The organism is Achromobacter sp. FW305-C-28 (genome assembly GCF_058783235.1).
This window is the reverse complement of the sequence record NZ_JBYSYL010000011.1, coordinates 107,877-164,413: the sequence shown is the minus strand read 5'-3', so window position 1 is coordinate 164,413 and position 56,537 is coordinate 107,877. Positions and strand designations below refer to the sequence as shown.

Here is a 56,537-nt window from a genome sequence, read left to right as displayed (position 1 = left end):
CCTTCTCCCATGTTCTGGAAGATGTGCGGCATCCTGGTGTAGCGCGACAGGCCGATCCAGTCGACTCCTTCGCCGCCCATCTGGGTCAGGCCGCCGGTGTCGCGGTCCATCCAGGCAGCCATGTAGTGGCAGCCCACGCCGGACAGCGCCTGGCTGCCTTCGGGCACCTTGGTCGAGGTGCTGTGCGGACAGCCCGAACAGAAGTAGGGACGGCGGCGCATGCCGTCGGCGTCGTTGGACAGGGTGTCCTGGCAGTCGAAGCCGGCCAGGTCGGCGCCGGTCTGCAGGCCGGCGGTGCGCGACAGCCAGGCAGCCAGCGGGCGGGCCAGCAGCGACGGCCGCAATTGGCCGGCCGATGGCACCACGAGTTCGCCGTCAAAGCCCTTCTTGCCGATGACGGTGGCGCGCTCGGGCAGGTTGAACAGCAGGTCCTTGAGCTGGGTTTCGACGACGGCGCCTTTTTCCTCGATGACGAGGATGTGCGACAGGCCGCGCGCGAATTCCAGCATGCGTTCGGCATCGAGCGGCCAGGTCAGGCCGGGCTTGTAGATGCGCACGGGCGCGTTGGCGGTGACGGTGTCCACGCCCAGGCGCGACAGCGCTTCCATGGCGTCCAGGTGGGCCTTGCCGACGGTGACGATGCCGACGGTGGCGCGCGGCGCCGGACAGGTCAGGCGGTCGATGCTGTGGCGGCGCGCGAAGGCGGTGACGGCCTTCATGCGCAGGTTCATGCGGGCTTCGACGGCCAGCGACAGGAAGTCGCGGGCGGAATATTCCAGCGCGTCGGGCGGCAGGTCGGGGTCGGCCGGCATGTCGTAGGCGACGACGGGCGCGGGCGTGAAGGAATGGCCGCTTTCGATGGTTTCAGAGACCGCCTTGAAGGCGACCCAGGTGCCGGCATGGCGTGACAGGGCCCAGCCCCACAGGGCGAAGGTTTCGTATTCGTCGATGGAGGACGGATGCACGATGGGCATCTGCCAGCCGATGAGGGACGCTTCGCTGGCATGCGGAATGGACGAGGACACCGCGGTGTGGTCGTCGCCCACGACCACCAGCACGCCGCCGTGGCGCGACGCACCGGCCGCATTGCCATGGTGCAGGGCGTCGCCCGCGCGATCGACGCCGGGGCCCTTGCCGTACCACATGGCGAAGACGCCATCGACGTTGCGGTCGGCGCGCACGCCGGCCTGCTGGGTGCCCATGACGGCGGTGGCGGCCATGTCTTCGTTGATGCCGGGCAGGAACGAGATCTGGTTGGCGTCCAGCGCTTTCTGCGCTTTCCACATGGCCATGTCGACGCCGCCCAGGGGCGAGCCGCGGTAGCCGGACACGAAGCCGGCGGTGTTCAGGCCGCGCTCGCGGTCGATGCGGCGCTGGGTGAGCATGATGCGCACCAGGGCCTGGGTGCCGGTGAGAAAGATGCGGCCGGTCTCGCGAGTGAGGTTGTCGGCGAGCTGGTAGTCGAGGTCCAGCTGGGGCTCGGCGGCGGGGGTACCGTCCATCGTGAATACTCCTGTAGTCGGCACCATGATAGGTTCGCGCAGCATCAGGTTTATTGCGTTTTTGGATCGTGCTATCCCTATAATTCGCAATGAATATTTCGTGTTCGCGGAATTTCGACCCAAACAGGAGACAAAACGATGGACAAGACCGATATCGGCATCCTCAAGGCCCTGCAGGAGGACGGCCGGGCTTCGGCGCAGCAGTTGTCTGAAAAGGTGGGGCTGTCGGCGGCGCCGGTGTGGCGCCGGGTGAAGGCGCTGGAGGCGAGCGGGGTGATCCAGGGCTATAGCGCGCAGGTGGATCGCAGCAAGGTGGGGCTGGGGTGCATGTTCGCGCAGATCAGCCTGGAGCGGCATTCGGCGAATACGGTGGAAAACTTCGAGCGGTCAGTGCGGGATGCGCCGGAGATTCTTGAGTGCTATGCGGTGACGGGGGATTCTGATTTTCTGTTGAAGATTCTGGTTGAGAGTCCTGAGGCCTATGATCGGTTTTTGCATCGGTTTTTGTTCAATATGCCGGGGATTCGGCAGACTCGGACGATTGTGGCTTTGCGTGAGATCAAGCATGAATTGAAGTTGCCGCTTTAGGTTTTCTATTGGCGGTTGATGGTTCTTAAGCCGCGCGTGACGGGGCAGGCGGGTGAGGGCGGGGCTACGATTGCGGTCCGGAGCCTTCGCTCCGGACTGCCCCGTGCTCATCCTCGTCACCGCCTTTGGCGGTTCCTTCGGATTCCGCCGGGCGCAATCTACACGCCCCGCCCTCACCCGCCTGCCCCGTCACGCGCTCTTGATGTGCCTTACTGCCGGTTGTTGGGACGGGTGGGGTGCTTGGCGTGTTGGCCACGATCGTTTTGGGGGAGGAGGAGGGGGCGGGGTCGCCAAAGCGGCCGCGCGGGCGGCCTTCTTTGGCGTTGGGGTGTCTTGCGGGCGGCGATGCCGCTGCGCGCTTGCGCGGGTGGGCTGGTTGGGGGTGGAGGTTTTTTGGTTGTCTTTGCTTTTCTGCTTTCCCGACTGCGCGGTATTTCTCTTTTTCTCGGGTTTCGCTTTTATGCTCTCTTATATAGATAGAGGCAGCGCCGCTTTGTGCGGCGCTGCCTCTATCTATATCTATATCTATTAGGGCGTCTTTATTGGGGTTGTATGCCTGAGATCTTGATCCACTCCTTCCAGCGGACCGTGTCTTCCTTGACGAAGGTGTCGAAGCGGGCGGCGTCCATGGCTTCGGGGGTCAGGCCCAGGGCGCGGAGTTTGTCGGCGGTGGGGGTGTCTTTTACCGCGGCTTGGGTGGCGGCGTTCATTTTGGCGACGATGTCGGGCGGGGTGCCGGCGGGGGCGGAGATGCCTAGCCAGCCGGCGACGATGAAGTCGGGGTAGTAGGTGGACATGGTGGGGACGTCGGGCCAGGCGGGGTGGCGTTTGTCGGCGGTGACGGCCAGGGGGGCGAGGCCTTTGCCGTCGATCTGGCCCATGGCGGTGAGGTAGTCGACGAAGGCGAAGCCGATCTGTTTGCCGCGCAGGTCGGTGATGATCTGGGTGATGTTCTTGTAGCCGGCGGCGCCGATGTCTATGCCGGCGCGCTTCTTGAAGAGTTCGGCGGGGACCTGGGAGGACGAGCTGTAGTAGCCGAAGAAGACTTCGCCGGGATGTTTCTTGGCGTAGTCGACGAGTTCGGGGACGGTGCGGTAGGGGCTGTCGGGGGCGACGATGCCGACGGTGCCGAAGGTGCCGAGCATGCCGATCTGGACGAAGTCTTTCTGGGCGTCGTAGGGCAGGCTCTTGTACAGGAACTGGTTGGCGGCGTGGGTGGAGTTGGTGGACAGGAGGAACGTGTAGCCGTCGGCGGCAGCGTTCTTGGCGGCGTTGGTGCCGACGATGCCGCCGGCGCCTGGGCGGTCTTCGACGATGACGGTCTGGCCGGTTTGCTTGCCCAGGAACTGGGCGAAGGTGCGGGCGGTGAGGTCGGCGGCGCCGCCGGCGGCGGACGGGACGATGAGGGTGATGGGCTTTTCGGGCCAGCCGGCGGCGTGGGCAGTGCTGGCCAGCAGCAGGGTGGCGCTGGCCAGCAGGACGCGCAGGGCGGGGCGGCGCGGTGTGGCCGTGGCGGGATGGGAAGGGGTGCGGATCATGCTTGTCTCCTGGCGGCGCCGATGGGCGCCGTTATTGTTTTGTGCTGGGGCAGTGCGGCTGTGCTGCGGGGGGGTGGGCTTTGGGTCTTGGTGCGGTAGGTGTCAGTGTCGCCGGCGCCTTGTTCGGAACTAGCCGAATTGCTGGCGGTGCCAGTCCAGGACGGCCGCGGCGCTGGCTTGCCAGTGGTCGCCGTACATCATGCAGTGCGGCTGCCCGGCAAGGACGGCGTGGTCGAAGCCATACAGACGGGCGATGGCGTGGTCTTGTCCGGGCGGGTGGCGGTCGTGCGAGTCCAGGCCGGCTTCCAGGCACAGGCCAGGGGCGGTGATGGCGGCGGGGGCGACGGGCACGCGCAGCAGGTAGCGGTCGTTGAGCACCTGCGGGCTTTCGGGGCTCAGGCGGCGTATCACGGCGCTGACGTCGCGGTCGGGTGCGGTGGCGAGAAAGCGGGCGCGGACTTCGGTGTCGGCGGGCGGCTGGCGGACGACGCCTTCGGGGACGGGGGGCAGCGCCCGCGCACCCGGCAGGTTGCCCGGCGGGGAGGGCGCCATGAGGATGATGCCGGCGACGGATCGCTGGGTGGCGGCGAGCAGGGTGGGCAGGGCGCCCACGCTGTGGCCGACGACGATGGTGGGGCCGTCCAGCGCGTCGAGCGCGGCGACGACGTCCTGGGCCAGGTCGGCGATGTGGGCGTGGATGAAATCGGCGTCTTGCGGCAGCGGGCCGTGGCCGCGGACATCCACGGCGGCGCAGGGCAGGCCGGCGCGAGCGAAGTAATCCAGGTAGTGCGCGTAGCACCAGGCGCCGTGATAGCCGCCCGGCACGAACAACAGGCCGGGGCGAGTGCGGGATTGCGATGCGGCAGCGTCGACGCGGCGCGTGGTCGGGACGGATGCGGCGGCCCGGTGTGGCTTGGCAGGCATGCCGGATGTGTCGGCCTGGCCGATCAGCAGCCGGCCTTTTCCGACGGAACGGGTGGCAAGCCGGTCGGCGAGGCTGAAGTCCAGCGGGTCGACATCGTAGGAAGCTGCGGGGGCAAGGGTCGCGGTAGTCATTGCGGCCATGTTACGGGGCGGCCTATGATGAGAAAACTTTATTTTTCCTATAAATCGATAAGTTCTACAAAATCAGACTGATCCATGCCCGCGCTGCCCGAACTGTCGATCACGCACTACCGCCACTTCCTGCTGGTGGCCGAATTGCGCAGCTTCCGCGCGGCGGCGGCGCGAGCGTTCCGCTCGCAGCCGGCGCTGTCGCTGTCGATCCGCGAGATGGAGCAGCGCCTGGGCCAGCCGCTGTTCGAGCGCGGCAACGGCAATGCGTTGACGCGGTTCGGGCAGGACTGCCTGCCGCTGGCGCGTGAACTCGTCGAGCACCATGACCGGGTGGCCGGCACCTTGTCGGGGCTGGCCAGCAACCAGGCCGGCACGCTGACGATGGCGTCGGTAGCGACGGTGGCGACGCATTGGCTGCCCGAACTGGTGGCGACGTACCGCGAACGCTATCCGGCGGTGGCGTTGCGCCTGTTCGACGACAACTCCGAAGGCGTGGAACGCATGGTGCTGGCGGGCGAGGTGGAACTGGGCGTGTGCAGCCCGGTGCTGCGCGACCGGCGCCTGTCGTTCGAGCCGCTGTTGCGCGATGCGTTCGGGCTGGTCTGCCATCGCGGCCATCCGCTGGCGAGCCGCAAGTCGGTGACGTGGCGTGAAATCGCCGCCCTGCCGCTGGTGGGCACGGTGGCCCATCGGCAATTGGCCGATTACCCGCAGGCGGCCTTCATGATGGAACGGCAGGTGTTCGTGTCCAACATGATGTCGCTGCTGGCGATGCTGGAACGCGGCGTGGGCGTGACGGTGCTGGCGCAGCTGGGCGTGCCGCCGGATTCCCCAGAACTGGCCTTCGTGCCGCTGGCGCGGCCGCGCATCGAACGCGAGCTGGGTATCACGCGATTGGCGGGCCGCAGCCTGTCGCCAGCGGCTGCGCGCATGGAAGAAATGCTGCGCGAAAAGGCCGCGCGCGGCGGCCGCACTGTCGTGTGAAACCAACGCATTTTTGCGTGTTAGCGCGGTAAAGCGGGCGCTTTGCATGACGGACTGTTGCGCAATTGCACTTGGCGCGGATCGTCGTTGATTCTTCATGGACGCCTCTTTAGAGTGCGTGATGTTTGCTGCGCGAGGGGCGCGCCGATCTGAGCGGCGCGACGCGTCGACAGACGTGTTGAGGAAGTCATGAGCAGTGTGTATTTGCGTACGGCGGGCGTGGTCTGCGCCGTTCTGATCCTGGGCGGCTGCGTCGTCCGCAAACCCGCCTCCATTACCGAGGCCCAGCCGGAAGGGCCGCCCAAGCCGATGGCCTGCGTGCCGGCCAAGAGCGGCGATCCCATGGTCGGCACCTGGTATTCGAATTCGAAGCCGCGTGGCGTCAGCGGCGATTTCCAGGCCTTGACCGTGCTGTACGCCGACGGCCGCATGGCCTACGAAACGCAGCTCAAGATCGGCCGCAAGACGCGTCCGGCCCTGCGTGAAACCGGCTGCTGGAGCGTGGTGGACGGCATCTACACCATGCAGACCACGCAATCGAACGGCGAAATCGTCGACGCCGCCGACCCGATCTACGTCAACCGCTACCGCGTCGAAAAGGTCGAGCAGGCCAAGCTGACGCTGCGCGAACTGAAAAGCGGCGGCCAGGTCGTGACCGCGCGCCGCATGCCGCAGGGTTACCGTCTGCCGTATTGATGACGGCTTCTGGCCGGGGGCTCGGCGAGCCACCGGTCGGGGCGAGGCCACACACCGTGCGGCCGGGCCCTCCCACCGGACGGACAGGCGCCGGCTCGCGGCGTCGCCAAGCGCGTCCGGCTGGAGTAAGGTGCGAACTTCGCCTTTCATCCCGCCGCCGGTCTTTCATGCCTGCCCTTTCCTCTGAAGCGCGAGCCATCGCGCTCCTGGCCCTGGCCGCTTTCGTCAGCGCCAGCGCCTTTCGCATCTGTGATCCCATGTTGCCGCAACTGGCGGCCGAATTCGGCGCCACCACCGGGCAGGCCGCGCGCGCGGTGACCGCGTTCGCCGTGGCCTACGGCGTGCTGCAGATGTTTTTCGGGCCTGTCGGCGACCGCTATGGCAAATACCGCGTTGTCAGCGTGGCGACCTTTGCCTGTGCGGTGGGCAGCGCCGGGGCCGTCGCGGCCGAGACGCTGGACATGCTGGTGGTCTGCCGCGCCCTGTCAGGGGCGGCGGGGGCGGGCATCGTACCGCTGTCGATGGCCTGGATCGGCGACACCGTGCCCTACGAACGGCGCCAGGCAACGCTGGCGCGTTTTCTGACGGGCACCATCCTGGGCATGGCGACAGGCCAGTTGGCCGGCGGCCTGTTCGCTGACACGCTGGGCTGGCGCTGGGCCTTTGCCGCCCTGGTATGCGGCTACCTGGTGGTGGGTGTGCTGCTGCACCTGGAAGTGCGGCGCCAGCGCCGCGCCGGGATGGGCGTGGTGGATCCGAACGCGCCCCGCCAGGGCTTCGTGGCGCAGGCGCGCCAGGTGCTGGGCACGCCGTGGGCGCGGGTGGTGCTGGCCACGGTGTTCATCGAAGGCCTGCTGGTCTTTGGCGCGTTGGCCTTTGCGCCGTCGTATCTGCACGAACGCTTCGACATCTCGCTGACCGCCGCTGGCGCGCTGGTGGCGGTGTATGCGGTGGGCGGGCTGCTCTACACGGTGGTGGCAGGCCGCATTCTCAAGCGCCTGGGCGAACGCGGCCTGGCGGTGGCGGGCGGCCTGGTGCTGGGCGTGGCCTTCCTGTCGTACCTGCTGGGGCCGGTGTGGCTCTGGAGCCTGCTGGCCAGCGTGCTGGCCGGCTTTGGCTACTACCTGCTGCATGCCACCTTGCAGACCAACGCCACCCAGATGGTGCCGTCCGCGCGCGGCACGGCGGTAGCGTGGTTCGCGTCATGCCTGTTCATGGGTCAGGCGGCCGGCGTGGCGCTGGCCGGCGCGGTGGTGGACGAGGTTGGCGCGGCGGTGCTGTTCGGCGGCTCGGCCGTGCTGCTGCCGCTGTTGGGCGCGTTTTTCTCGCGTGCGTTGAAATCCCGGCCCCAGGCGGTGTAGCGGCGCCGAGGCCTCGCGCCATGGAAAAAGCCCCGTCCGGCAACGCCGTTCGGGGCTTTTTTTGGGGCCTGTGCCTGGCACGGAGCCGGGCGCGGCGATCAGATCGCGGCCAGGCGCTTTTGCACGGTTTCCTTGCCCAGCAGCGCCAGCACGGCGTCCACGGCCGGCGTCTGGGTCTGGCCCGTCACGGCCACGCGCAGCGGAATCGCCAGTTGCGGCATCTTCAGGCCACGATCGGCCAGCACGGCCTTGATCAGCGCCGAGATGGCTTCGCGGGTCCAGTCGGTGCCGGCGGCGCGCTGGGCGAAGTCGGCCAGCGCCTCGCGGGCGGCAGCGGTCAGGTGCTGCTCGACCAGTTCCGGGGCGGCCGGCTTGAATTCACCGCAGAACAGCATGGCGCCGTCGGCCAGTTGCTCGAGCGTTTCGGCGCGGTCTTTCAAGAGACCCATGACGCCCGGCAGGTCGATCTTTTCCGGATGGCCGCCGCGGTTGGCCACGCGCGGGGCCACCCGTTCGGCCAGTTCGGCGTTGTCCATCTGCTTGATGTAGTGGGCGTTGACCCAGTTCAGCTTCTTGGGGTCCCACTGCGAAGCGGACTTGGACAGGTGGCGGGTGTCGAACCACTGCACCAGCTGTTCGCGGCTGAAGAGTTCGTCGTCGCCGTGGCTCCAGCCCAGGCGGGCCAGGTAGTTGATCATGGCCTCGGGCAGGTAGCCCTCGTTGTCGTATTCCATGACGTTGACTGCGCCGTGGCGCTTGGACAGCTTTTCGCCGTCCGGGCCGAGAATCATGGGCACGTGGCCGTATTCGGGCAGGGTGGCGCCCAGCGCGCGCAGGATGTTGATCTGGCGCGGCGTGTTGTTGACGTGATCGTCGCCACGCAGCACGTGGGTGATGCCCATGTCCCAGTCGTCGACCACCACGCAGAAGTTGTAGGTGGGGGTGCCGTCCGGGCGGGCGATGATCAGGTCGTCGAGCTCGGTGTTGTCAAAGCTGATGGTGCCCTTGACCATGTCGTTCCAGGACGTGGCGCCTTCCTGCGGGTTCTTGAAGCGCACCACGGGCTGGCGGCCGGCCGGGATGGCGGGCAGCGTCTTGCCGGGCTCGGGGCGCCAGGTGCCGTCGTAGCGCGGCTTGTCGCCGCGGGCGCGGGCGGCCTCGCGCATGGCTTCCACTTCCTCGGGCGAGCTGTAGCAGTGGTAGGCGGTGCCGTCGGCCAGCATCTGCGCCACGACCTCGCGGTAGCGGTCCATGCGCTGCATCTGGTAGAAGGGGCCTTCGTCGGGCTGCATGCCCAGCCAGTCCATGCTGTCCAGGATGGCCTGCACCGCTTCCGGCGTGGAGCGTTCGACGTCCGTGTCTTCGATGCGCAGGACGAAGGTGCCCTGGTGGTGGCGCGCGAAGGCCCAGGAGAACAGCGCGGTACGGGCGCCGCCCAGGTGCAGGAAGCCCGTCGGCGAAGGCGCGAAGCGGGTACGGATGGGGGAAGAGGCGTTGGAAGTCATAGGTGGCAATGATAGCGGCTGCGGCGCCACAAAGCGGCGTCGGGCAGGGTCCACATCAAGCGGACGGCGGGGTTGTCTTGTTACGATGAACGGTATTTTAGATTAGCGCCCGCCCACGACATGCTGCGACACGCTCTTGCCCCGATGTTCGAACCCAGTTCGCTGGTGATCGTTGCCGACCGGCCCCTGCCGGCGGCGGGCTCGTTGTCGCCGGCGCTCAAGGCCCGCACCACTGTCGTGGCCTGCGAGACCGGCGCCGCGCCCGACCTGCCCGAGGCCCTGCAAGGCCTGGCCGCGGGTGAACGTCCCGATCTGGCCCTGGTTTGCGTGTCGCCGGCCGTGCTGCCCGAAACCCTGCGCCGCCTGTCGCCGCTGGCGCCGCGCTCGGTCATCCTGCTGCCGCACGAACTGCCTGACCCGTACCCGCGCGGCACGCTGGCGCTGTGCCGCGCCTGGGCCGAAGAAAACCGCTGCGAACTGCTGGGCCCGCGCTCGTTCGGCGCCCAGCGGCCCCATGCCGGCCTGAATCTCAGCCAGCATCCGGTGCTGGCGCGCGCCGGCCGGGTGGCGCTGCTGGCGCAGTCGCGGTCCATCATGGCAGCCGTGATGGACTGGGCCGAAGACGTGCACATTGGTTTTTCCACCGCCGTGTCGCTGGGCGACGAGGCGGTGGTGGGCCTGTCCAGGGTGCTGGACTACCTGGCCAGCGACCCGCGCACCGACAGCATCGTGCTCTACCTGGAAGACGTCGGGCCGGCGCGCGAATTCATGAGCACGCTGCGGGCCGCCGCCAGCGTCAAGCCGGTCATCGTGCTCAAGGCGGGCCGGGCGGACACCGACAGCGCCGACGCCATCTTCGACGCCGCCCTGCGCCGCGCCGGCGCCGTGCGGGTGCGCTACTTCGTGCAGTTATTCTCGGCCGTGAAGGTGCTGGGCTATACCCGCCGCCCCAAGGGCCGGCGGGTGGCGCTGATCTCCAACGGCAGCGGCCCCCCGCAATTGGCCATGGACCTGATCGGCCCGGACGCCGCCGTGCTGCGTGCCGACCTGGCGCCGGCCACGCAGCGTGCGCTGGCGGCGATGCTGGAGCCCGACGCGGCCAGCGCCAACCCGGTCATCACCTACACCCCGCTGACGCCGGAGCGCATCCGCGCCATCCTGGACACCGTGCTGGACGATGCCGGCGTGGACGGCGTGCTGGTGCTGCTGGCGCCCGACGCGCTGGCCGACATGCCCGCCGTGGCGCGGGAACTGGCGCTGATCGCGCCCAAGGCCAAGAAGCCCGTGGTCACGTGCTTCATGGGCGACGCCGGCATGCGGCCGCTGCGGCGCATGCTGGACGATGCCGGCACGTCCGCGTTCCGCACGCCCGAATCGGCCGCGGATGCCTTCGGCGTGCTGGCCTCGCACCACTACAACCAGCAACTGCTGCTGCAGACCCAGCCGCCCGAACCGGCCACGCACGTGCCCGACCTGGCCGCCGCGCGCGACATCCTGGCGCGGGTGCGGGCCGATTGCCGGCGCGAACTCAATACGGCCGAAGTCCGCGCGCTGCTGGCCCTGTTCTACGTGCCGCTGCGCGACATGCCGATGGACGTGGCGCTGGGCGAACCGGAATCCCGCCCCATGGCGATCCGGGTGCGGCGCGATCCGCAGTTCGGCCCGGTCGTGCGTTTTGGCGCGGGCGGCCCGGACGCCGTGCTGTCGCAGTCCGACCGTGGCATGGACCTGCCGCCGCTGAACGGCTTCCTGGCACGCCAGCTGATCGAACGCAGCCGCCTGTGGCGCAAGGTGCTGGCGCCGCGCGTCGGCCACCTGGCCGCCGAAGCCTTGCAGCAGGCGCTGGTGCTGGTGTCTGAACTGGTGTCCGAACTGCCCGACATCGAAACGCTGGACATCGATCCGCTCTACGCCGGTGAAACCCATCTGCGGGCCGGCGGCCTGCGCATGACGCTGACCGAAAAGCCGGGCTGCGAATCGCCGCAGACCGCCGGCTATCCGCACATGGCGATCCACCCGTACCCGGCGCGGCTGGTGCAGGTGCGCCGCTTTGCCGACGGCATTCCGTGGGTGCTGCGGCCGATCCGCCCCGAAGACGCGCAGGCCTTGCAGGAATTCATCCGCGGCCTGTCCGAACGCTCGCGCTACATGCGCTTCGTGTCGATGATGCGCGAGCTGACCCCGCGCATGGTGTCGCGCTACACCCAGGTGGACTACCACCGCGAGCTGGCCCTGGTGGCCGCCACGCAGGTGCCCAACCCGGCCAACCGCGGTCATCCGCGTGAGGTCCTGGTCGGTTTCGCGCATTATTTGCGCAACCCGGACGGGCGCGGCGCGGAATACGCGCTGGTGATCGGCGACGACTGGCAGCGCCGCGGCCTGGGCCGCCAGCTGATGACGGCGCTGATCGACGCGGCGCGCGAGCAGGGGCTGGAATACATCGACGGGCTGGTGCTGTCGACCAACCGGCCCATGCTGTCGCTGATGACCAGCCTGGGCTTCACCAACGACGCCGACCCCGAAGACCCGACCATGCGGCGGGTCTGGTTGAACCTGGACTGACGCACGGGGCGGCCCCCGTACGCAGGCCGGGTTGGCGCGGGCCGTCAGGCGGTCTTGCGCGCCGCCTGCGCAGGCTTGAGCCGCGCCACCGTTTCATCCACCGACAGCACGTCGCCAAAGAACAGCAGCCAGCCGTGCAGCGCGTGCTCGTGCTCGGCCGGCGTCACCGCGGCCAGCGCATCGTCGACCATGATGGTGCGAAAGTCACGCATCATCGCATCGCGGGCGGTGGACTCGCAGCACACGTTGGTGACCGTGCCGGCGATCAGCAGCGTATCCACGCCGCGTCCGCGCAGCAGCGGCTCCAGTTCGGACGAACCCGGCGCCATGGCGCTGTAGAAGCGCTTGGTCACCCGCAGGTCGTCGGCATCGGGCCGCAGGTCCGGGTGCAGCGCGTAGCCGGGGGAATCGCGCCGCAGGGTTTCCAGGCGCCGCGCGCTGCGCTCCGGCGTCAGCATCACGCCGTGGTGGTGCGACCAGAAGGCGTCGGCGTTGTCGGACGCGGTCTGCACCCACACCACCGTGCCGCCAGCCGCGCGCACCGCGTCGCACAGGCGGTTCACCGGTGCGATGATGCCGCGCGCGGCGGCGCATTCGCCCAGGTAGCCGGGCAGGGTGAAATACTGCTGCATGTCGATCACCACCACGGCGCAGCGCGCGCCCGGCAGCGTGTCATAGGGGTGCAGGCAGCCCTGGCGGGCAATGACGCGGTCCTGGACCCATTGCGGAATCTGCATGGCGGCTCCTTATCCGTAGCGCCGCGCCACCGCGGCTTCGATGCGGTACACCACCAGGTACATCACGCTGGAAATCAGCGCCAGCATGGTGATGGCGGTCATCACGATATTCAGCTTGAAGACCTGGCTGCCGTTCATGATGAGAAAGCCCAGGCCCGAATCGGCCGACTGGAATTCGCCCACGATGACGCCCACCAGCGCCAGGCCGATGTTCATCTTCACCGCGGCGATCAACGTCGGTACGCTGCCGGGCAGCACCACCTTGACCAGCACCTGCCAGCGGCTGGCCCCGAAAGTGCGCGCCAGCTTGACCTTGTTCAGGTCGATGCCGCGAAAGCCCGCGTACACCACCATGATGGTCACGAACACGGCAATCGCCACGGCCATGCCGTACACCGCATAGTCCGACCCCAGCCACAGGTAGAAGATAGGCACGAAGGCGATCTTGGGCATGGCGTTGGCCACCACCAGGAACGGGTCCAGCACCTTGTACAGGAAGTCCGACCACCACAGCGCCGCGGCCACCACGATGCCGATCACCATGCTGAGCGTAAAGCCCACCAGCGTGGCCGACAACGTGGTCAGGATGTGGTGCGCCAGGTTGCCATTGGTCCACAGGTCGATGAACGTGGGCCACAGCGCGCTGGGGTAGCTGGTCAAGAGCGGGTTCAGGATGTGCATCCGCGGCAGGATCTCCCAGGCGCACAGGAATACGACCAGCAGCAGCGCCTGGGCCAGGCGGATGTTGCGGCGGCGGGCGCGGTCGCGGCGCAGGTAGTCCAGGTATTTCTGGCTGGGCGCGGGCACGGCGCGCAGCGGCACGGTGTTGGCGATGGGTGCATTCATGGCTCAACCCTCCACGTGGACGTCCAGCTCGTCCCAGAGCTGTTTGAAGTAGGCGTTGAATTCCGGCCGCGAACGTGCCTGGAACGGCGTGGGGCGTGCGCCGTCGCCGTAATGGATGCGGTACTGGCTTTTCAGGCGGCCGGGCCGACGCGACAGCACGATCACGCGGTCGGTCATCGCGATGGCCTCGCCGATGTCGTGCGTCACCAGCACCACCGTCTTGCCTTCGCGCCGCAGGATGTCGACCACCTCGTCGGAAATGGCCAGCCGGGTCTGCGAATCCAGCGCGGAAAAGGGTTCGTCCAGCAAGATCACATCGGGTTCGGTGACCAGCGTGCGCGCCAGCGCGGCGCGCTGGCGCATGCCGCCGGACAGCTGGCGCGGCGTGTGCGTCAGAAAGGCGCCCAGCCCGCACTTTTCCAGCAGATGCACGGCGCGCGCTTCGCTGCGGGCATCGCGCCGGCCCTGGATCTCGGCGCCCAGCATCACGTTGTCCAGAATGGTGCGCCATTCAAACAGGTAGTCCTGCTGCAGCATGTAGCCGATGCGCGGGTTCGGCTCGGTGACCGCCTGGCCGTCGATCATCACGGCGCCCGAGGTCGGCGTGATCAGGCCGGCAATCAACGACAGCAGCGTGCTCTTGCCGCAGCCGCTTTGCCCGATCAGGCTGACGAATTCGCCTGGCGCCAGCGCGAACGACACCTGCGACAGGGCCTCGGTCTCGCCTTCCGGCGTGAAATAGCTGAGACAGACATCACGCAGCTCGATCTTCGCCGCGGCCGCTTCCGGCTTAAGGTTGTGGACGACGGCGCTCATCACGGGGCCTTCCTGGCAAAGTCGGCCACCACCACGTCTTCGTATTTGACGCGGGCGCCTTCCTTCATGACCGCGCTGGCGATCAGCATGTCCTGCAGCTGGTTCATCGCGTCGGCCGTGACCAGCGGCGAGGTCTTCCAGATCTGGTATTGCTTGTAGCGGTCGATCGCATCCGTCACGGCCGCCGCGTCCATGCCGGGAAAGTATGTCATGATCTGCGGCGCCAGCGTGGCGGCCGGCGTGTCCTTCACGTACTTCTCGGCGCGCGCCACCACGTCGGTCCAGGCCTGGATCACCTTGGGGTTGTCGCGAATGTATTTGTCGGTGGCGGTGAACACCGTGTAGTCCACCTGGCCCACTTCGTGGCCCACCGAGGCCACGATATAGCCCTTGCCGTTGCGCACCAGCTCGCCCGCCTCGGGTTCCAGGAAAATGCCGTATTCGCCCTGGCCGGCCATCCAGGCGCCGGCGCGCGCCGGAATGCCGATGTTGTTCAGCAGCTTCACGTCCTTCTGCGGGTCCAGCCCGTGCTTGCGCAGCGCGGTCTCCAGGAACACGATGGGATTGGACCCGGGCCGAAAGCCGATCACCTCCTTACCCTTGAGCATGCTCCAGTCGAACTTCTCGACCGGCTTGCGCGCCAGCAGGAAAAAGCCGTCGGTGGCCGTCAAACCGGCAAAGATCTTCGGCTTGACCGGCGATTCGCTGTTCTGCACATAGATCGACGCCTCGGGGCCGATCAGCACGATATCCGCGCTGCCCGACAGCAGGGCGGTCATGCCCTTGTCGGTGCCTTGCGAAGTCTTCATCGAGACGTCCAGCCCGGCGTCCTTGAAGTAGCCCTGCGACAGGGCCACGTACTTGGGCACGTAGAGAATGGAGCGCACCACCTCTTCGTAGCGGACCTTCACGGGGGGATTGAGCGCTTCGCCATGGGCGGCGAAAGGGATGAGCGCGGGCGCCAGTGCGGCAAGCAGCGCCGCGACTGCCCGGCGGGGCAATGGCAAGGGCTTCACGGGACTTTCTCCTGCGTCTGTATGCCTCGCCGAAACCCGGCGCGACACGGCCAATGGGATGGATCGACTGCAACAACAGGGAAGCCCGAACAGTTATCGCCCGGGCCGATACGGCGTGGTTTGAATACTATATTCAATACCAGGGGGCGACAAGGATTTTGGGATTGGCGTTTTTCCCTAGGAGAGGGCGCCTGTCAGCTTCCGGCGAGCCGGTGCTGGAATACCACTTGGTATACAGAAAAGGGATGGCTGCCCGAGGAGGGCAGCCGGGCGATCCTGGCGGATCGCCCGCGGCGGGCGGGCGTTATGCCGCCAGCACGTCGTTCAGGAAGCGCGAGATATCCGCCACTTCTTCCGCGCAGACCGAGTGCGGCATCGGGTACGTGTGCCAGCGCACGTCGTAGCCCAGTCGTTCCAGTTCGGCCAGCGAGGCCAGGGCGCGCGGCAGCGACACCACCGGGTCGTATTGGCCGTGGGCCAGGAAGATGGGCGTGCGCTGGTTGGCCGGGGCGCGTTCGGCCTCGGCGGTGCCGAGCAGCGGCAGGTAGCCCGATAGCCCGATCATGCCGGCCAGCTTTTCCTGCAGGCGCAGGCCCGTGTGCAGGGTCATGGCGCAACCCTGCGAAAAACCCGCCAGCACGATGTTCGAGGTGGGAATGCCACGCGCGTTCTCACGGGCAATGAGCTTCTTGATGGCGGCTTCGGACGCGCGGATGCCGTTGGCGTCCTCGACCCGCACCAGGTCCATGACCAAGATGTCGTACCACGACCGCATCGCCATGCCGTTGTTGATGGTGACGCGCTGCACCGGGGCGTTGGGGAACACGAAACGCACCGCGGCGCCGGCCGGCAGGTCCAGTTCGGGCACGATGGGCGCGAAATCGTTGCCGTCCGCGCCCAGGCCGTGCAGCCAGATGACGGCGTGCGTAGGGGTGGGGGCGGTTTCGATCTCGATGCAATCGAGCAGGTCGGTCGGTGCGTTCATGGACGGCGGGGGGAAATCAGAGGGTTAGGGTCTTGAGCGCCTGGAACAGCGCGCGATAGTGCTTCTTTTGCGGATCCTGGCCTTGCAGCAGGGCGGCGTTGGCCGTTTTTTCCTTGCGGGCGGCGCGGATCAGGGCGCGCAACTGCTGCACGTCGGCCTGCGGATTGTCGTGCAGCAGCTTGGTCAGGGCGTCGTCGTCGTCCAGCAGGCGATCGCGCAGGGTTTCCAGGCGATGCATGGCGGCGGTCTCTTCGCGCGAGCCGTTTTCCCAGACATCGAGCTGGGCACGGATTTCGTCCGCGGGGGCGTCGCGCATTAGCTTGCCCACGAAGTGCACCTGGCGGCGCAGGCCTTCGCGGCCGGTGGTGCGCTGCGCCATGCGAATGGCTTCGTACAGGCGTTCAGCCAGGGGCAACTGCTTGAGGCGTTCGGGAGACAGGGCGATCAACTGCTTGCCCAGGTCCAGCAGCGCATGCATTTCGCGCTTGATCTGGGACTTGCTGGGGCGGTCGTAGCCGTTCTCGTCGTAGCCTTCGTCGACGGATTCTTCTTCGGTATGGGAATTCATGGAAAACTGCGCAATGACAGACTTGGCTATGATAACCGTCTCTGCAAATTGGACAGCAATGGTCAAATCCTCCTCCTCCTTGCCGCTGGCGGCCAATCACGCGCGTTTTTCTGAATTGGTCGAGCAAACGCTGGCGTACGCCCGCCAAATTGGCGCCTCGGACGCCGCGGCCGAAGTCTCTGAAAGCCTGGGCCTGTCGGTATCGGTGCGCAAGAACGACATCGAAACCGTCGAACAGACCCGCGACCGCTCGCTGGACCTCACCGTTTACGCCGGCCAGAGCCGCGGGTCCGCCTCGACCTCCGACTTTTCCGAGGCGGCCCTGCGCCAGACCGTCGAAGCGGCCTGGCACATCGCGCGCCACACCGCCGCCGATCCGGCCGCCGGCCTGCCCGACGCCGACCAGCTGGCCACCGAATTCCCCGACCTGGACCTGCACCAGGCCTGGGCGGTCTCCACCGAAGAAGCCGCCGAGCTGGCCCTGCGCGCCGAGCGCGCGGCCCGCGAAGTCGATTCGCGCATCACCAATACCGATGGCGCCACGGTGGGCACCTACGAAGGCCAGTTCGTCATGGGCAACACCCGCGGCTTCCTGGGCGGCTACCCATATTCGCGGCACAGCCTGTCGGTGGCGCCCATCGCCGGCCGCGGCAACGGCATGCAGCGCGACTACTGGTACACGTCCGAGCGCGATCCGGCCAAGATGGCCTCGCCCGAGGCCGTGGGCCGCTACGCCGCCGAACGCACCTTGTCGCGCCTGTCGGCCCGCCGCATCCGCACCGGCAAGTTCCCGGTGCTGTTCGAGGCTCCGCTGGCCCTGGGCCTGGTCGGCGCCCTGACGCAGGCCGCCAACGGCGGCGCGCTGTACCGCAAGGCCAGCTTCCTGCTCGACGCCCTGGGCAAGCCCATCTTCCCGGACCACATCAACCTGACCGAAGACCCGCACATCCGTGGCGGCATGGGCAGTTCGCCGTTCGACGACGAAGGCGTGCGCACCCGCAAGCGCAGCGTGGTCACCGCCGGCGTCCTCGAAGGCTACTTCCTGTCTTCGTACACCGCCCGCAAGCTGGGCATGCAGACCACCGGCAATGCCGGCGGCTCGCACAACCTGACCTTCTCGTCCACGCTCACCCGCCGCGGCGACGACTTCGAAGCCATGCTCAAGAAAATGGGCACCGGCTTCCTGGTCACCGAGCTCATCGGCCAGGGCGTGAACTACGTCACGGGCGATTATTCCCGCGGCGCGTTCGGTTACTGGGTCGAGAACGGCCAGATCCAGCACGCCGTGCAGGAAATCACCATTGCCGGCAACCTGGCGGACATGTTCCGCCAGATCGTCGCGGTGGGCGCAGACACCATCTCGCGCGGCACCAAGACCACCGGCTCGATCCTGATCGAGCAAATGGCCATCGCGGGCACCTGATCTGCCGCCACGCGATGCGACGCCCGCCCGGGCGGGGGCCTTCAAGGCCCTGGCCGGCGGGCGTCGCCGTTTGCGTCTTTGCAATCCTTGATCGCTGGGGATTTCCTCTAGCCGTCCGGGGCCATGCCAGCGTGTAATATCCGGCGGGTATTGCTCAAACTAGTATCGCGGCAGAGGAGCAAAGAGATGCAACGACGTTCATTCTTGAAGCAGGCCGGCCTGGGCGCCGTGGCAGCGGGCGCGGCGGTCAGCGCGCCGGCCCTGGCGCAGGACTCCCCCTCTCTCAGCTGGCGCCTGGCGTCCGGTTTTGCCGGCGCGCTGGACCTGCGGGTCGGCGCCGGCCAGGCGTTCTGCAAATTCGTGTCCGACGCCACCGGCGGCAAGTTCACCATCCGCCAGCAGGCCGATGGCGAGATCGCGCCCGCGGCCGACCTGATGGACGCCGTCGGCACCGCCAAGGTCGAATGCGCCCACGTGTCATCCAGCCTGTACTTCGCCAAAAACCCCGCCTTCTGCTTCGATTCGGCCGTGCCGTTCGGGCTGGACGCCAGCCGCATGAACGCCTGGATGCTCGAAGGCGACGGCCTGCGCCTGACGCGTGAGCTGTTCAAGGCGCAGAAGATCGTCAACTTCCCGCTGGGCAACACCGGCCCGCAGATGGGCGGCTGGTCCAAGCGCGAAATCAAGCGCGCCACCGACCTGAAAGACCTGAAGATGCGGGTCGATGGCCTGGCTGGGCAGGTGCTGGCCCACCTGGGCGTGGCGCCGCAGCAGGCCGACCTGGCCAAGCTGGCCGAAGCCGTCGAGAAAGACGGGCTGGAAGCCGTGGCCGGCACCGGCGCCGCCGAGGACGCCAAGCTGGGCCTGAACAAGGTCGGCAAGTTCTATTACGGCCCCAGCTGGTGGGCCGCCAGCGAACAGTTGTCGCTCTACATCAACGAAGACGCCTGGACCAAGCTGCCCAAGCACTACCAGGCGGTGGTCGAGGCCGCCGCCCTGGCCGTGCACGTCAAGACCACGGCGGCCTTCGATGCCCGCAACCCCGCCGCGCTGGCCCAGCTGGCCGCCGCCGGCGTCCAGGTGCGCGCCTTCCCGCGGTCGGTCATGGACGCCGCCTTCGAGGCCGCCCAGCAGGTCTACAAGGAATTGAACGAGAAAGACGCCAAGTTCAAGGCCATCTACGACAGCTACATGGGCTTTCGCGACAACGGCATGCCGTGGTTCCGGCTGACCGAAGGCGCTTACGACCAATATCTGGGCGTGGCGCTGTCCGCCCGCAGCTAGCGGCCCGAAGGCAGGATCCGGATGCCGAATGGCATTCGGCTGGAGGTGGGGTTTTCGCTGATAACCCCGGTTTTTTTACAAAAAAGTGGGCGGTTTTGATCCTTTTGTTGAACGGCATTCGAGTTTCCGCCTGATACAAAGGAGTAATATCCCGGGTCTTGACGCGCAAACATGACGCCTTCAGGCGGCATTGGACGTCAATCCGGCGGGATCACTCCAGCCCGGATAACCAACATTCCGAGACAGACTTTAAGGTGGTATCAACCATGCAATCCAAGACCAAGAAGCTGCTGGCCGCGCTGATCGCTGCCGGCATCGTCCCGGCTGCGCACGCGGCTGACATCAAGCTGGGCGTGGCTGAAGCCCTGTCCGGCGGCGCCGCCCAGTACGGCGTCTCGATCCGCAACGGCTTCCAGCTGGCGGCCGACGAGATCAACGCCGCAGGCGGGATCAACGGCAACAAGATCGTGCTCGTGGTCGAGGACGAACAAGGCAAGAAAGAAGAAGCGATCAACGTCTTCAAGAAGCTGATCTTCAAGGACAACGTCCTGATGGTCTTCGGCCCGACGCTGTCGAACTCGGCCCAGGCCGCCGACCCGATCGCCCAGGCTGCCAAGACGGTCGCCTTCGGCACGTCCAACACCGCCGACGGCATCACGTCCATCGGCAACTACGTGTTCCGCAACTCGGTCACCGAAGCCGACGTGCTGCCGGCCACCATCTCCACCGTCAAGGCCAAGACCGGCCTGAAGAACGTGGCGGTGCTCTATGGCAACGACGACGTCTTCACCAAGAGCGGCTACGACAACTTCAAGAAGGCCCTGGAAGACCAGAAGATCCCGGTCACCACCACCGAAACCTTCGCCAAGGGCGACGTCGACTTCAAAGCTCAGCTGACCAAGATCAAGGGCACCAACCCCGACGCCATCGTGCTGTCCGCACTGCTGGCCGAAGGCGCCCCGATCATGGTGCAGGCTCGCCAACTGGGCATCAACGTGCCCGTCATCGGCGGCAACGGCATGAACTCGGTCAAGATTTTCGACCTGGCCCCTGGCGGCGCGTCGAACAATCTCTGGATCGGCAGCCCGTGGTCGATCGAGAACAAGGCCCCTGAAAACGTCAAGTTCATCGACGCCTACAAGGCCAAGTTCAACGGTTCGCCCGACCAGTTCGCCGCCCAGTCCTACGATGCCATGTACATCGTGGCCCAGGGCCTGAAGAACACCAAGCTCTCCGGCGACCTCACCAAGGACCGCGCTGCCCTGCGCGACGCCTTGCCCGCCGTGACGTGGACCGGCGCCACCGGCGCCTTCAAGTTCCGTCAGGCCACCGACCGTGCCGGCAAGCCCGCCGGCTACGACGCCGACCAGGCGCCGATCGTCAGCGTGACCAAAGACGGCAAGTACGTCATCGAGAAGTAAGCGCTACGCATCCCCGCGCGGGGGGATGCGCCTTGCGGACGGCCCGGCCGTCCGCAGGGCGCTTTTGATTTGGAAGTCCCATCATGTTCGAACAACAATTCGTCAATGCCTTGTCGCTGGGCTGTGTGTATGCACTGTTCGCGCTGGGCTTCACGCTGATCTTCGGCGTGCTCGGGGTGATCAACCTGGCGCATGGCGCCGTCTTCATGGTTGGCGCCTACGCGGCACTGTTCGTGGTCCAGCAATTCGGCCTGCCCCTGTGGGCGGCGCTGATGGTCGCCTTTTTCGTGGCGGGCTTTACCGGGGTCATCATCGACTACCTGGTGCTCAAGCCGCTGCGCAAGCGCAACGCGCCCCACCTGATCCCCATGATCGCCACGATTGGCGTGGGCATCATCCTGAACAACGGCGCCCAGAGCATCTTCGGCGCCAGCAACCTGCGCTTCCCGCACGGCACCGTGCCCGAAGACGTCATCGAAATCGCCGGGCTGCACCTGACCGTCATCGAACTGGGCATCATCTTCCTGTCGTTCGCCCTGATGGCCGTGCTGATGTTCGTCATGCGTCGCACGCAGTTCGGCCGCGCCCTGCGCGCCATCGCCGAATCGCCCAAGGCCGCCTGGCTGCTGGGGATCAACGTCGAAAAGCTGTTCGTCACGACCTCGTTCGCCGCCGCCGCCCTGGGGGGCGTTGCCGGCGTGCTGATCGGCCTGTACTCGAACGCGCTGTTCCCGCTGATGGGCCAGCCGATGCTGCACAAGGGCATCGCGGTCATCATTCTGGGCGGCATGGGCGACATTCGCGGCGCCATGCTGGGCGGTCTCTTCCTGGGGTTCGCGGAAGTGCTGTCGGTGGCCTACATCGGCTCCACCATGCGAGACGCGGTGGCTTTCGGCCTGCTGTTCCTGATCCTGCTGGTGCGCCCGCAAGGTCTGTTCGGCAAAGTGGTTCAACGCAAGGCTTAAAGAATGAGCGGATTCGAAAACTTCTGGGCCATCTACGGCAACCTGGTGCTCACGCTGGGCACCAACGCGTTGCTGGCCCTCTCCATCTGGCTGACCCTGGCCTGCGGCATGCTGGCCATGGCCAACGCCGCTTTCATGGGCATCGGGGCGTACACCGCCGCGCTGCTCACCATGAACTACGACGTCTCGTTCCCGGTCGCGATCGCCGGCGGCATGGCGGCGCCCGCCCTGGTGGCGGCGCTGATCGGGTTGCCGACCTTGCGCTTGTCGGGGGTCTACCTGGCCATGGCCACGCTGGGCTTCGGCGAAGTCGTCCGCGTGACCATCCTGAACACCGAGTCCCTCACCGGCGGCGCGCTGGGCCTTAACGGCATCCCGCAACTGACGCAGTGGTGGCACGTGGTGCTGGCGGTCGTCATCGTCCTGTTCGTGCTGTGGCGTGTCCGCGCCTCCAAGATCGGACGCTCGTTCGACGCCATTCGCGGCGACGAAACGGCGGCTGGCCTGATGGGCATCGACGTGCGTGCCAACAAGATGCTGGCCTTCGTGGCCGGCGCGATGATCGCGGGCCTGGCCGGCGCCTTGAATGCGCACCTGACCTTCTTCATCGGCCCCAACGAATACGGCTTTGATCGTGGCGTTGAAATCCTGACCATGGCGATCCTTGGCGGCATCGGCGGCCTGGCCGGTCCCGTGCTGGGCAGCTTCATCATTACCGTGCTGCCCGAATTGCTGCGCGGTTTTGCGGATCTGCGCCTGATCGCGAACGGAGTGATCCTGGTGGTGATTGTGTTGTTCCTGCCGCAAGGCATCTGGGATCCGGCGCGCTTCAAGCGCTGGATGCGTCAAGGCCGCCAAGGAGGAAAGCGCCATGCTTGAACTTTCCTCCGTCTCCAAGAGCTTCGGCGGCCTGCATGTGCTGCATGACGTCAGCCTGTCCGTGCCCCAAGGTTCCATCTTCGGCCTGATCGGCCCGAACGGCGCCGGCAAGACCACGGTGTTCAACCTGATCACCGGGCTGTTGCCGCCCAGCGGCGGCACCATCACGTTCAACGGCGAAAGCGTCCTGAACAGGAAGCCGCACGCGATCACCCGCATGGGCATCGCCCGCACCTTCCAGAACATCCGTCTTTTCAAGGAAATGACGCTGCTGGAAAACGTGGTGGTGGGCGCCTATCGCCACATGAACTACGGCTTTCCCAGCCTGTTGCTGGGCCTGCCGGGTTACCGCGAGCACGAAAAGCGCGCCCGCGAGCGCGCCCACGAGCTCCTGACCTGGATGCGCCTGGACCACAAGGCCAACGACCTGGCCGACAACCTGTCCTACGGCGAACAGCGCCGCCTGGAGCTGGCGCGCGCGCTGGCCACCGAGCCCAAGCTGCTGCTGCTGGACGAACCCGTGGCGGGCATGAACACCGGCGAACGCGCCGAGCTCATGCGCGAAATCCTGGCTATCCGCGACCGCGGCTACACCATCCTCATGATCGAGCACGACATGCGCTTCGTCATGGGGCTGTGCGAGCGCATTGCGGTGCTCAACTTCGGCAAGATCATCGCCTGCGGCGGACCCGAAGAGATCCGCAACAACGAGCAGGTCATCGAGGCCTACCTGGGCCGCGAAGACGAAGACGACACCGAACAAGCGGAGGCCGCAAAATGAGCAGCGCCATGCTGGAAGTCCGCGGACTCGAGGTCAACTACGGCCACATCGAAGCTGTCCGCGGCATCGACCTGGACCTGGAAGCCAAGGAAATCACCGCCCTGGTCGGCGCCAATGGCGCCGGCAAGTCGACCACGCTGCTGGCGCTGTCGGGCCTGTTGCCCAAGGCGCGCGGCAAGATCCTCTTCGAAGGCGAAGACATCACCAACCTGGCGCCGCACCAGCTGGTCGCGCGTGGCATCGTCCAGGTGCCGGAAGGCCGGGCCATCCTCACCACCATGACGGTGCTGGAAAACCTCGAGCTGGGCGCCTACCGCCGCGGCTTGAAGAACGTCGGCAACGATCTGGAATACGTGTTCAACCTGTTTCCGCGCCTGAAAGAACGCATCACGGGCATCGCCGGCAACCTGTCGGGCGGCGAACAGCAGATGCTGGCGATCGGCCGGGCCTTGATGGCCAAGCCGCGCCTGTTGCTGCTGGATGAGCCGTCGATGGGCCTGGCGCCCATCGTGGTGCAGGAAATCTTCCGGTCGCTGCGCGCCATCAATGCCGACGGCCTGACCCTGTTCCTGGTCGAACAGAACGTGCGCCAGGCGCTGAAGATTGCCCAGCACGGCTATGTGCTGGAAAACGGCGCCATGGCGCTGGCCGGCACCGGCCGCGGCCTGCTGGGCCATCCGCGGGTGTTGGAAGCGTACCTGGGCGCCTGATCGGCGCGGCAGGGAGGGGGGCATGAAACGGGGCCGGCAGGGCTACGCTCATGTCCCTTTTTATTTACGCAACAGCCGTGCCCTGGGGGGTGGCCGTCACCGCGCCTGGATCGCTGTCCCCTTGCCCAATTTTTGAGCATCCGTGGTAGAATTTCAGGCTTTCCCTCATTTTGACCATTGCACGGGCGGGTAATAACGCTTAGGCGGGACGTCGATAGAGGCTGCATCACAGGCAAACGCGCCGGTAAACCCCGGCCGATTCAGCTCTGTTTTTTGCAGCCTAGTTGGGGAAAAAACCTGGCCGGATAGTCCAGCCAGACATTTTTTTACTTAGGAACCATCATGAAGACCTTTGTGGCCAAGCCGCATGAAGTCCAACGTGACTGGTTTGTGATCGACGCCAAGGGCAAAGTCCTCGGTCGTGTGGCCAGCGAAGTCGCACGTCGTCTGCGTGGCAAGCACAAACCTGAATTCACGCCGCACGTTGATACCGGCGATTACATCGTCATCATCAACGCTTCCGATATCGTCGTTACCGGTACCAAGGCGAAGGACAAGAAGTACTTCCGCCACACCACGTACCCGGGCGGTATCCGCGAAACGAACTTCGAGAAAATGCAAGAGCGTTTTCCCGGTCGCGCCATTCAGAAGGCCGTCAAGGGCATGCTGCCCAAGGGTCCTCTGGGCTACGCCATGATCAAGAAGCTGAAGGTCTATGCCGGTGCCGAGCACCCGCACACCGCCCAGCAGCCCAAGACGCTGGATATCTAAGGAAACGCCATGATCGGTAACTGGAATTACGGAACCGGCCGTCGCAAAACTTCGGTGGCTCGCGTTTTCATCAAGAAAGGCACCGGCAAGATCGTCGTCAACGGCAAGCCCGTCGACGAGTTCTTCGCTCGTGAAACCGGCCGCATGGTCGTGCGCCAGCCGCTGGAACTGACCGGCCACCTGGAATCGTTCGACATCAAGGTCAACGTGCACGGCGGCGGTGAAACCGGCCAGGCCGGCGCAGTTCGTCACGGCATCACGCGTGCCCTGATCGACTACGACGCGACCCTGAAGCCCGCACTGTCGCAAGCTGGTTTTGTGACCCGCGATGCCCGCGAAGTCGAACGCAAGAAGGTCGGCTTCCGCAAGGCACGTCGTCGCAAGCAGTTCAGCAAGCGTTAATCGCTGCGAAAAAAGCCCGCTTTCGAGCGGGCTTTTTTTTATCCGGCGATTTCATTCTGCGGCAACTACGGCGTTGACGCTTCTGTACTTCGATTAATACGATGAGTGTCGTATAATTCAAGTCGGGAGCCCGAGATGGCGCAGCCGCAGGGATTCAAGGCGGTCAAGCGGGCCATCTTGGCCGCGCTTCATAGCGGTGATTACCAGCACGAGGCTCGTGACCACATCAATGTCAAGAACCTGCTGGCTACCGGTGAGGTCAGCGCCGAGGACGTCGCCGGCATCATTCGCGGCAGTGATGGTGCAAGTTACGCATGCAGCCGATTGCATGCTGATCTGGCGATCGACTGCCACGTCATACGGTCCCGCGGTTGGTATGTGAAGTTTTACTTCGCAAATCCTTCCGCCATATTCATCAGTGTTCATCGTTGAGCGTGTCATGAAAATCTTTCGGGAAGGCGATAAGGGCTCCGCGGTCTGCCATGACTGCGCCGCACTGGTGAAGACGACGTTCCTGCGCCGTGACGTGCCGTTCAGTGATGGTTCCGGGGTGGCAAGGAATATTCTGGTGGGTGTGTGTGATCGTTGCGGGCGGACGGTGTCTCTTCCCGCGCAATCCACGCCCGCGATCAGCAAGGCGCGCAAACAGGCCCTGGAATCGATCGAAACGAATTTGCCGGCCGTGTACGTGGACATCCTGGATTACGCGGTGCACACGATCGATAATCGGGCGTCGACCGATTTCCGTCGCGTGTTGCTGTCCTATTTCATGCACAAGGCCGCTCAGAGCGACAAGGCCCCGCAATTGCTGAGAGCCGCGTTTGACAAGGCCGCCGCCCGGTTTCCCGAAAGGCGCGGCGCCCCGCGGCGCCGCTTGTCCATGAAGGTGCCTGCCCGGGTAGGCGAAGCGTTGCGTCGCCTGGAGGCCAGTACGGCGCTGAACAAGACGGACCTCATCAAGTCTGTCGTCCTGGATATCCAGGACAAGGTGCTGGACCAGCCCCGGCCAGGCCTGCTGGAAGAATTGAGAGCCCTGTCCGCCATCTCGGCGTGATACGAGCGATACAATCCATTTTCGTTCTACGAAGAGTTCATACCTATCATGGCCCAAGCATCGAACACCCGTATCAAGGTTGGTATCGTCGGCGGCACCGGTTATACCGGCGTCGAACTGCTGCGCTTGCTGTCGCAGCATCCCAATGTGGAATTGACCGCCATCACTTCCCGCAAGGAAGACGGGCTGCCCGTGGCTGATATGTATCCGAACCTGCGCGGCCGCGTGAAGATCGCTTTCTCCGCGCCGGAAAAAGCCAATCTGACCGATTGCGACGTGGTGTTCTTCGCGACGCCCCACGGCGTGGCCATGGCCCAGGCGCAGGAACTCATCGCTGCCGGCACCCGCGTCATCGACCTGGCCGCCGACTTCCGCCTGCAGGACATCCCCACGTTCGAACGCTGGTACAAGATTCCCCACACCTGCCCGGACATCCTGGCCGAATCCCAGTACGGCCTGGTCGAACTGAACCGCGAAGCCATCTCCAAGGCGCGCGTCATCGGCAACCCCGGCTGCTACCCCACCACCGTGCTGCTGGGGCTGGCCCCGCTGCTCGAAGGCGGCAAGCAACTGGTCGATGCGCAAACCCTGATCGCCGACTGCAAGTCGGGCGTGTCGGGCGCTGGCCGCAAAGCCGAAGTCAGCTCGCTGTTCTCTGAAGCGTCCGACAACTTCAAGGCCTATGGCGTCGCCGGCCACCGCCACCACCCCGAAATCGTCGCCCAGCTCGAGAAGATCGCTGGTGGCAAGGTCGGCCTGACCTTCGTGCCGCACCTGGTGCCGATGATCCGCGGCATGTTCTCGACCATCTACGCCCGCATCCTGCCCGAAGCGCGCGACACCGACTTCCAGGCGCTGTTCGAAGCGCGCTACGCCGACGAAGCCTTCGTCGATGTCATGCCTGCCGGCAGTCTGCCCGAAACGCGCTCGGTGCGCGCCTCGAACAACCTGCGCATTGCGCTGTCGCGCCCGGGCGGCGGCGACCAGCTCATCATCATGGTCGTGCAGGACAACCTGGTGAAGGGCGCGGCCGGCCAGGCCGTGCAGAACATGAACCTGATGTTCGGCATCGCCGAAACCACGGGCCTGGACCAGGTCGCGATCCTGCCGTGATGCCTTGCCGGGCCGGCGGCTAGCCGCCGGCCCGCTTCCCATGTCCAACGACACGTCCGCAACACCTCGACCTTCCCGCGCCGGTTCCGGCCTGCGCGTGGCTGCCGGTATCGTGGTCGGCGTGGCGCTGGGGCTGGCGGCGGGCTATTTCTACGCCCGCGGCGTGTACCAGCCCAAGGACGCGGTGGTGCTCAGCGCCGATCAGGTCGAAGCGCGCGACGAAGCCATGCGCCAGCAGGCGGTGCAATTGCGCTACATCCGTGGCCAGCTCGACACTGCGGATGGCGAACTGGTCATCGAGCGTTCCGCCCGCCAGGAACTCGAAACCCAGCTGCACGCCGCCCAGGCCGAAGTCGGTCGGGTGCGCGATCAACTGGCTTTCTACGAACAACTGCTGCCTCCGGGTCCCGAAGGCTCGGTGGATATCCGCGGCGCCCAGATCGAGCGCGACGGCGCCGGCCTGCGCTACAAGGTGCTGCTGATGCGCAGCGGCCGCAATGGCGCGGCCGCGTTTGCCGGCACGTTGCGCTTCCAGGCCACCGGCACGCTCAAGGGCGAAACCGTCACGGTGGATCTGGCCCCCATGCAGGTCAGGGCCGAAAGCGGCCCGGTGCCTGCCACCGGCGAAACCACCACGGCGGCGTCGCTGGCGTTGCAGTTCGATCAATACCAGCGCAGCCAGGGCGTCCTGGCCGTGCCCGAGGGATTTGTCCCCGAAAGCGTCACCATCAGCGTCCTCGAGGGCGACACCGTTCGCGCCTCGCGCAGCGTCAAGCTTGAACTTTGAGTCTGGGCAGGGCCTGCGCTATAGTGGATGTATACGAGCGGCGACGCCGCTCACCGGAATACGGCCGAACCGGCCAGGAGTGAATCATGAATGCAGTGACCGAAACCGTCGACCTGCAGGCCGCCCCGCCTGCTCCCCTGGTGTTCACCGACTCGGCAGCCGCCAAGGTCAAGGACCTGCTGGCCGAAGAAGGCAACCCCGAACTGAAGCTGCGCGTCTTCGTGCAGGGCGGAGGCTGTTCGGGTTTCCAGTACGGTTTCACGTTTGACGAAGTCGTCAACGAAGACGACACCGTGCTGGACAAGGCCGGCGTGCAATTGCTGGTCGACCCGATGAGCTTCCAGTACCTGGTTGGCGCCGAGATCGACTACAAGGAAGACCTGGAAGGCGCCCAGTTCGTCATCCGCAACCCCAACGCCAGCACCACCTGCGGCTGCGGTTCGTCGTTCTCGGTGTAAGCGGCCGGTAGCGATCACGTCAGGTCCGCGCAGGCGGCCCTGTGCGATACCGGGCGGCTGCGCCTGAGCGACAAAAAAAGCCCTTCGGCATGCCGAAGGGCTTTTTGTTTGGGGCCGGTCGCTCGGGCGGTCTTTCTTCAGGCCGGGTACCGCGCGCCCAGGATGCGCGGGCCGCGGGCGCCCGTGACCTCGGGTACGCCCGCCGGCCTGCCCGTCAGGAACGCCTGCGCCAGCCACGCAAAGGCCAGGGCTTCGACCTGCTGGGCCGGCACGCCCAGGGCGTCGGTGGCCTGCACCGGGCGTTGCAGGCAGTACGCCAGTTCTCGCATCAGTCCGGCGTTATAAGCGCCGCCGCCGCACACGTAGACCTCGCGCGTATCGGCAGCGGCCGCATCGATGGCGTTGGCAACGGTGCGGGCCGTCAGGCGTTGCAGGGTCGCCTGCACGTCTTGCGGGGCAGGGGCTGTGCCATCGTAGGCCGCCAGCCGGTCGTCCAGCCAGCGCAGGTTGAAGAGGTCGCGGCCGGTCGACTTGGGCGGCGGCAGCGCGAACCAGGGTTCGCTGGCAATCAGTTGTTCGAGCAGCGGCGCCAGGACCTGGCCGCTGGCGGCCCAGCGGCCATCCTTGTCGTAGGGCTGGCCCAGGTGGCGCTGGCACCAGGCGTCCAGGAACACGTTGGCGGGGCCCGTATCGAAGCCGCGGGGCGGCTGCCCCGGCGTCAGCAGGGTCACGTTGGCGATGCCGCCCAGGTTCAGCACGGCGCGGCCCTGCGGGGCGCCGAAGATGGCGGCATGGAACGGCGGCACCAACGGGGCGCCCTGGCCGCCGGCGGCCACGTCGCGGCTGCGGAAGTCCGCGATCACGTCGATGCCGGTCAGTTCGGCCAGGAGGGCGGGCGCGTTCAATTGCAGCGTATAGCCACGGTCGGGCCGATGACGCACGGTCTGTCCATGGGCACCGATGGCGGCGATATCCTGCGCTTGCAGGCCCGTCTGGGCGAGCAGGTCGGCCACGGCCTGCGCATACGCGCGGGCCAGTTCGTTGGCGGCCAACGCGGCGCGAGCCAGTTCGTCCTCGCCGGGCACGTTCAGCGCCAACAGTTCGGCGCGCAGGGCAGCCGGCATCGGCAGGCTGGCGCTGGCCAGTACCTGCGGCGGCTGGCCGTCCGGCAGGCGAACCAGTACGCCATCGACGCCATCGACACTGGTGCCTGACATCAGTCCGATGAAGTGTGGACCCCCGCGCTGCGCCCCTGAGGGGCTTGCTGCCCCCTGGGGGGGCGGCTCCGCCTTGGGGCGGCCCTGCGGCGGAGCGGCCTCTGCCGAGGAGAGCTGGGGGTTTCGAGATGCAGTCATGAATAAATCCGCCTGAGTAAAAAACGGCCCGGCATCGAAATGCGCGGGCCGCTTTGCGGGTGCGTCATGCGGACGGGGCTGCCTAGCGGCTGGCCACGTTCGTCAGCGCGTCGGGCAGGGTCTGCTGGAATTCGGTCAGCAGCTGGATCTGCTGCTTGTACGGGCCCACGGCCTGGTTGAACGCGCGGATTTCGGCGGGTTCGAGGGCGCGGGCGACCGGCAGGTCCACCGACAGCGGGTCGATGGGCTGGTTGTCGACGCGGAATTCGTAGTGCAGGTGCGGGCCGGTGGCCCAGCCGGTGGCGCCGACGTAACCCAGCAACTGGCCCTGGGAAATCTTGGCGCCCTTGGTGATGCCCTCGGCGATGCGGCTCTGGTGCGCGTACAGCGTCGAGTACTTGCCGTAGTGCTTGACGATGACCACGTTGCCGTAGCCGTTCTGCCAGCCCGAGAATTCCACTGTGCCGTCGGCCGTGGAGTGGATCGGCGTGCCCGAGGGGGCTGCATAGTCCACGCCCTTGTGTCCCGTCCAGGTCTTGTGGATGGGATGCATGCGCATGCCGAAGGTAGAGCTGATGCGGCTGAACTTCAGGGCGGTGCGCAGGAACGCGCCGCGCAGGCTGGTGCCGTCGAAGTCGTAGTACGAGCCCGTCTTGTTGTCGGCGCTGAACCAGACGGCGGTGTGAGTCTTGCCGCCGTTGATGAATTCCAGGGCCAGCACGCGGCCGGCGCCGGCGTAGCGGCCGTCGTGCGAGCGCACTTCGTAGACCACGCGGAACTGGTCGCCCTGGCGCAGGTCGCGCAGGAAGTCGATCTTGGCGCTGAGGATGTCGGCCATCTGCATGGTGACCGAATCCGGAATGCCGGCTGCATCGGTGGCGCCGAACAGCGACGAACGGATCGTGCCCACGGCGACGCGGGTCTGGCGATCGGTGTTCTCGGTGATTTCTTCGGCCTTGTAGCCGTCGCCGGTGCGCGCCACGTGCAGCATGCGGGTGACGACCTGGCCGTCAGCTTCGTTGCCGGGGGTGTGGATGTAGCGCAGCCAGATCAGGTTGCCTTCCGCGTCGGTCGCGGCCTGCACGGAACGGCCCGGGTACAGCTTGTAGATGCTGCGCGCGCTGGCGTCGTGGGTCAGGAAGGTTTGCAGGTCGGGCGAATCGAGTTCCAGGCGTTGCAGCACGGCGGCCAGCGTGTCGCCCGCGCGGATGCGGGTTTCGCTGATATACGGCGCGGCGCTGGGCGTGCTGACTTCAACCTGTTCGGTGGTCAGCGGCAGAACGCTCTGGATGATGCGGGACGGGGGGATTTCGCTGCGGTCGGGTTGCTGCACCATGCCCAGGGCGGCGGCGCCGGCAAACAGGCCGATGGCGGTGACAAGGAGAGTGCGGCGGAAAAGTCCCGAGCGGTGGGGCTTGGGCTCGACGGGCGCAAACACGGCAGCAACTTTGCGCTTGATGCTACTCGCCAGGTCGTGGAGGCCACGATTCATCGTGAAGATACCCTCTCAGGTGGCTTGAGCTCGCAGGGTGCGTGACACGAACGGCCCCCGCGCGCCACGTTTTCCGGGGCAAGGGCTGGCGCGGGGCGCAACTTGTGAACAAACGGGTGGTAGACCGGACAGCAACTGCGTATATATGACAGTTGCGTATGATTAGGGCGGTATCCTAGCTGATTCGGCTAGAATTTTCGATAGTTTTCGTCACTTTTTACACCTTTTTATCGGCTAAAGCCGTCGCGGCCCCCCAAAAAATGTCTCCCTCCGAAGCCCCCATCACCCCCGAAGTCGAAGCCGATCTGCGTATTGCCAAACGCGGATGCGATGAGCTGCTGGTCGAATCCGAATTCGCCCGCAAGCTGGCCCGAAGCCGCGCCACCGGCGTGCCGCTACGCATCAAGCTGGGGCTGGATCCGACGGCGCCGGACATCCACCTGGGCCACACCGTGGTGCTCAACAAGATGCGCCAGTTGCAGGACCTGGGCCACGAGGTCATCTTCCTGATCGGCGACTTCACCTCGACCATCGGCGATCCCAGCGGCCGCAACAGCACCCGTCCGCCCCTGACCCGCGAGCAGATCGAGGCCAATGCCAAGACCTACTATGCGCAGGCCAGCCTGGTGCTGGACCCGGCCCGGACCGAGATCCGTTACAACTCCGAGTGGTGCGATCCGCTGGGCGCGCGCGGCATGATCCAGCTGGCCTCGCGCTATACGGTGGCCCGCATGATGGAGCGCGAGGACTTCACCAAGCGCTTCAAGGGCGGGATCCCGATCTCGGTGCACGAATTCCTGTATCCGCTGATGCAGGGCTATGACTCGGTGGCGCTGAAGTCCGATCTGGAGCTGGGGGGCACCGATCAGAAGTTCAACCTGCTGGTCGGCCGCGAGCTGCAGAAGGAATATGGGCAAGAGCCGCAGTGCATCCTGACGATGCCGCTGCTGGTGGGCACCGACGGCGTCGAGAAGATGTCCAAGTCCAAGGGCAACTACATCGGCATCTCGGAAGCGCCCGATTCGATGTTCGGCAAGCTGATGTCGATTTCCGACACGCTGATGTGGCGTTATTTCGAGCTGCTGTCGTTCCGGTCGCTGGAAGACATCGCCGCGCTCAAGCAGTCGATCGACGAGGGCCGCAATCCGCGCGACGCCAAGGTCATGCTGGCCCAGGAAATCATCACCCGCTTCCATTCGGCCAAGGCGGCCGAAGATGCCCTGGCGTCGTTCGAGGCGCGGTTCCGCGACGGCGCCATTCCGGAAGACATGCCCGAGGTCACCCTGGGCGGCGCGCCGGTCGGCATCCTGAAGCTGCTGCGCGAAGCCGGGCTGGTGGCGTCCGGGTCGGAAGCCCAGCGCAACGTCGAGCAAGGCGGCGTGCGGGTGAACGGTGACCGGGTCGAAGACAAATCGTTGCAACTGCCGGCGGGTACCTATGTCGTGCAGGTCGGCAAGCGCAAATTCGCACGTGTTACCGTGAATGCGTGATGACGAACTTTTGTGAACCCATCATCGCAAAGTTTTTGATACGCTGACAGGCATGGTCAGAGGCAGGGACGCCTTTGCGGCACTTCAAGGAGCACGACATGAAACTTTCGAGTTTGTCTTTTTCCGATAACGAGTCGATTCCGGAGCGCTACGCCTTCGGCAAGATCGATGCGCAATCGCACGTCGCGCTGGCAGACAACTACAACCCGCAGTTTTCGTGGGACGACGTCCCGGCCGGGACGCAGTCGTTTGCCTTGATCTGCCACGACCCGGACGTGCCGTCCAAGCCCGACGACGTCAACCAGGAAGGCCGCGAAGTGCCCGCCGACCTGCCGCGCGTGGATTTCTTCCACTGGGTGCTGGTGGACCTGTCCGCCGACATGCGAGACATCGAAGAGGGCGCCTTTTCCAACGGCATCACGCCGCGCGGCAAGGGCGGCCCGCTGGCGCCGATGGATGCCCGCCAGGGCATCAACTCGTATTCGTCCTGGTTCGCCAACGACCACGACATGAGCGGCGACTACTTCGGCTACGATGGCCCGTGCCCGCCCTGGAACGACGCGCTGGTGCACCGCTATGTATTCACGCTGTACGCGCTGGATGTGCATACGCTGAACTTGCAGGGCGCCTTCACCGGTGAAGATGCGTTGCGGGCGCTGCAGAAGCATGTGCTGGCCCAGGCGTCGCTGACGGGCACCTACACGCTCAACCCGAAGCTGGCGCCCAAGCAGATCGGCGCAACCTCGGCGTCCTGATCGACGCAGGGTGTAAAAAAGGGCCGCTTGAGAATGCGGCCCTTTTTATTGGCTGGCGGCAGGGATGTCCATCAGCCGGTCGCACGCTTCAGGCGCAGCAGCGCCACGCCGAATGCGACGAACACCGAACCCACGGCGCGGTTGATCCACAGCACGGCGCGCGGTTGCTGGAAGAGGCGCCGGGCGCGCCGCGCCAGGAGGCCGTAGGCCAGCAGCGAGGGCAGCGACATGCCCATGAAGATGCCGGTCAGGATGAAGAACTGCGGCAAGAGCGGCTCGGCGGCGTTCAGAAATTGCGGGAACAGCGCCGTGAAGAACAGGATGGGCTTGGGGTTCAGGCCCGCCACGAAGGTGGCTTCGAGATAGAGCGCCCAGGCGCCGCGGGGCGGGCGCCCCTGGGTGTCGGGCGGCGGCGCGGCCACGCTGCTGCGGCCCAGCAGGTGGCGCAGGCCCAGGTAGATCAGGTAGGCGGCGCCGGCGATCTTGAGCACCGCGAACAGCAGCGCCGACGATTGCAGCACCACGCCCAGGCCCAGCATGGCCGCGGCCGACAGCAGGAACAGGCCGGTGACGTTACCCAGCGACGACGGCAGCACGGCGCGCAGGCCGCCGGCCGCGCCGTTGCGCATGGCGAGGATGCTGGCGGGGCCCGGCGTGACGACGCTGACGGCGGCGACCAGGGTGTAGGCGATCAAGGTCTGGGTTTGCATGAAAGTTTCTCAAGTCGGGTTGAGCGCGTTTTCCTGGTGTGGGGAAATGTCAGATATTTCGCGCCCATGCGGGGAATTTTGCCGCCATTCGGGGCATTTTGGCGACAAGGGAATCGAGATGACGCGGTAAACTATTCGTCATTATCCGGGTTTACCCACCCGGGCGCAGTTTCCTCCTCTCTTACCCGCTTCAGGAACCTCCCGTCATGTTTGACCGCAACCTCACCCTCTCCAAGGCTGACCCGGACGTCTGGGCCGCCATCCAGAAGGAAGACGTACGCCAAGAGCAGCACATCGAGCTGATCGCTTCGGAGAACTACGCCAGCCCGGCCGTCATGGAAGCCCAGGGCACGCAGCTCACGAACAAGTACGCCGAAGGCTATCCGGGCAAGCGCTACTACGGCGGTTGCGAATACGTCGACGTGGTCGAGCAACTGGCCATCGACCGCCTGAAGCAGATTTTCGGCGCCGAAGCCGCCAACGTGCAGCCCAACTCGGGCTCGCAAGCCAATCAGGGCGTGTACATGGCCGTCCTGAAGCCGGGCGACACCGTGCTGGGCATGAGCCTGGCCGAAGGCGGCCACCTGACCCACGGCGCGTCGGTCAACGCCTCGGGCAAGCTGTACAACTTCATCTCGTACGGCCTGGACGAAAACGAGGTCCTGAACTACGCCCAGGTCGAGCAACTGGCCCGCGAACACAAGCCCAAGCTGATCGTGGCGGGTGCTTCGGCCTACGCCCTGCACATCGATTTCGAGCGCATGGCCCGCATCGCCCATGAAAACGGCGCGCTGTTCATGGTCGACATCGCCCACTACGCCGGCCTGGTGGCGGGCGGCGCCTACCCCAACCCGGTGCCCCATGCCGACTTCGTCACCTCGACCACGCACAAGTCGCTGCGCGGCCCGCGCGGCGGCGTCATCATGATGAAGGCCGAATACGAAAAGATCGTCAACTCGGCGATCTTCCCCGGCATCCAGGGCGGTCCGTTGATGCACGTCATCGCCGGCAAGGCCGTGGCCTTCAAGGAAGCGCTGGAACCCGAATTCAAGACCTACGCGCAGCAAGTGGTCAAGAACGCCAAGGTGCTGGCCGACACGCTGGTCAAGCGTGGCCTGCGCATCGTGTCGGGCCGTACCGAAAGCCACGTCATGCTGGTGGACCTGCGCGCCAAGGGCATCACGGGCAAGGAAGCCGAAGCGGTGCTGGGCCAGGCCCACATCACGGTCAACAAGAACGCCATCCCGAACGATCCGGAAAAGCCCTTCGTGACCAGCGGCATCCGCCTGGGCACGCCGGCCATGACCACCCGCGGCTTCACCGAAGCCGAAGCGGAACTGACCGCCAACCTGATCGCCGACGTGCTGGACAACCCGCGTGACGAGGCCAACATCGCCGCCGTGCGCGCCCGCGTCAACGAGCTGACCTCGCGCCTGCCGGTCTACGGCAAGAAGTAAGACGACGCTGGCGGCGTCAGCCGTCCAGCCTGCGCAAAGGACGGCTCCGCAAGGGGCCGTCCTTTTGTTTGTTTCATCGTTACAATGTCGACGAATTATTGCCTTTCCGTGTTTTCAGGGATCACACATGCGGTGTCCATTTTGCGGCAATTCCGAAACGCAGGTCGTCGACAGCCGTGTCTCGGAAGAGGGCGACGCCATCCGCCGCCGGCGCCGCTGCCAGTCCTGTGACAAGCGATTCACCACGTACGAACGGGTGGAGCTTGCCATGCCGTCGGTCGTCAAGCGCAACGGCAGCCGTAGCGAATACGACCCGGCCAAGCTGCGCGCCAGCCTGAGCCTGGCGCTGCGCAAGCGGCCGGTCAGCACCGAAGACGTGGACGGGGCCGTGGCCCGCATCGAAGAACAGCTGCTGGCCAGCGGCTTGCGTGAAGTGCCCACCGAACACATCGGCGAACTGGTCATGACCGAGCTGCGCAAGCTCGACAAGGTGGCCTACGTGCGGTTCGCGTCGGTCTACAAGAGCTTCGAGGACATCGGCGAATTCGTCGAGGCCATCCGCGAAATGCAGGGGCCGCTGCTGCCGGGCAAGCTGCGCAAGGAATGACGGCGCGCGCCGTCTATTGAGGTTCCGCCCGCGCCATGCTTGGCGTCTGCGGCTGGAACCGGCGCCATACGCGGCGCAGGTGCTGGGCCGAACCAAAGCCCGATTTTTCCGCCACCAGTTCCAGGTTCAAGCGCGTTTCGCGCAGCATGTCGCGCGCCAGCGCGACGCGGATCTGATACAGATAGTCCATCGGCGTGCAGCCCGCGTGCTCGCGGAATAGCCGCGTGAGATGCCGCGCGCTGGTGTGGGCCTGCTCGGCCAGCGATTGCGCCGACCAGTCCGCGGCCGGGTTGCGGACCACGGCGTCCTGCACGCGGTGTACGCCGGGATGCATGTGATTGCGGTGTTCCAGCCACGGCGACAGCGCCGAATCGGTGCCCGCGCGGCGCTGATAGACCACCATGTCGCGCGCCACCTCGCTGGCCACGCGCGGCCCGCAATGCCGCGACACCATGTGCAGCGCCAGGTCGATGCCGGCGGTGATGCCGGCGCTGCTGACCAGGTTGCCGTCTTCGACGAAGATGCGGTTGTCGTGCAGCCGGGCAGTGGGGTCCATGGCGGCAAGCTGCGCCAGGCAGCTGTGGTGCGTGGTGCAGTCGCGCTGGTGGGTCAGGCCGGCCGCTGCGGCGAACAATGCGCCGGCGCAGACAGTCATCAGCGTGAAGCCGTCGGCCGGATGCCGTACCGCCAGCCAGTCGATGATGCGGCGCGCCTCGGGTTCGTCCAGGCGGGTGGGTTTGCCCACCACGCCCGAGACGATCACCAGGGCCTCGGGCGGTAGCTGGTCTGGCAGCGGCTGGATGCGCGCCAGGTGCAGGCCGGGAATGCCGCTTTCGATTTCCGTGGACGGACCGCAGAAGTGCTGCGTGAACGCGTCGGGGCACAGCTTGTTGGCGACCCGAAAGGCCTCGGCCGGACCCGCCACGTCCAGCAGCACGATGCCCCGGGGCAGTACGAAGTGCACGGGAATCATCGCGGCTCCTGTCCGAAGGCGCCCGATCAGGCGCTGGCGAAGGCGTCGGCCGCGCGCGCGATGCGGGCAAAGCGCCCTTGCAGCACGAGTTCGGTGCGGTCGCGGATTTCCGCGGGGGTGTAATGCCGGCCCGACGGGCTTTGCATGGCGAAGGTCAGCGTGGCGTCGGTCGGGAACACGACCTTGTAGCCCGCGTCGCTGGCGTGCCGGGTGGTGGTTTCGCAGCACTGTTCGGTGCGGATGCCGCTGACGATCACGCCTTCGATGCCGTTCGCCGCCAGCCAGTCCTGCAGGGTCGAGCCGTCGGCGGCCTTGGCATACAGCGACGAATGCACCGTCTTGTGGAACACGGCATCGGGCGAAATGCGGATTTCGTCCAGCGTCTTGACGTGGCCGGAGGCCAGGGAAAACGGGTTGGCGGCATCATTGGCGGCGCTGATGTGGAACACCTGCAGCACCGGAATGCCGCGCGCCACGGCCGAATCGATCAGGCCCTGGAGTTGCGAGACGAAGGCCGGATATTCAGATTCGTCCCAAAACGGACGTTGCCGGAAGGAATCCTGGACGTCGATGACTATCAGTGCTTGTTTCATGGTTCCGGGCTCCGTGCCTTGGAATTTCAGGGGGGTATGGCAGACATTGTCGCCCTGGCGAGCCCCCTGGGCGAGGCCGCTCCAGACCAGCGTCGGCCCAAAACGGACATGCTGAAATGGCTCTTTCGAAGATCATAGCGCGGCGGGGTACGGGGTGTTCGCCGACCGGCCGCCCTGGGTGCTTGCGGCGGGCGGCGGACATACAATCGCAGGCATGACGCACCCCTACGACTCCGACGACCTTACCTGGATGCGACGCGCCCTGGCGCTGGCGCAGACCGTCATGACCACCACGGCACCCAATCCCCGGGTGGGCTGCGTGATCGTGCGCGATGGCCGGGTGCTGGGCGAAGGCGCGACCCAGCCGCCGGGTGGCCCGCACGCCGAGGTTGGCGCGCTGCGCGATGCGCAGGCGCGGGGCGAGTCGGTGGTCGGCGCGACGGTGTATGTCACGTTGGAGCCGTGCAGCCATTTCGGCCGCACGCCGCCCTGCGTGGACGCCTTGCTGGCCGCCAGGCCGGCGCGGGTGGTGGTGGCGCTGGGTGACCCCAATCCGCTGGTCAATGGCCGTGGCCTGGCGCGGTTGCGCGAGGCCGGCATTGCCGTCACCACCGGCGTTTGCCGCGACGAGGCGCTGGCCATCAACGCGGGTTTCATGTCGCGCATGAGTCGCGGGCTGCCCTGGACCTGGCTGAAGATGGCCACGTCGCTGGATGGTCGCAGCGCGTTGCATAACGGCGTGTCGCAGTGGATCACCGGCCCCGAGGCGCGCGCCGACGGGCACCACTGGCGTGCGCGCAGCTGCGTGGTCCTGACCGGCATCGGCACCGTACTGAAAGACGACCCGCAATTGACCGTGCGCAGCTTGGCCGCGCCGCGCCAGCCGCGCCGGGCAGTGGTCGACGGCCGCTTCGAGCTGCCGGAAGACGCTCGACTGATCGATGGCGGCGAGGTCATTGTGTTCACCGCCCGCGCCGATGCCGCCAAAGCTGCGCGGCTGGCGGCCAAAAACGTGCGGGTGGTCGAGCTGCCCGGGCAGGAGCCCGACCGGGTCGACCTGCCCGCGATGATGCGCTGGTTCGCGGCAGAACAATTCAACGAAGTCCACGTCGAGGCAGGGGCCGGCCTGAGCGGGGCGCTGGTGACGGCGGGCTGCATCGACGAACTGCTGGTCTACCTGGCGCCGATGCTGCTGGGTGATGCCGCCGGCCTGGTCAAGCTGCCGCTGCTGGAGCGGCTGGAGGCCGCCCCGCACTACGAATTCATCGACGCCGAGCGCCTGGGCGCCGACCTGCGTGTGCGCGCGCGGGTGGCGGATCACTGGCGCGAGCTGATGCGCCGGGTCGAACTGCCGACGCTTTCCTAGGGGCTGCGTCCGAGCGCGCTTCGCTCTTCTTTATCAGCCGCCCCGCTTTCCAGCAGACCCCGCTCAGGGGGTGCTGCCTCGCGGCCGCCAGACCCAGATGCCCGCGCCCAGGGCCGCCAACACCAGCAGGCCGCCTGCCAAGAGCAGCCCCGGATGCTGATGGCGCACGCGTTCCCAGGCCTTCCAGGCCTGGATATAGTGAAAGCGCGAGGCGGATTGGAAGTCCGGCTCGGGGCATTCACGGCCGAAGGTGTCGCTGAAGGGCACCTGGGCGCCCTGGTCCACATAGCGCAGGTAGATGGCGGTGGCGCGATCCGGCGTGTCGTCGATGACGTAGCGCGCGCCGCGGCACAGCACCGCGGCGAACGCCTGTGAGCGAGTCGGCAACTGGTCGGCGGCCTTCAGCGCGTAGTCAGCGGCGATCTGGCGGTAGTGGTAGCGCACATCGGGCTTGGCTTCGCTGGCGGCGTAGCGCACCCGTTCTTCCTGCGTCACGAAGGGGCCGGGCAGGTCGGCTTCGGCGCGTTGCAATGGCGTATCCAGCGGCTGGCCGGCGTTGGCGCGGGCCTCGCGCCACCACGGATTGGCCTCACGGCCCGCGCCGCCTGCGTAGCTGCCGTCGTACACGGCATAGTCGGGGCCCTGTTCGTAACCCATGATCCGCATGCCGTCGCGACGCGCCAAGGTGGCGGCGACGTACCAGGCCTGCGCGCGCGAGGTGCGGCCCCAGGCGTTCCCGGCGGCTTGCAGCGCGTCGCCGTACTCGGCGGCGCGCTGGCGCACGTTGGATTCCACGATCTTCCAGTCGCTGTCCTGGTATTGCAGCGAGGCAAAGCGCGGATCGCCGTCGGCCGGGAAATAGGCCAGCGCTTCCTCCACTCGGCCCTCGCGTACCAGCCTGCGCGCCAGCAACTGTCGCAGGCGGTCGTGCACGGGCGGCTGGTGCAGGCGGCTCCATTCGTAGAATTGGTCGGTGGTGTAGCGGCTGAAGCCGGGGGGGCGCGATGGCGGCGGCGAAGCGGGGGCCTGGCGGTCGACATAGGCCTTGAGTTCGTCCGTGGTCAGCACACGTTCGGCCACGTAGGCGGCATCGTTCCAGTACGGCGACAGGGGCCAGCCTTCGTCGGGCGGCGCTTCGCCGTCGCGATGGGCGGCGGCGCGATAGAGCTGGTCCAGCGCTTCGACATACTGGCCGCGCGAGAGCGACAGCACGCCTTGTTCGGCCTTCAGCAGCGCACCGGCGTTGGGTTCCAGGCTGCCGTCCGCACGCGGAAACGCCGCCAGGGCCTGCGTGTAGGCGTGCGCGGCGCGTTCGGTGTCGCCCTGGCGCACGGCCAGCTTGGCGCGCACCCACCAGGCCAGCGCCGTATCGAGCCGCTCGGCCAGCGCCTGCGCCAGGTCGTAGCGACCCACGCGATACGCCAGCGCGGCCACCCGGTCGGCATCGGCGATGTGCCGAGGCTCCTGCGTCTGCAAGGCGGCCACCAACGATTGCAGCGCGGGATTGGGGGTGAGGTCGGGGCGGCCGGTGGCGGCATCGGCCAGGCCCAACCGGCCGGTCGCGTCGAAGGTGGCCCAGACATCATTGGCGCTGTCCGGGTTGCCGTCGACGATGTCGCCGACGCGGGCCAGACCGTAGGCCACCAGCAGGCGCTGGCTGATCGGGTCGTCGATCAGGCGCGCGGCGCGGCCGGGGGCGGTCAAGGCCCAGTTGGCCAGCAGACGCAGCGATGCGCCGCCGCTGACGGAGCCGCGGGCGGCCTGGTCAGCGTACAAATGCACGGCAAGCTTCAGGTCAGCGGGCGGGATGGCGTCCATGCAGGCCGTGGCATTGACCAGATCGTCGTAGGTACACGGGCCTTGGGCGCCGGTCAGGTACAGGCGGGCTTGTTGACCGTAGCTGGCCACCGCCAGGCCCAGCGGATCGGCGTCGCCGCGCAGCGCCAGCGCGCGGACGCGGGCGTAGGCCTCGGCGTCATGGGCGCGCCAGGCGTCCGCCTCATGGCTGGATTCGTGGGAGTGTTCGTCGGGTGGGTCGTACGCGGCTTCCGCGTCCCCCATTTCCGCCAGCAAATAAGCGGCCCAGACGCTGCGCGTCGCGGCCTGCGCCGGCGGCAACTCCAATATAGAGAGCAGGCGTTTGCGCGCACGGTCCCGGCGCATGTCGCCCTGGCCTTGCGGCGCCGTCCGGTAGTCCACCGCGGCCGCGACATACAGGCGCACCGCTTCCGGCAGGCCCGCGCCGGCGGCGTAGGCCTGATCGCCGTCGGGTTGGGCGCGCATGGCGCGGATCTGGTCGCGTTGCGCCGGGCTCAGCGCCGGATCGAAATCTTCCGGCATGGCATCGGACCGGTAGGTGCCGTCCGGCAGCAGCGCCGATTCGCTGGCGCGCAGCGCGTCGGTGGCCGGCGCCAGCCGCGCGGCCTCGTACGAGAAGGAATTGGCGGGCGTGCCTTGCAGCGTGCCGGCGCGGTCGTCCAGCAGTTGCGGCGGGAATTCCGGGCCGCAGGCAATGACGATGCCGGCGCCGGCGGCGCAGGCCAGCAGCAGCCCAACAGCAAGCGATTTACGGTTGTACATGAAGGCTCGGGGTTGCGGATTCACAGCGTATCCATCCAATGGCGCGTTCGGCGCCGGCACGCAAAAGGCCATCTTGCGCGCGGCGAAGATACAGGCCCTGGCGATCGTATTCAAGGGTGTAGCCGTTGATGCCATCCGCCGTGCGGCAGGCGGCATCGATCCGGATGGCAAACGGCAGCGGCGCATCGCTGTTGCCGCGGTTGGCCAGCAGCACATTGCGCGCGCCGCCGGGGCCCGCGGTTTGCGCCGCGACGGCCACATCGGCGTTCAAGGGCTGGCGCGCCAGCACGGCGCGCCAGGTCGGCAGGCTCCAGGCGCGCGTGTCGGCGGATGTCGGCAAGCGGAACCAGACGATGCCCGCCAGGCCCGCAGGCCGGTCACGGTCCAGCGTTGCGACAAACGCGGCCATGTCGGCCGGTGCGACCAGCAGTTCGGCCGAGCGGCCCCCGGGGATCAGCGCGGGGCGCTCGCTTTCGACGGTGGCGATGCGGCCGTTGTCGTCCCAGGCGACGCGGCTGCCGTAAGTCGGCAGCGCCACGCGCCACGGCCGGCTGGTCTGGCGCGCGTAGGCATCCAGCCAGGTGCGCGCGCGCTTGGCGTTGAACAGCCCCAGCGCGGGGTCCTGCACCGCATGGACCTGCAGCACGGTTTCGTCGGGCACGGCCAGCAGCGTGGCCAGCGCGGGACTGTTCAGCCAGGTGGGCAACGCGGTGATCGACAGCGCCACGCCGGGCGCCAGACGACGCTTCAAGTCGGTCAGCAAGGCGGTGTAGGCCGGCAATTGCGAGGTGGCGCAGTCGTAGTCGATTTCCAGTGCGGCGGGGGTAATGCCGGCATCGCGCCATGCCGCCAACGTGGCGGTGGCGCGCGTGATGATGTCGTCGGGCCGCAGCGCGCCCACGCGGCCGTCCAGCCGCAGCACCGCCACCACCGGCCGCTGGGTTGCGGCCAGCGCCGCGAGATCGGGCGCGGCGTCGAACCAGACGCCGTCGGCGCGCATTTCCGCCGCCAACACGCGCCAGGAACGTACGGATTCGGCACCATCGGCCAGCGCACCCACCACCGCCGGTGTCCAGCGACGTTGCCACACGTAGGCATCATTGGGAAGCGCGTCGCCCGCTTGCTTCGTATCGGCAGGTTCGCAGCCGGTCAGGATAAGCAGACTGCAAAGCACCGCTAGCAAGGGCCGACGCCGTGGTGCGTTGGCGATGCGAAACCCCGATATGGCGGGTCGCGAAGAGTGCGGCATGATGCGGTTGAAGGCTTTGAAAGGAGAGAGCGGGCTGGCAATGAAGGATGCGAGATTCTATCCTTGATGCCGCAAGGGGTATTAGCACTCTCTGCATGCGGCTGCCAACGCGCGACCGTGATAGCCGCAGTCCATCGCCCGCATAGCGTTTACCGGTGCGGCTTGCAGCCGAATCGCAGCAAGTTTGGGAGCGATTTGCATGCGAACGGCGTTCGCGTTCTCCCTAACATTTTCTGCTGCATTTTTTGCGCATCGGTGCAAATGAATTGCCACAAAATCGTCAAATCGGCTTAAGCTAAGACCATGACTTGGCGCTATGCGCGCATGGCTTGCTCCACCGCCCGCAACGCGCCCTCGTCACCACGGATTCCAGTGTCGCGTACCGGCGCTTTCAACAACCGGACCGACACGTCGCTGAACCAGGTCGCTCATTGCGCCGTTCAGACCGTTCGCTGCCATCGTTCAGTGAACGCACCGGGCCTTACGTCCGGATCATAAGAATCCACCGGGATATCGCTCATCCCTTCAAATCATTGCTGACCATTTCATATGCGGCCGCATCATGCGCCCGTTCTACAGCGATATGCTGAAGGCGTACGAGTGAACTTATTCACGTTAGTTGCAATCCCTGACGGAACTTGTGTCCTAAGGGTGCAGCCTAAACGGAAAGGGCCCGATCGTGCTCTTGGTTGATGTGTGGCGAAAGCAACATACGACCGTGCCGAAAATGCTTATGGCGAGATTATCTAGTCATGCATAAGCAGTGAGGCACACAATGGGGACACGTAGGGACGTCATGGCTTTTTCGCGTGTTGTAGGAGGTTTCCGTGCAAAACATCGTCGAAGGCTTCAAGTCGCAGTATGCAAGAGAGCAGGAGTCAGAGCTTTCCCTCGAGGAATATCTGAACCTCGCCAAACGCGATCCGATGGCATACGCCAGCCCCGCTGAGCGCATGCTGGCGGCGATTGGCGAACCTGAAATCGTGGATACGCGCAACGACCCACGTCTTTCCCGTTTGTTTTCCAACCGGACCATCCGGCGCTATCCAGCGTTTCAGGAGTTCTACGGCATGGAGGACGTCATCGGGCAGATCGTGGCGTTCTTCAAGCATGCCGCGCAGGGACTGGAAGAGCGCAAGCAAATCCTCTATCTGCTGGGGCCAGTGGGCGGCGGCAAGTCGTCCATCGCAGAACGCCTGAAGGTCCTGATGGAGAGCTATCCCATCTACGCGCTCAAGGGTTCGCCCGTGAACGAGTCGCCGCTGGGCCTGTTCCATCCGGAACGCTTCGGCGACACGCTCGAAAAGGAATACGGCATTGCGCGCCGTTACCTCACGGGCATCATGTCGCCGTGGGCGGTCAAGCGCCTGAAGGAATTCGATGGCGACATCTCGCAGTTCCGAGTGGTGCGCCTGAATCCGTCGGTGCTGCGCCAGGTGGCCATCGCCAAGACCGAACCGGGCGACGAGAACAACCAGGACATCTCGTCGCTGGTGGGCAAGGTCGACATCCGCAAGCTCGACCGCCACTCGCAGGATGACCCGGACGCCTACAGCTATTCCGGCGGCCTGTGCCTGGCCAACCAGGGGCTGCTCGAGTTCGTGGAAATGTTCAAGGCGCCGATCAAGATGCTGCATCCGCTGCTCACGGCGACCCAGGAAGGCAACTTCAAGGGCACCGAGGGGTTCTCGGCGATTCCATTCAACGGCAGCATCCTGGCGCACTCGAACGAGTCGGAATGGCAGACCTTCCGCAACAACAAGCACAACGAGGCTTTCCTTGATCGTATCTATATCGTCAAGGTGCCTTACTGCCTGCAGGTGTCGGAAGAAGTCCGCATCTACGAAAAGCTGCTGCATCACAGCTCGCTGTCCAAGGCGCCGTGCGCGCCGGGAACGCTGGACATGATGGCGCAGTTCTCGGTGCTGACCCGCCTGAAAGAGCCTGAGAATTCCAGCATCTATTCCAAGCTGCGCGTCTACGACGGCGAAAGCCTGAAGGACGTCGATCCGAAGGCCAAGGCGCTGCAGGAATACAAGGACTACGCCGGTACCGACGAAGGCATGAATGGGGTGTCCACGCGTTTCGCGTACAAGATCCTGTCCAGCGTCTTCAACTACGACCAGACCGAAGTCGCCGCCAACCCGGTGCACTTGATGTACGTGCTCGAGCAGCGCATCGGCCGCGAGGACTACCCCGAGGAAATCCGCCGCCGCTACCTGGAGTTCATCAAGGGCTTCCTGGCGCCGCGCTACGCGGAATTCATCGGCAAGGAAATCCAGACCGCCTATCTCGAGTCGTACTCCGAGTACGGCCAGAACATCTTTGACCGCTACGTCACGTTTGCCGACTGCTGGATCCAGGACGAGGAATTCCGCGACCCGGAAACCGGCGAAAGCTTCGACCGCAGCGCCTTGAACGATGAACTGGAAAAGATCGAGAAGCCGGCCGGCATCGCCAACCCGAAGGACTTCCGCAACGAGATCGTGAACTTCGTGCTGCGGGCGCGCGCCAACAACAATGGCCGCAACCCGACCTGGACCAGCTATGAAAAGCTGCGCGAAGTGATCGAGAAGAAGATGTTCTCGAACACGGAAGACTTGCTGCCGGTGATTTCGTTCAACGCCAAGGCCTCGGCCGAGGACAAGTCGAAGCACCAGAGCTTTGTCGACCGGATGGTGGAAAAGGGCTACACGGAAAAGCAGGTCAGGCTGCTGTGCGAGTGGTACCTCCGCGTGAGGAAGTCTTCCTGAGCGAGGTGAATCATGAATTCACTGATCGATCGCCGTCTTAACGGGCGCAACAAAAGCGCTGTCAACCGGGAGCGCTTTCTTCGGCGTTACAAGGACCAGATCCGCAAGGCGGTCCATGGGATGATCCGCGACCGCTCGATCCAGGACATGGATCAGGGCGGCGAGATCAACCTGCCCGCCCGCGATATTTCCGAGCCGACTTTCCGGCACGGCGCGGGCGGCGACCGCGAAATGGTGCATCCAGGCAACCGCGAATTCGCCAAGGGCGATGCCATCGACCGGCCGCAAGGAGGAGACGGCCAGGGCGGCAACGAACCCGGCGAAGGCGAGGCGGTCGATCAGTTCACCTTCAGCCTGTCGCGCGCCGAATTCCTGAACCTGTTCTTCGAAGACCTGGAACTGCCGCACCTGGCGCGCAATCAGCTGGGCGAGGTCAGCCAGAAGAAATGGCAGCGCGCGGGCTACACCACCACCGGTTCGCCCAGCATGCTCAGCATCAGCCGCACGCTGAAGTCGTCGCTGGCGCGGCGGGTGGCGCTGAGCGTGAAGGCGCGCGCCGACCTGGAAGACGCCGAAGAACGCCTGGCCAAGGCCCTGTCGGCGGGGGCGCCCGCCGACGAGATCCGGACGCTGGAGCAGGACGTCGAAGACTGCCGCGAGCGCCTGGCCCGCGTGCCGTTCCTGGACGACCTGGACCTGCGCTACCGCAACCGCGTGTCGGTATCCATTCCGATGGCGCGCGCGGTCATGTTCTGCCTGATGGACGTGTCCGGGTCCATGGACGAGGGCAAGAAGGACCTCGCCAAGCGCTTTTTCACGCTGCTGTACCTGTTCCTGTCGCGCAAGTACGAGCACGTGGACCTGGTCTTCATCCGCCACACCGACAATGCCGAAGAAGTGGACGAGCAGACCTTCTTCTACGATCCCAAGAGCGGCGGCACCATCGTGCTGTCGGCGCTGGAACTGATGCGCGAGATCGTCGAGAAGCGCTATCCGCCGACGGCCTGGAACGTGTACGCGGCGCAGGCCAGCGACGGCGATTCGTTTGGCGCCGATGCCGGCAAGAGCGCGCGCTTCTTGGCCGAACACCTGCTGCCGGCCTCGCGCTACTTTGCCTATATCGAGATCCCCGACTCGCAGGAAGCCCGCAAGAGCAGCCTGTGGGCGGAATATGAACAGAAACTGGAGCCGCATTTCGTCATGCGGCGCATCTGCGAACGCGGGGAGATCTATCCCGTGTTCCACGACCTGTTCAAGAAGGAAACCGCATGAATGCCATCGTGGGCGCACTCGTAGAGCCGGAATCGGTCGGCGGCAGCCCCCGGCCGTTGTCGCAAGGTTCCGAATGGACGTTCGAGCTGATCCAGTCCTATGACGACGCGATCTCGCAGGTCGCGCGCGAGTACGGGCTGGATACCTACCCGAACCAGATCGAGGTCATCACCTCGGAACAGATGCTGGACGCCTATGCGTCGGCCGGCCTGCCGATTGGCTATCCGCACTGGTCCTACGGCAAGGAATTCATCCGCAACGAACAGTACTACCGTCGCGGCATGCAAGGCCTGGCGTACGAGATCGTGATCAACTCCAACCCCTGCATCGCGTATCTCATGGAAGAAAACTCCATGACGATGCAGGCGCTGGTGATCGCGCATGCCTGCTACGGCCACAACTCGTTCTTCAAGGGCAATTACCTGTTTCGCCAGTGGACCGACGCCGACGGCGTGCTGGACTACCTGGTGTTCGCCCGCAAGTACGTGATGGACTGCGAAGACCGTTACGGCATCGATGCGGTGGAAGCGCTGCTCGATTCCTGCCACGCGCTGTCGCATCACGGCGTCGACCGCTACAAGCGGCCCACCCCGATCTCGTACAAGGAAGAGGCCGCCCGCCAGGCCGAACGCCAAGAGCACGCACGCCTGCAATACAACGACCTGTGGCGCACGCTGCCGCGGCTGGAAGCCGACAAGGACCCGCGCGCCACAGCCGTGGTGTTCCCGCCCGAGCCCGAGGAAAACCTGCTGTACTTCATCGAGAAGTACTCGCCCAAGCTGGCGCCGTGGCAGAAGGAACTGGTGCGCATCGTGCGCAAGGTGGCGCAGTACTTCTACCCGCAGACGCAGACCAAGGTCATGAACGAGGGCTGGGCCACGTTCTGGCACTACACCATCCTGAACCGCCTGCATGAAAAGGGCCTGGTCAACGACGGCTTCATGATGGAGTTCCTGCAAAGCCATACCAACGTCGTCAGCCAGCGGGGCTTTGACGAACGCGGCTATGGCGGCATCAACCCGTACGCCCTGGGCTTCGCGATGATGTCGGACATCCGCCGCATCTGCGAGAAGCCCACGCCCGAAGACCGGCGCTGGTTCCCTGACATCGCAGGCGGCGACTGGCTGAAGACGCTGGACTTCGCCATGCGCAACTTCAAGGACGAGTCCTTCATTTCGCAATACCTGTCGCCGCGCCTGATCCGCGAGTTCCGTTTCTTCGCGATCTCGGATCACCAGGCCAATCCGAAATTGGAAGTGGCCGCCATCCACGACGACGAAGGCTACCGCGACATCCGCCGCCTGCTGGCCGCGCAGCACAACCGCGACAACCAGGTGCCGGACATCCAGGTCACGCGGTTCAACCGCGACACCGACCGGTCGCTGGTGCTGCGCCACCTGAAGAGCCGCGGCCGGCCGTTGGCGGCCGAGGATGCCGAGCAGGTCATGAAGCACCTGGCGCGTCTGTGGGGTTTCCGGGTGCGGCTGGAAGAAACCGAGCCGGACGGCACGGTCAGTTCCTACCGTGAACAGGACCCGCCGCCGGTGTAACGTCTGGCCGACCCCGGGGCGCCTTGTGGGGGCTGGCCCAGGGAAGGACCGAGGGGTCGCAATCGCGTCCCCTTTTTCTTTTTGCCGGCGGGCGCTGCAGCATTCTTCCCAATCTGCTAGAATCGCGGATTCGCATTTTTCGGAATGCGTACCAGATCAGGACAGGTGGCCGAGCGGTTGAAGGCGCACGCCTGGAAAGCGTGTATACGTCAAAAGCGTATCGGGGGTTCGAATCCCCCTCTGTCCGCCAAGAATTTCTGTAAGAAAGCTCAGGTCTGAAAGATCAGACCCGAAACCCGCAAGCCGCGATGGCCTTGCGGGTTTTTTTACGTCCGTCAGCCGCGTTTCTTGCCTGGATTCATATTTCGATCGGTTGCAACACGGTGACCCGTATTTCTGCCGGTTGCAACGGCCCCCGGCCTGAAAACGCCGCTCCTACACTCCGCCTGGATTCTTCAGTCTTGATAGGCGGCCCATCATGTTCGAGTGGTTTCAACGCAAGTTTTCGGCCTGGTCGCCGGAGCATCGGCGCGTGGTGGCGCGCTTTCCGGGGGCGGATGGGCGCGGGGAACCGGCGATTCGACCCATGGCCACCGGCATGACGGTGGCTTTCTATACGAAGGACAGTGTCTACGAGGCCGAGAAGAACCGGCTGGTGCGCTCAGCCGAACGGTTGGGGCTGCCGGTGGATGCCGAGGCGATCGATTCCACGGGGTCGTGGGTGCGCAATGCGTCCATGAAGGCCGGGGTGCTGGTCGCCATGCGCAGGAAGCACGTCGGGCCGATGCTGTACGTGGACGTGGACGCGGTATTTCATCGTGATCCATGGCCGGCGCTGGCGGGGCTGGATTGCGATATCGGCGCCTATTTCGAGCCGGATGGGCATCTGTTGAGTGGCACTCTATTCATCAACCATACCCCGGCCGCGGCCACGCTGCTGCAGGAATGGGCCGATGCCTGCGCGGCGTCGCCAGACGAATGGGACCAGTTGGTGCTGGAGCGGATCCTGGCCGACGATAAGGCATCGGGGGCGCCACGCTTCCGTTTGGGAATCTTGCCCGTGTCCTATTGCTGGATTTTCGACAAGACGGACAACGCGCTGGGCGGCGAGGTATTCATCGAACACTTGCAGGCCAGCCGCGAGGCCAGGCAGAAAAAGCGCGCGTTCGGCCGGGTGGGGCGGGCGGTTCGGCGGCGCCGGGATCGCGTGCGTGTGATCGAGAGGATTCTGTTTGGGCGAGTGTCTGCCGGGTAGTCGGCGCGCGACCCCTGCGCATCCAGGGCCTTTTCAGCCTGCCGTGCGGGTTTGATCTACGCTGCAAGCTTGTTCCCGGAGATTGCCATGTCCAAAGTCACTATCGATTTCGTGTCCGACGTTGCCTGCCCCTGGTGTGCGGTAGGCCTGGGGGGCCTGCTGACCGCGATGGAGCGGGTGAAAGGCGAGGCCGACGTCGAGCTGCGGTTCCGGCCGTTCGAGCTCAATCCCGATATGCCCAAGGGCGGGCAGAACACCATCGAGCGCCTGATGGCCAAGTATGGCTACGACCGCGAGCAGGTGCAGGCCAACCGCAAGGTCATCACCGAGCGTGCGGCGGCGGTCGGCATGCGCATGCGCATGGCCGAGGACAACCGCTCGTTCAATACCTTTGACGCCCATCGCCTGCTGCACTGGGCCGGATTGCAGGGCCAGGCCAGCCAGACGGCGCTGAAGAAGCGTCTGCTGGAAACCTATCACTACGACAACCAGGACACGGCGGATGCCGACGTGCTGGCGCGCGCGGCCGCGGATGCGGGGCTGGACGAAGCCGAGGCCCGCGAGGTGCTGGCCTCGGGCCGCTATGCCGACGAGGTGCGCAAGGAAGAGGCCGAATGGCGCGATCGCGGCATCACGTCGGTGCCGTCGGTGATCCTGAACGGCAAGTATCTGGTGTCGGGCGGACAGCCGGCGGACGTGTTCGAGCAGGCGTTGCGGCAAGTGTCGCAAGAGGGCTGACGTCGAGGCGGTCCGGCCCGGGCCCTGCGTACGCGTTACGCATCACCTGTCGGGAAATAGAACGGGGCCGCCCTGAGCGGCCCTGTTCTTTTATCCCTTCACGATCGGTCCGACGTCCAGCACGTACATCTGGCGTTCGCCTTCGTGCACCGAGTCGATGCAGACCTGCGTGCCGTCGCGGCTCCAGCGCGGATGCAGGTCGCAGCGGTTTTCCTTGGACAGCGTGGGGTCGGCGTAGTAGCTGCCCAGGTCGTGGCGCCGGCCCGTCTGCATGTCGTACAGGAACAGGATGCGTTCGTGCGTGACGGGGTCGGGATAGGTGTCGCTGAGCAGCCAGCGGGTGTCGACGGGCGAGAAGGTCATGTGGCCGTTCTCGGTCAGCACGCCATCGCCCACCACCTGCACGGCGCCGCCGGGGGCGTCTTCATACAGATGGTAGTGGATGCTGCCATCGTGCGGGCCCCAGACAATGATCGAGCGGTCGTCGCGCCAGAGCGGATGCGAGATCTGGTATTCGGACTTTTCGTAGTCGAAGGTGCCGACCGCGCCGGGGTCGAAGTCGTCGGCCAGTTGCGGCAGCGGATGGTCGGAACATTCCAGCAGGCGCATGTCGCTGCCGTCCGGGTTCATGGTGATGAGCCGGTGCAGGAAGCAGGTTTCGTCCTTGACGCGTTCGGTCCAGCGGTGCAGGAACAGGATGCGGGTGGACGACGGGTTGACCTCGATGTGGCTGACCCAATGGATGGCGCGTTGCATCGAGGCGCGCGGATGAAAGGCGGCCAGGTCCGCGTAGCTGACCAGCAGGCGGTGTTCGCCGCTGTCCAGATCCAGCGTGTGGATGCCGTCGTCGGCGGGCGCATTGGCAACGGGGCCGGGCGCATGTTCGCTGTAGCCGATGGTCTGGTGCGTGAGGTACAGGCGACGGTAGTCCACGCAAAGCGCGTAGCGGCTGCTGGGCGCGGCGACGTAGATCGGCAGCGGCAGATAGCGGGTTTCACCGGTGATGACGTTGTGCACCGCCGAGCGGAAACCGGGATAGAAACCGCTGTCGTCGTCGCGGCGGCAGTTGTAGATCAGCTGCGGCTCGGCCTTGCCGTCCAGCCATTGCAGCTGGCAGCCCATCTGCCAGTTCCAGGCGGTGGTGGCGCCGACGGCGTGGTAGCGGTCGCCCTGCTGCAGGTCGAAGTAGCCGACCTCGGCGCGCAGGTCGGGCGTCAGCAGGGCGTCCTTGACCGGCGTGCGGTTGGCCAGCAGATAGCGGCCGTCGCGGTGCCAGACGGTCTTGTTGTAGTAGCCGAAGAAGTGGTGGCCCGGCGGGGCCCCCAGGCGGCGGCAGGCAATGTCGGATTCGGTCATGCGGTTCATCAATCGTGAAGAGGAAAGGGTCAGCCTGCGCTGATGTGCTCGGTTTCGATGACCTTGTTCCAGCGGGCGCGTTCGCGTTCGACGAATTCGCGGGCCTCGGCGGGGCTGTTGCCCACGGGCGTCATGCCCAGGCGTTCCAGGCCGGCGCGGAAGGCGGGGTCGGCGTAGACGCGGCGCAGGTCGGCGCTGATCTTCTGGATCAGCGCATCCGGCACGTCCTTGCTGGCGGCCAGCGTGGTCCACGAGGTGACCGTCAGGCCGGGCAAGCCGGCCTCGGCGGCGCTGGGCACGTTGGGCAGGGCGGGCGAACGGGTGGCGCCGGTGATGGCCAGGGCGCGGAGCTTGCCGGTCTGGATGTAGCCGATGGTGGTGGGCACGTTCTCGAACAGCAGCTGGATCTGGCCGCCGAGCAGGTCGTTGGTGGCCGCCGAGCTGCCGCGGTACGGAATGTGCACGATCGGCGCCTGGGCCGCCATCTTGTACAGTTCGCCTACCATATGCACCGACGAGCCTACGCCGGCCGAGCCGAAGTGGATGGAGTCGGGCTTGGCGCGGGCCAGGGCCGTCAGTTCTCCCAGGGTGCTGGCGGGCAGGTCGGGGTTGGCGACCACCACGTGCGGCATCTCGGCGACGATGGTGATCAGTTTCAGGTCGTTGGCGGGGCGGTAGTTCAGGGTCTTGTAGACGCCATAGGTGGCATGCAGGCCGATGGAGCCGAGCAGCAGGGTGTAGCCGTCAGGTCCGGAATCGGCCACGTATTTGCCGCCGATGTGGCCGCCGGCGCCGGGGCGGTTTTCGACTACGACGGATTGGCCGTAGAGTTTGCCCAGGTGTTCGGCCAAGAGGCGCCCCTGGATATCCGAGCTGCCGCCGGCGGTGAAGGGCACGATGATCCGTAACGGACGGTCCGGATAATTGGCTTGGGCATGGGCGGCAAACGGCAGGGCGGAGCCGGCCAGGGTCAGGCAAAGGGCTTGCAGGACGCGGCGGCGCCAGGGACGGCATGCATTCATGGTGTTTCCCTACAGCGGTTGGATTTCAAGGGCGGCGCCGGTCTCGGCACCTTGGGAGCCACGAGTGTAGGAGTCGACAGGTATTTGAAAAAATTCTTTTTTCGGCATAGCCTATGCAAGTTTGCTATACCATGTGACCCCATGAGCCGACCGCTGAATTTCCGTCAGATCGAAGCCTTCCACGCGGTAATGTTGACCGGCACCACGACCGGCGCCGCGCAGATGCTGCGCACCACGCAACCCTCCATCAGCCGCCTGCTGTCGCAGGCGCAGCAGGCCAGCGGCCTGAAACTGTTCGATATGGAACGCGGCCGGCTGCGGCCCACGCGCGAGGCCAAGGACCTGTTCGATACGGTCAAGCGTCACTTCGTCGGCCTGGAACGCATCGAGGACCGCGTGGCTGCCATGCGTCGTAGCGGCAGCGGCGTGTTGCGGCTGGCGTGCACGCCGGCGCTGGGCCTGGGCATGCTGCCGGGCGCGGTCGAGGAATTCGCGCAGCGCTACCCCGACGTGCACATCAATATGCAGACCGTGGGCAGCCAGTACTTGCGCGAAGGGCTGCTGCACGGCACCTACGACGTGGTGGTGACGACGGTGCCGCTGGAAGGCGCGCACTTGTCATTGTCCAGCCTGCACGAAAGCGCGGCGGTTTGCGTGATGCGGCCGGACCATCCGCTGGCCGATCTGGCGTCCATCGGCATTGCCGACCTGAACGAGCGCCGCCTGCTGGTGTTGAACGCCGACGATGATGTCTACCTGCAATTGCGCGGAGCGATGCTGGCGCACCGGGTGCAACCGGTATCCGAAATCGAAACGACGTATTCGTCGACGATCTGCGCGCTGGCGGCGGCCGGCACGGGGCTGGGCATCGTCAATCCGTATATCGCGGATGTGTTCTCGCAGCAGTTGGCGATACGGCCGTTCACGCCCAGGCTGCCGGTACGGGTATGCATGGCGTACCCGGCGCAGACGGCGCCGTCGGTGGTGACCGAAGCGTTCGTCGATATCCTGACGCGGCGCTTCCAGACCATGGCGGAATTGGCCTGAAGATGCTCCCCAGGGAACGCCGGGCCGCATTGCAGTTACCAAGCATGGGCGAGCGCGAATAGCGCGACGCGCACACGGAGCATAAGAACAAGGAGAGGGTAGTGACGGTGGCGGGGCAGACGCTGGGGCTGGAAATGGAGATGGCGGTGGCGCACCGCGCGACCGGCGCGAGCCATGCCGTGGCCGGCTATTTCGATGCGCTGGCCGGCATCAAGGCGGCGCGCGGCGAGGCGCCTGAACTGGTGCGCATTGGCGCACGGGCAGTGGGCGTATCGGTGGCGGCCGGCGAAAGCGGATTGGACAACGGCTTCAATCTGCTCGAGACCGCGTTTGCGCCGGTAGCCGATGCCGAAGGCGGCTTGAACGAGCTGGCGCGGCGTGTGTCGCGCGAGCTGCACGACGCCAGCACGGCGCTGGCCTTTGAAGACGCGATGGTGTTGAACGCGTCCGAGCATCCACAATGCACCCTGGACCCGATCTGGTACGCGTCGGTGCATGTGCCGCGGCCAATCTACCGCGAACTGGTGGGCCACCGCGAATGGCTGCACCGCGTGGGCATCGATGCCAAGGCGCAGAACAGCCCGTGCACGTCGGTGGATGTCTCGCAGGCGGCGCGTGCGCTGAACGTGGTGCTGGCGCTGGCGCCGGCCGGCATCGCCATTTTTGCCAACAGCCCGCTGGAAGGCGGGCGCGCCACGGGCCTGAAGGAAAACCGGCTGACGGTCTGGGACCGCATGTTCCGCCATTCGCGCTATGCCGGCGACCACTACCTGCAACGCCTGCCTGAACGGCCATTCGTGGACCTGGGCGATTATTTCCGCTGGATGTTCGCGCCGGGCACGGCCAGCCGCTGCCTGCCGCTAGCGGTGGACGACGGCTATAAGTCGGCCACCGGCGTGCACCTGGCAGGCTCGCCGTCGCTGTCCGAATTCCTGGCGTCCGGTAGCTGGCCGGGGCGGCGCACGGATACCGGCGAGGCGGTGACGATCACGCCGCAGGGCGGCCATTTCGAGTATTCGCAGTTCGCGCATTTCCTGGATGCACGTTGGCGTTATCGCCTGGCCGAGCCGCCTGCGCTGGAGGCGCTGCGCGAGGCCTGGCGTCGGCCCGGCGGCATTGAAGAACTCTACGCAGGCCTGGGGGCCAGCGGCTACATCGAAGGCCGCGGCCCGGGGGCGGGTTTCGCCGACGCCCAGTTGATCGACGAGGCCGGCCAATCGGTGGCGGCGACGCTGGTGATGGCGCCGTCGGCGCTGCAGCTTGGCCTGATGCGCAACCTGGCGCAAGCCGAAGACCTGCTGCGCTCGTGGGGCTGGCTGCGGCTGCGCGCGATGCGCGCCCACGCCATGCGCGATGCCCTGGACGACGACGCCGTGCGCGCGCTGGCAAGCGAGGTGCTGGCGGTGGCCGAGGGCGGCCTGGCGCCGGACGAGCGCCACTGGCTGGCGTATGCCCGCTATGCGATCGATGCGCGCAGCACCGGCGCGGACCGCCTGTTGCGGCTGTGGCGCAGCCTGGAAGGCGATGCGCAGCGCCTGACCAAGGTCGGACGGCAGCGCGCGGCCGTGCCGCTGTGAACATGGCGGCGGCGTGATGCCGAGCCGCCGCGCCAGCGATCGCAGTGGGGGCTGTTGGGGCGCGAGGTCTGGGCGGCGCGCGCAACGAATGCCATAATGCCGGCTCGTCCACCCTCTCGCATGCCGGGCCGCCACGTTACGCAGTCGGTGTCCGGTCCTGCAGAAACGCCATCGTGTCAGATCCCCACTTCGCCCGGATACTCTCCGAACTCGGCATTGCGCTGGGCATTCCCGCCTTGGCGCCGGCGGACGGCGGTCTGTGCCAGCTGGCATTCGACGGGCGCCACCTGGTGCAGGTGATGCTGCATGGCGCGCGCGGGCAAGTGCTGCTGTCGTGCGCGGTGGCAGGCGGCAAGATGGACGGTACCCAGGCGTTGCACGCCGCGCAGAGCAATTTCCTGCAAGCAGGCGGCGGCGTGGTGGCCTGCGCGGCCCCCGATGGGCGCCTGCATCTGCAGCTGGGCGTGCCGCGCGAACAATGCGGCGCGCAGGCGCTGCTGGCCGCCATCGACGCGCTGCTGGGGCAGGTCGA

51 protein-coding genes and 1 tRNA gene (2 of these 52 cut by a window edge) are annotated in these 56,537 nt (G+C 66.1%); 33 read left to right on the top strand and 19 right to left on the bottom strand.

Annotation, left to right across the window (positions count from 1 at the left end):
• Positions 1-1,502: the start of an indolepyruvate ferredoxin oxidoreductase family protein gene (locus AC3WMR_RS24465; RefSeq protein ID WP_492266913.1), read on the bottom strand. Its footprint begins 2,005 nt before the window's first position; the window shows 1,502 of its 3,507 coding nt (coding positions 1-1,502); it begins with the start codon at positions 1,500-1,502; its stop codon lies beyond the left edge, outside the window.
• A 138-nt stretch (positions 1,503-1,640) separates the two neighbouring features.
• Here AC3WMR_RS24465 and AC3WMR_RS24460 point away from each other — a divergent pair, with 138 nt between their 5' ends.
• A complete protein-coding gene (locus AC3WMR_RS24460; RefSeq protein ID WP_049071146.1) occupies positions 1,641-2,090 on the top strand; it encodes an Lrp/AsnC family transcriptional regulator in 450 nt (149 codons plus the stop codon).
• 539 nt (positions 2,091-2,629) lie between these two features.
• Here AC3WMR_RS24460 and AC3WMR_RS24455 read toward each other — a convergent pair.
• Both AC3WMR_RS24455 and AC3WMR_RS24450 read right to left on the bottom strand, forming a co-directional pair.
• Positions 2,630-3,628, bottom strand: coding sequence for a Bug family tripartite tricarboxylate transporter substrate binding protein (locus tag AC3WMR_RS24455; RefSeq protein ID WP_492265738.1), 999 nt, complete (start codon positions 3,626-3,628; stop codon positions 2,630-2,632).
• Between the two features lie 129 nt (positions 3,629-3,757).
• Positions 3,758-4,684: an alpha/beta fold hydrolase gene (locus AC3WMR_RS24450; protein ID WP_492265739.1), complete on the bottom strand. Its 927-nt coding sequence runs from the start codon at positions 4,682-4,684 to the stop codon at positions 3,758-3,760.
• 84 nt (positions 4,685-4,768) lie between these two features.
• Between AC3WMR_RS24450 and AC3WMR_RS24445 the strand changes: the two genes are divergently transcribed.
• From AC3WMR_RS24445 to AC3WMR_RS24435, 3 genes are all read left to right on the top strand, one after another.
• Entirely contained in the window at positions 4,769-5,668 is a 900-nt protein-coding gene (locus tag AC3WMR_RS24445) for a LysR family transcriptional regulator (RefSeq protein ID WP_492265740.1), read from the top strand.
• A 189-nt stretch (positions 5,669-5,857) separates the two neighbouring features.
• Positions 5,858-6,364, top strand: coding sequence for a hypothetical protein (locus AC3WMR_RS24440; RefSeq protein ID WP_492265741.1), 507 nt, complete (start codon positions 5,858-5,860; stop codon positions 6,362-6,364).
• A gap of 167 nt (positions 6,365-6,531) precedes the next feature.
• A complete protein-coding gene (locus AC3WMR_RS24435; RefSeq protein ID WP_492265742.1) occupies positions 6,532-7,725 on the top strand; it encodes an MFS transporter in 1,194 nt (397 codons plus the stop codon).
• A 98-nt stretch (positions 7,726-7,823) separates the two neighbouring features.
• Here AC3WMR_RS24435 and gltX read toward each other — a convergent pair whose 3' ends face one another.
• Positions 7,824-9,230, bottom strand: a complete 1,407-nt coding sequence (gltX, locus tag AC3WMR_RS24430) for a glutamate--tRNA ligase (RefSeq protein ID WP_492265743.1) — start codon at positions 9,228-9,230, stop codon at positions 7,824-7,826.
• 120 nt (positions 9,231-9,350) lie between these two features.
• On the opposite strand from gltX, the gene AC3WMR_RS24425 reads away from it, so the two are divergent.
• Positions 9,351-11,792 carry a bifunctional acetate--CoA ligase family protein/GNAT family N-acetyltransferase gene (locus tag AC3WMR_RS24425; protein WP_492265744.1) on the top strand — a complete coding sequence of 814 codons (2,442 nt, stop codon included), beginning with the start codon at positions 9,351-9,353 and terminating at the stop codon, positions 11,790-11,792.
• Positions 11,793-11,836: 44 nt separating this feature from the next.
• On the opposite strand, the gene AC3WMR_RS24420 is transcribed toward AC3WMR_RS24425, so the two are convergent.
• The 6 genes from AC3WMR_RS24420 to yjgA all read right to left on the bottom strand — a co-directional run bounded on the left by AC3WMR_RS24420 (position 11,837) and on the right by yjgA (position 16,760).
• A complete protein-coding gene (locus tag AC3WMR_RS24420; protein WP_492265745.1) occupies positions 11,837-12,529 on the bottom strand; it encodes an isochorismatase family protein in 693 nt (230 codons plus the stop codon).
• A 9-nt stretch (positions 12,530-12,538) separates the two neighbouring features.
• Positions 12,539-13,375, bottom strand: a complete 837-nt coding sequence (locus AC3WMR_RS24415; RefSeq protein ID WP_492265746.1) for an ABC transporter permease — start codon at positions 13,373-13,375, stop codon at positions 12,539-12,541.
• A 3-nt stretch (positions 13,376-13,378) separates the two neighbouring features.
• Entirely contained in the window at positions 13,379-14,191 is an 813-nt protein-coding gene (locus AC3WMR_RS24410; RefSeq protein WP_492265747.1) for an ABC transporter ATP-binding protein, read from the bottom strand.
• Positions 14,191-15,207 (bottom strand): ABC transporter substrate-binding protein, encoded by a 1,017-nt coding sequence (locus AC3WMR_RS24405; protein ID WP_492265748.1) that lies wholly within the window; start codon positions 15,205-15,207, stop codon positions 14,191-14,193. Before AC3WMR_RS24405 ends, AC3WMR_RS24410 begins: the two co-directional genes overlap by 1 nt.
• 304 nt (positions 15,208-15,511) lie before the next feature.
• The gene (locus AC3WMR_RS24400) at positions 15,512-16,192 is read right to left on the bottom strand and encodes an alpha/beta hydrolase (RefSeq protein WP_492265749.1); all 681 of its coding nucleotides are present in this window, start codon (positions 16,190-16,192) and stop codon (positions 15,512-15,514) included.
• 16 nt (positions 16,193-16,208) lie between these two features.
• Positions 16,209-16,760, bottom strand: a complete 552-nt coding sequence (gene yjgA, locus AC3WMR_RS24395; RefSeq protein WP_175193389.1) for a ribosome biogenesis factor YjgA — start codon at positions 16,758-16,760, stop codon at positions 16,209-16,211.
• A gap of 58 nt (positions 16,761-16,818) precedes the next feature.
• Between yjgA and pmbA the strand changes: the two genes are divergently transcribed.
• The 14 genes from pmbA to erpA all read left to right on the top strand — a co-directional run bounded on the left by pmbA (position 16,819) and on the right by erpA (position 28,808).
• The gene (gene pmbA / locus AC3WMR_RS24390) at positions 16,819-18,183 is read left to right on the top strand and encodes a metalloprotease PmbA (protein WP_492265750.1); all 1,365 of its coding nucleotides are present in this window, start codon (positions 16,819-16,821) and stop codon (positions 18,181-18,183) included.
• A gap of 186 nt (positions 18,184-18,369) precedes the next feature.
• Entirely contained in the window at positions 18,370-19,467 is a 1,098-nt protein-coding gene (locus AC3WMR_RS24385) for a TRAP transporter substrate-binding protein (RefSeq protein WP_492265751.1), read from the top strand.
• A gap of 266 nt (positions 19,468-19,733) precedes the next feature.
• Positions 19,734-20,888, top strand: a complete 1,155-nt coding sequence (locus AC3WMR_RS24380; RefSeq protein ID WP_175193387.1) for an ABC transporter substrate-binding protein — start codon at positions 19,734-19,736, stop codon at positions 20,886-20,888.
• A gap of 83 nt (positions 20,889-20,971) precedes the next feature.
• Entirely contained in the window at positions 20,972-21,853 is an 882-nt protein-coding gene (locus tag AC3WMR_RS24375; protein ID WP_025137594.1) for a branched-chain amino acid ABC transporter permease, read from the top strand.
• Positions 21,854-21,856: 3 nt separating this feature from the next.
• On the top strand, positions 21,857-22,732 hold the full coding sequence (locus AC3WMR_RS24370) for a branched-chain amino acid ABC transporter permease (protein WP_175193386.1): 876 nt from the start codon (positions 21,857-21,859) through the stop codon (positions 22,730-22,732).
• The gene (locus AC3WMR_RS24365) at positions 22,725-23,513 is read left to right on the top strand and encodes an ABC transporter ATP-binding protein (protein ID WP_025137592.1); all 789 of its coding nucleotides are present in this window, start codon (positions 22,725-22,727) and stop codon (positions 23,511-23,513) included. The genes AC3WMR_RS24370 and AC3WMR_RS24365 overlap by 8 nt, the downstream gene beginning before the upstream one ends.
• Positions 23,510-24,223 carry an ABC transporter ATP-binding protein gene (locus AC3WMR_RS24360; protein ID WP_025137591.1) on the top strand — a complete coding sequence of 238 codons (714 nt, stop codon included), beginning with the start codon at positions 23,510-23,512 and terminating at the stop codon, positions 24,221-24,223. Before AC3WMR_RS24365 ends, AC3WMR_RS24360 begins: the two co-directional genes overlap by 4 nt.
• Before the next feature lie 342 nt (positions 24,224-24,565).
• Positions 24,566-24,994, top strand: coding sequence for a 50S ribosomal protein L13 (gene rplM / locus AC3WMR_RS24355; protein ID WP_006217309.1), 429 nt, complete (start codon positions 24,566-24,568; stop codon positions 24,992-24,994).
• Between the two features lie 9 nt (positions 24,995-25,003).
• Complete coding sequence (gene rpsI, locus AC3WMR_RS24350) at positions 25,004-25,396, top strand: 30S ribosomal protein S9 (protein ID WP_006388641.1); 393 nt, start codon at positions 25,004-25,006, stop codon at positions 25,394-25,396.
• A gap of 135 nt (positions 25,397-25,531) precedes the next feature.
• Complete coding sequence (locus AC3WMR_RS24345; protein WP_492265752.1) at positions 25,532-25,828, top strand: hypothetical protein; 297 nt, start codon at positions 25,532-25,534, stop codon at positions 25,826-25,828.
• Positions 25,829-25,835: 7 nt separating this feature from the next.
• Positions 25,836-26,450 carry a hypothetical protein gene (locus AC3WMR_RS24340; protein ID WP_492265753.1) on the top strand — a complete coding sequence of 205 codons (615 nt, stop codon included), beginning with the start codon at positions 25,836-25,838 and terminating at the stop codon, positions 26,448-26,450.
• 48 nt (positions 26,451-26,498) lie between these two features.
• On the top strand, positions 26,499-27,563 hold the full coding sequence (argC, locus tag AC3WMR_RS24335) for an N-acetyl-gamma-glutamyl-phosphate reductase (RefSeq protein WP_492265754.1): 1,065 nt from the start codon (positions 26,499-26,501) through the stop codon (positions 27,561-27,563).
• Positions 27,564-27,603: 40 nt separating this feature from the next.
• Positions 27,604-28,350, top strand: coding sequence for a DUF6776 family protein (locus tag AC3WMR_RS24330; protein WP_492265755.1), 747 nt, complete (start codon positions 27,604-27,606; stop codon positions 28,348-28,350).
• Between the two features lie 86 nt (positions 28,351-28,436).
• Positions 28,437-28,808, top strand: a complete 372-nt coding sequence (gene erpA, locus AC3WMR_RS24325) for an iron-sulfur cluster insertion protein ErpA (protein ID WP_006388644.1) — start codon at positions 28,437-28,439, stop codon at positions 28,806-28,808.
• Positions 28,809-28,945: 137 nt separating this feature from the next.
• Here erpA and AC3WMR_RS24320 read toward each other — a convergent pair whose 3' ends face one another.
• Together AC3WMR_RS24320 and AC3WMR_RS24315 are read right to left on the bottom strand one after the other, a co-directional pair.
• Entirely contained in the window at positions 28,946-30,034 is a 1,089-nt protein-coding gene (locus AC3WMR_RS24320) for an anhydro-N-acetylmuramic acid kinase (protein WP_492265847.1), read from the bottom strand.
• Positions 30,035-30,245: 211 nt separating this feature from the next.
• Positions 30,246-31,655, bottom strand: a complete 1,410-nt coding sequence (locus AC3WMR_RS24315) for a M23 family metallopeptidase (RefSeq protein WP_492265756.1) — start codon at positions 31,653-31,655, stop codon at positions 30,246-30,248.
• 260 nt (positions 31,656-31,915) lie between these two features.
• On the opposite strand from AC3WMR_RS24315, the gene tyrS reads away from it, so the two are divergent.
• Both tyrS and AC3WMR_RS24305 read left to right on the top strand, forming a co-directional pair.
• Positions 31,916-33,145, top strand: a complete 1,230-nt coding sequence (gene tyrS / locus AC3WMR_RS24310; protein WP_175217862.1) for a tyrosine--tRNA ligase — start codon at positions 31,916-31,918, stop codon at positions 33,143-33,145.
• Positions 33,146-33,243: 98 nt separating this feature from the next.
• Positions 33,244-33,900 (top strand): YbhB/YbcL family Raf kinase inhibitor-like protein, encoded by a 657-nt coding sequence (locus AC3WMR_RS24305; protein WP_492265757.1) that lies wholly within the window; start codon positions 33,244-33,246, stop codon positions 33,898-33,900.
• A gap of 71 nt (positions 33,901-33,971) precedes the next feature.
• Here the strand turns inward: AC3WMR_RS24305 and AC3WMR_RS24300 are convergent, their stop codons facing one another.
• Complete coding sequence (locus tag AC3WMR_RS24300; RefSeq protein ID WP_492265758.1) at positions 33,972-34,610, bottom strand: LysE family translocator; 639 nt, start codon at positions 34,608-34,610, stop codon at positions 33,972-33,974.
• 206 nt (positions 34,611-34,816) lie between these two features.
• On the opposite strand from AC3WMR_RS24300, the gene glyA reads away from it, so the two are divergent.
• Together glyA and nrdR are read left to right on the top strand one after the other, a co-directional pair.
• Entirely contained in the window at positions 34,817-36,067 is a 1,251-nt protein-coding gene (gene glyA, locus AC3WMR_RS24295) for a serine hydroxymethyltransferase (RefSeq protein WP_175217863.1), read from the top strand.
• 127 nt (positions 36,068-36,194) lie between these two features.
• Entirely contained in the window at positions 36,195-36,674 is a 480-nt protein-coding gene (gene nrdR / locus AC3WMR_RS24290; RefSeq protein ID WP_025137582.1) for a transcriptional regulator NrdR, read from the top strand.
• 13 nt (positions 36,675-36,687) lie between these two features.
• Here nrdR and AC3WMR_RS24285 read toward each other — a convergent pair whose 3' ends face one another.
• Both AC3WMR_RS24285 and AC3WMR_RS24280 read right to left on the bottom strand, forming a co-directional pair.
• A complete protein-coding gene (locus AC3WMR_RS24285) occupies positions 36,688-37,647 on the bottom strand; it encodes a GlxA family transcriptional regulator (RefSeq protein WP_492265759.1) in 960 nt (319 codons plus the stop codon).
• Positions 37,648-37,673: 26 nt separating this feature from the next.
• Positions 37,674-38,240 carry a cysteine hydrolase family protein gene (locus tag AC3WMR_RS24280; RefSeq protein WP_492265760.1) on the bottom strand — a complete coding sequence of 189 codons (567 nt, stop codon included), beginning with the start codon at positions 38,238-38,240 and terminating at the stop codon, positions 37,674-37,676.
• A gap of 214 nt (positions 38,241-38,454) precedes the next feature.
• On the opposite strand from AC3WMR_RS24280, the gene ribD reads away from it, so the two are divergent.
• The gene (gene ribD / locus AC3WMR_RS24275; RefSeq protein WP_492265761.1) at positions 38,455-39,606 is read left to right on the top strand and encodes a bifunctional diaminohydroxyphosphoribosylaminopyrimidine deaminase/5-amino-6-(5-phosphoribosylamino)uracil reductase RibD; all 1,152 of its coding nucleotides are present in this window, start codon (positions 38,455-38,457) and stop codon (positions 39,604-39,606) included.
• A 63-nt stretch (positions 39,607-39,669) separates the two neighbouring features.
• Here ribD and AC3WMR_RS24270 read toward each other — a convergent pair whose 3' ends face one another.
• On the bottom strand, positions 39,670-42,186 hold the full coding sequence (locus AC3WMR_RS24270; protein ID WP_492265762.1) for a tetratricopeptide repeat protein: 2,517 nt from the start codon (positions 42,184-42,186) through the stop codon (positions 39,670-39,672).
• On the bottom strand, positions 42,173-43,276 hold the full coding sequence (locus tag AC3WMR_RS24265) for a DUF3142 domain-containing protein (protein ID WP_492265763.1): 1,104 nt from the start codon (positions 43,274-43,276) through the stop codon (positions 42,173-42,175). Before AC3WMR_RS24265 ends, AC3WMR_RS24270 begins: the two co-directional genes overlap by 14 nt.
• Before the next feature lie 995 nt (positions 43,277-44,271).
• Here AC3WMR_RS24265 and AC3WMR_RS24260 point away from each other — a divergent pair.
• From AC3WMR_RS24260 to AC3WMR_RS24235, 6 genes are all read left to right on the top strand, one after another.
• A complete protein-coding gene (locus tag AC3WMR_RS24260) occupies positions 44,272-46,188 on the top strand; it encodes a PrkA family serine protein kinase (protein ID WP_492265848.1) in 1,917 nt (638 codons plus the stop codon).
• Positions 46,189-46,200: 12 nt separating this feature from the next.
• The gene (locus AC3WMR_RS24255; protein WP_492265764.1) at positions 46,201-47,460 is read left to right on the top strand and encodes a YeaH/YhbH family protein; all 1,260 of its coding nucleotides are present in this window, start codon (positions 46,201-46,203) and stop codon (positions 47,458-47,460) included.
• Positions 47,457-49,010, top strand: coding sequence for a SpoVR family protein (locus AC3WMR_RS24250; RefSeq protein WP_492265765.1), 1,554 nt, complete (start codon positions 47,457-47,459; stop codon positions 49,008-49,010). The genes AC3WMR_RS24255 and AC3WMR_RS24250 overlap by 4 nt, the downstream gene beginning before the upstream one ends.
• 159 nt (positions 49,011-49,169) lie before the next feature.
• Positions 49,170-49,260, top strand: a tRNA-Ser gene (locus AC3WMR_RS24245).
• A gap of 228 nt (positions 49,261-49,488) precedes the next feature.
• Positions 49,489-50,265, top strand: coding sequence for a putative nucleotide-diphospho-sugar transferase (locus AC3WMR_RS24240; RefSeq protein ID WP_492265766.1), 777 nt, complete (start codon positions 49,489-49,491; stop codon positions 50,263-50,265).
• A gap of 87 nt (positions 50,266-50,352) precedes the next feature.
• The gene (locus AC3WMR_RS24235; RefSeq protein WP_492265767.1) at positions 50,353-51,003 is read left to right on the top strand and encodes a DsbA family oxidoreductase; all 651 of its coding nucleotides are present in this window, start codon (positions 50,353-50,355) and stop codon (positions 51,001-51,003) included.
• A 90-nt stretch (positions 51,004-51,093) separates the two neighbouring features.
• Here the strand turns inward: AC3WMR_RS24235 and AC3WMR_RS24230 are convergent, their stop codons facing one another.
• On the bottom strand, positions 51,094-52,368 hold the full coding sequence (locus AC3WMR_RS24230) for a hypothetical protein (RefSeq protein WP_492265768.1): 1,275 nt from the start codon (positions 52,366-52,368) through the stop codon (positions 51,094-51,096).
• A gap of 20 nt (positions 52,369-52,388) precedes the next feature.
• Positions 52,389-53,381 (bottom strand): Bug family tripartite tricarboxylate transporter substrate binding protein, encoded by a 993-nt coding sequence (locus AC3WMR_RS24225; RefSeq protein ID WP_492265769.1) that lies wholly within the window; start codon positions 53,379-53,381, stop codon positions 52,389-52,391.
• A 141-nt stretch (positions 53,382-53,522) separates the two neighbouring features.
• Between AC3WMR_RS24225 and AC3WMR_RS24220 the strand changes: the two genes are divergently transcribed.
• From AC3WMR_RS24220 to AC3WMR_RS24210, 3 genes are all read left to right on the top strand, one after another.
• Positions 53,523-54,428, top strand: coding sequence for a LysR substrate-binding domain-containing protein (locus AC3WMR_RS24220; protein ID WP_492265770.1), 906 nt, complete (start codon positions 53,523-53,525; stop codon positions 54,426-54,428).
• A 101-nt stretch (positions 54,429-54,529) separates the two neighbouring features.
• The gene (locus AC3WMR_RS24215) at positions 54,530-56,005 is read left to right on the top strand and encodes a glutamate-cysteine ligase family protein (protein WP_492265771.1); all 1,476 of its coding nucleotides are present in this window, start codon (positions 54,530-54,532) and stop codon (positions 56,003-56,005) included.
• Positions 56,006-56,178: 173 nt separating this feature from the next.
• Positions 56,179-56,537, top strand: partial view of a type III secretion system chaperone gene (locus AC3WMR_RS24210; protein ID WP_492265772.1) — the 5' portion only. It continues 85 nt past the right edge of the window; 359 of the gene's 444 nt are visible here — the first part of the coding sequence; the start codon lies at positions 56,179-56,181; its stop codon lies off the right edge, out of view.

Coding starts and splice junctions, on each gene's coding strand:
- AC3WMR_RS24250 (WP_492265765.1), top strand. CDS start 47,457: ATGAATGCCATCGTGGGCGCACTCGTAGAGCCGGAATCGGTCGGCGGC.
- argC (WP_492265754.1), top strand. CDS start 26,499: ATGGCCCAAGCATCGAACACCCGTATCAAGGTTGGTATCGTCGGCGGC.
- tyrS (WP_175217862.1), top strand. CDS start 31,916: ATGTCTCCCTCCGAAGCCCCCATCACCCCCGAAGTCGAAGCCGATCTG.
- AC3WMR_RS24450 (WP_492265739.1), bottom strand. CDS start 4,684: ATGACTACCGCGACCCTTGCCCCCGCAGCTTCCTACGATGTCGACCCG.
- ribD (WP_492265761.1), top strand. CDS start 38,455: ATGACGCACCCCTACGACTCCGACGACCTTACCTGGATGCGACGCGCC.
- yjgA (WP_175193389.1), bottom strand. CDS start 16,760: ATGAATTCCCATACCGAAGAAGAATCCGTCGACGAAGGCTACGACGAG.
- AC3WMR_RS24420 (WP_492265745.1), bottom strand. CDS start 12,529: ATGCAGATTCCGCAATGGGTCCAGGACCGCGTCATTGCCCGCCAGGGC.
- pmbA (WP_492265750.1), top strand. CDS start 16,819: ATGGTCAAATCCTCCTCCTCCTTGCCGCTGGCGGCCAATCACGCGCGT.
- AC3WMR_RS24225 (WP_492265769.1), bottom strand. CDS start 53,381: ATGAATGCATGCCGTCCCTGGCGCCGCCGCGTCCTGCAAGCCCTTTGC.
- AC3WMR_RS24280 (WP_492265760.1), bottom strand. CDS start 38,240: ATGAAACAAGCACTGATAGTCATCGACGTCCAGGATTCCTTCCGGCAA.
- AC3WMR_RS24425 (WP_492265744.1), top strand. CDS start 9,351: ATGCTGCGACACGCTCTTGCCCCGATGTTCGAACCCAGTTCGCTGGTG.
- nrdR (WP_025137582.1), top strand. CDS start 36,195: ATGCGGTGTCCATTTTGCGGCAATTCCGAAACGCAGGTCGTCGACAGC.
- AC3WMR_RS24460 (WP_049071146.1), top strand. CDS start 1,641: ATGGACAAGACCGATATCGGCATCCTCAAGGCCCTGCAGGAGGACGGC.
- AC3WMR_RS24235 (WP_492265767.1), top strand. CDS start 50,353: ATGTCCAAAGTCACTATCGATTTCGTGTCCGACGTTGCCTGCCCCTGG.
- glyA (WP_175217863.1), top strand. CDS start 34,817: ATGTTTGACCGCAACCTCACCCTCTCCAAGGCTGACCCGGACGTCTGG.
- AC3WMR_RS24440 (WP_492265741.1), top strand. CDS start 5,858: ATGAGCAGTGTGTATTTGCGTACGGCGGGCGTGGTCTGCGCCGTTCTG.
- AC3WMR_RS24300 (WP_492265758.1), bottom strand. CDS start 34,610: ATGCAAACCCAGACCTTGATCGCCTACACCCTGGTCGCCGCCGTCAGC.
- AC3WMR_RS24445 (WP_492265740.1), top strand. CDS start 4,769: ATGCCCGCGCTGCCCGAACTGTCGATCACGCACTACCGCCACTTCCTG.
- AC3WMR_RS24415 (WP_492265746.1), bottom strand. CDS start 13,375: ATGAATGCACCCATCGCCAACACCGTGCCGCTGCGCGCCGTGCCCGCG.
- rplM (WP_006217309.1), top strand. CDS start 24,566: ATGAAGACCTTTGTGGCCAAGCCGCATGAAGTCCAACGTGACTGGTTT.
- AC3WMR_RS24270 (WP_492265762.1), bottom strand. CDS start 42,186: ATGTACAACCGTAAATCGCTTGCTGTTGGGCTGCTGCTGGCCTGCGCC.
- AC3WMR_RS24365 (WP_025137592.1), top strand. CDS start 22,725: ATGCTTGAACTTTCCTCCGTCTCCAAGAGCTTCGGCGGCCTGCATGTG.
- rpsI (WP_006388641.1), top strand. CDS start 25,004: ATGATCGGTAACTGGAATTACGGAACCGGCCGTCGCAAAACTTCGGTG.
- AC3WMR_RS24305 (WP_492265757.1), top strand. CDS start 33,244: ATGAAACTTTCGAGTTTGTCTTTTTCCGATAACGAGTCGATTCCGGAG.
- AC3WMR_RS24400 (WP_492265749.1), bottom strand. CDS start 16,192: ATGAACGCACCGACCGACCTGCTCGATTGCATCGAGATCGAAACCGCC.
- AC3WMR_RS24285 (WP_492265759.1), bottom strand. CDS start 37,647: ATGATTCCCGTGCACTTCGTACTGCCCCGGGGCATCGTGCTGCTGGAC.
- AC3WMR_RS24230 (WP_492265768.1), bottom strand. CDS start 52,368: ATGAACCGCATGACCGAATCCGACATTGCCTGCCGCCGCCTGGGGGCC.
- AC3WMR_RS24255 (WP_492265764.1), top strand. CDS start 46,201: ATGAATTCACTGATCGATCGCCGTCTTAACGGGCGCAACAAAAGCGCT.
- AC3WMR_RS24385 (WP_492265751.1), top strand. CDS start 18,370: ATGCAACGACGTTCATTCTTGAAGCAGGCCGGCCTGGGCGCCGTGGCA.
- AC3WMR_RS24330 (WP_492265755.1), top strand. CDS start 27,604: ATGTCCAACGACACGTCCGCAACACCTCGACCTTCCCGCGCCGGTTCC.
- gltX (WP_492265743.1), bottom strand. CDS start 9,230: ATGACTTCCAACGCCTCTTCCCCCATCCGTACCCGCTTCGCGCCTTCG.
- AC3WMR_RS24410 (WP_492265747.1), bottom strand. CDS start 14,191: ATGAGCGCCGTCGTCCACAACCTTAAGCCGGAAGCGGCCGCGGCGAAG.
- AC3WMR_RS24340 (WP_492265753.1), top strand. CDS start 25,836: ATGAAAATCTTTCGGGAAGGCGATAAGGGCTCCGCGGTCTGCCATGAC.
- AC3WMR_RS24380 (WP_175193387.1), top strand. CDS start 19,734: ATGCAATCCAAGACCAAGAAGCTGCTGGCCGCGCTGATCGCTGCCGGC.
- erpA (WP_006388644.1), top strand. CDS start 28,437: ATGAATGCAGTGACCGAAACCGTCGACCTGCAGGCCGCCCCGCCTGCT.
- AC3WMR_RS24370 (WP_175193386.1), top strand. CDS start 21,857: ATGAGCGGATTCGAAAACTTCTGGGCCATCTACGGCAACCTGGTGCTC.
- AC3WMR_RS24435 (WP_492265742.1), top strand. CDS start 6,532: ATGCCTGCCCTTTCCTCTGAAGCGCGAGCCATCGCGCTCCTGGCCCTG.
- AC3WMR_RS24220 (WP_492265770.1), top strand. CDS start 53,523: ATGAGCCGACCGCTGAATTTCCGTCAGATCGAAGCCTTCCACGCGGTA.
- AC3WMR_RS24240 (WP_492265766.1), top strand. CDS start 49,489: ATGTTCGAGTGGTTTCAACGCAAGTTTTCGGCCTGGTCGCCGGAGCAT.
- AC3WMR_RS24375 (WP_025137594.1), top strand. CDS start 20,972: ATGTTCGAACAACAATTCGTCAATGCCTTGTCGCTGGGCTGTGTGTAT.
- AC3WMR_RS24360 (WP_025137591.1), top strand. CDS start 23,510: ATGAGCAGCGCCATGCTGGAAGTCCGCGGACTCGAGGTCAACTACGGC.
- AC3WMR_RS24315 (WP_492265756.1), bottom strand. CDS start 31,655: ATGAATCGTGGCCTCCACGACCTGGCGAGTAGCATCAAGCGCAAAGTT.
- AC3WMR_RS24345 (WP_492265752.1), top strand. CDS start 25,532: ATGGCGCAGCCGCAGGGATTCAAGGCGGTCAAGCGGGCCATCTTGGCC.
- AC3WMR_RS24455 (WP_492265738.1), bottom strand. CDS start 3,628: ATGATCCGCACCCCTTCCCATCCCGCCACGGCCACACCGCGCCGCCCC.